The organism is Methylobacterium sp. 13MFTsu3.1M2 (genome assembly GCF_900112625.1).
Classification (GTDB): Bacteria; Pseudomonadota; Alphaproteobacteria; order Rhizobiales; family Beijerinckiaceae; genus Methylobacterium.
Genome location: NZ_FOMM01000004.1, coordinates 109,710 through 163,624, shown reverse-complemented (window position 1 = coordinate 163,624; position 53,915 = coordinate 109,710). Strand labels below are relative to the sequence as shown.

Below are 53,915 nucleotides of genomic sequence, written 5' to 3'. Positions count from 1 at the left end.
GATGCTGCAGGGGCGGACGCTGTCCTACTCGGACACGCAGCGCTACCGCGTCGGCGCCAACTACCTCCAGCTGCCGATCAACGCGCCGCAGCCCGGCGTGAAGGTCTACTCGAACCAGCGCGACGGTCAGATGGCCTACACGGTCGACGGCACCGGCCCGAACAAGCACATCAACTACGAGCCGTCGACGCTGGCCGAGGGCCTGCGCGAGGCGCCGAAGCCCGCGAAGGACTACCACCAGCCGGTGGAGGGCCGCCTCGGACGCTACCAGACCTCGCGGACCGAGGACGACTACACCCAGGCCGGCGTCCGGTACCGCTCGTTCCAGGATTGGGAGCGCGACGACCTGATCGCCAACCTCGTGGCCGACATGAAGCAGTGCCCGGAGCCGATCCAGCTGCGGATGGTCTGGCACTTCTGGCACGCCGACGAGGATTACGGCCGCCGCGTCGCCGAGGGCGCCGGGATCGATCTGGAGAAGGCCAAGGCCCTGCCGCCGCTGCCGGGCCGCGCCGCCCCGGGCAAGCGCCTGCAGTCCGAGACCCTGACCGACGGCTCGCAGGCGCACCGGGTCGCCGCCGAGTAAGCCTCGCGCGCGCGCTCATCGACACAGCCCCGCGCGGTCACCCGGCCGCGCGGGGTTCTCGTTTGCGGAACGGACGGGGGCGAAGATGGCGAGTGTCGTGCACCGCGGGCCCGGCCCGAACGCCGTCATCGGCGGCATGCGGGTCTCCTATCTCGCGCGCAGCGACGAGACCGGCGACGGCCTCGGCATCTACCGCGTCGCGATGGATCCCCGGACGCCGGGCGCGGGACTGCATCGCCACGCCCGGCTGACCGAGACCTTCTCGGTCGAGGCGGGCCGGCTCGCCCTGCACGTCGACGGTGCGGATCACGACCTCGGACCCGGCGATTTCGCGCTGATCCCGCCCGGCGTCGCGCACGCCTTTGCCAATCGCGGCGACCGCACGGTGCGCTTCACGCTGAGCTTCGCGCCGGCCCTCGGCCGCGAGGGCTTCTTCGAGGGTCTGGCCCGCCTCGCCGCGGAGGGACGGCTCGGCGACGCCGCCGCGATGACCGACCTGATGGCCCGCTACGATCAGGAACCGCTGGCCGGGTTCGCCGGCTGGAGTTCGGTCAGCGGCTGAGCGGCCGGATCCCGCGGCTCGGGTTCGGCCGCGCTGACCTTCCGGTCGCGTCCGGCGGCGAGCCCGATCAGGATCGCCGCGACGGTGATGCCGACGAACAGGGCGCCCGGCACGGCCCAGCCGCCGGTCGCCTCGTGGGCGAGACCGAAGAGCAGCGGCCCCAGCGCGGCGCAGGTGTAGCCGATGCCCTGCGCCATGGCCGAGAGGCCGGCGGCGCTCGCCGCGTCCGCGGCGCGCAGCACGATCAGGGTCAGGCCCAGCCCGAAGCAGCCGCCGATCCCGAAGCCCAGCGCGCAGGCGGCGGGGATCCGCAGGGACTCCGCCCCGAAGGCGAGGACCACGAAGGCGGCGGCCGTCAGGCCGGGAATCACGACGATCCAGGCGCGCTGGTCGCGGGCGCGGGCCGCCAGCATGGCAACAAGCAGGGCGCCCGGCGCCTGCACCAGCGTCGCCAGCGAGGCGTAGAGCCCGGCATTCAGCGGCGTGAGCCCGCGGCCCTGCAGGAGCAGCGGCAGCCAGCCGAACAGGATGTAGGCGAGCGACGATTGCAGGCCCATGAAGCCCGTCACCCACCACGCCAGCGGGTTGCGGAGCAGCCGCCCGGCCGAGGGCGCGGCGGTCGAGGCGGTGCGGCGGGCGAACGGGATCCACACGAAGGCCGCCACCAGCGCGGGCAGCGACCAGATCGCCAGGGCGGAGGGCCAGCCGCCCCCGAGGGCGTGCTCCACCGGCACCGAGGCCCCGGCGCCCGCGGCCGCGCCGAGGCACAGGGTCATCGTGTAGAGGCCGGTCATCAGGCCGCCGTTGCCGGCGAAATCGCGCTTCACCAGCGCCGGCAGCAGGACGTTGTCGAGCCCGATCCCGATGGCCGCGAGCGCCGTGCCGGCGAAGAGCGGCACGAGGCCGCCGAGACCGCGGAGCGTCAGGCCGGCGACGAGGATGGTCGAGCCGGCGAGCACGGCGAGGTCGGGCCCGATCCGGCGGATCAGCGGCGCGGCCAGCGCGCAGGCGATGCCGAGGCACAGGACCGGCAGCGTCGTGAGGATGGCGGCGCCGCCGGCGCCGAGCCCCGTGCCGTCCCGGATCGTCGCCAGCAGGGGGCCGACCGTGCTCAGCGCCGGGCGCAGGTTGAACGCGACCAGCATCAGCGCGAGGCCGAGCAGGAACCGGTTGGCGGTCGCCCGGTCCGCGGTCACGGCCGCCGCCGCGCGATCACGGCTCCGCCCAGGCAGGCGGCCAGCATCAGCGCGAAGGCGGCGTCGCCGAACTGACCGTAGAGCGTGCCGCCGACGATGCGGGCGGGCAGGTCGGCGTCGAGCCAAGTCTCGGTGTCGAGCGAGGTGCGGGCGACGACGCGGCCGTGCGGGTCGATCACCGCGGAGATCCCGGTATTGGCGTCGCGCACGAGCGGCAGACCCTCCTCCACGGCGCGCAGGCGCGCCTGCGCCAGGTGCTGGCGCGGCCCCGGCGTGTCGCCGAACCACGCGTCGTTGGTGACGTTCAGGATCAGCCCCGGCGGCTGCGGGGACGGCGCGGCGTGCCCGGCGGGCAGGATCGCGCCCGGGAAGATCGCCTCGTAGCAGATGGTCGCCGCGACCGGCGGCAGGCCCGGCACCGTCAGGATCCGCTGCCCGGCGAGCGTCCCGGCCGAGAACCCGCCGGGGATCGCCACGAACTGGCGCAGCCCCACGGCCCGCAGGGCGGCGTCGAGGGGCGCGGGGAGGTACTCCCCGAACGGGACGAGGTGGACCTTGTCGTAGCTGTCGGAGATCCGGCCGTCCGGGCCGATCACCAGGACGGCGTTGAAGAAGCGCAGGCGCTCGCCCGGCAGCGGCTCCTCGGCGCGGGCCGCCCCGGTGATCAGGTGCTGCCCGGGCTTGAGTCCGGCCGCCACCTTGGCCAGGGCGTCGGGGTCGCGCTGGATCAGGAACGGGAAGGCCGATTCCGGCCAGACGATATGGGTCGGTTCCGGCGCACCGGCCTCCGTCGGGCGCTGGCTCAGCTCGATGTAGCGGTCGACGATGTCGGCCCGGTTCTCGGGCCTGAACTTGGCGTCCTGGGGCAGGTTGGGCTGGACGAGCCGCAGCCGGACACCCGCGACCACCGGGTCGGGCGGACCGAGCCGCTCGGCCCCGTAGAGCGCCAGGCCGGCGAGCACGATCGCGGCGGCGACGCTCGGCCCAAACCGGGCGCGCGGATTCGCGCCGGTGGCGAGCGTCGCGGGCGCCGCGCAGACCAGCGCGGCCAGGATGCCCAGGCCGTAGAGCCCGATCGCCGCCGCCCCCTGCATCAGCCAGAGGTTCTGGGCCAGCGCCATCCCGAGGGTGTTCCAGGGGAACCCCGTGAACAGGTGGCCGCGCAGCCAGTCGGCCGCGCCGAGCCCGAAGGCCAGGGCGGCGATCCGCGCCGCGCCCCGCGCCCAGAGCAGGCCCGCGGCGCCGAAACCGGCGCCGTAGAACAGGCCGAGGACGAAGGGCAGGCCGATCACGCCCAGCGGCAGGGCCCAGAGGAACTCGTCGGCCTCGACCAGGAAGGCCTGGCCCAGCCACCAGAGACCGGCGGTGAGGTAGCCGAAGCCCCAGGCCCAGCCGATGAGGAAGCAGGGCGCGAATCTCCGGACCGTCGTCCGACCGACCGCAGCCCCGTCCTGCAGCCAGACCGCGACCGTCAGGGAGACCGCGAGCGCCGGCAGGAGCCCGTAGGGCGGCATGGCCAGCGCGCCCAGGGCGCCGGCGAGCCACGCTAACCCGAGCCGGCGCCAGCCGGTCAGGCGCGCGATCGCCAGCACCGCGCCGGGGACGCGCGCCCGCTCCGGATCGGACATGGGACCCGGGATCGGCCCGCGCATCGGTGCGCCGGCCGCCGCGGGCGACCGGGCGAAACCGTCCACCAGACCCGTCACGCCGCGACCGTCACGGGTGCGGCGTCTCGGCGACCGGGGCGTTCGCGGGCGGCGGCAGGGCGAGCGGCACGACGTTGCCGATGCGCGCCGCGCCCTTGTGGAACCGGAGCCGCTTCAGGCGGCGCGGATCGGCGTCGAGCACCTCGAACTCGAGGTCCCCGGGGCCGGCGATCAGCTCGCCGCGCGACGGGACGCGGCCCGCCAGCGTCACGATCATGCCGCCCAGCGTGTCGATCTCCTCGGCCATCTCGCCGACGGCCGCGACGAGGTCGACACCGGTCACTTCGGAGACCTCGGCCAGCGGCGTGCGCGCGTCGGCCACGAAGACCTCGCCCTCGCCCTCGACGCGCTGGACGTACTTGTCCTCGGCCACGTCGTGCTCGTCCTCGATGTCGCCGACCACGACCTCGATCAGGTCCTCGATGGAGATCAGCCCGTCGGTGCCGCCGTACTCGTCGATGACCAGCGCCATGTGGGTGCGGGTCGCCTGCATCCGCACCAGCAGGTCGATCGCCGGCATGGAGGGCGGCACGAACAGGACCGGCCGCTGGATGCGCGCCGCCGCCAGCGTGGTCGTCAGGTCGACTTTGCCGAGGTCCAGGCCGCGCGGCAGGCGCGACGCCGGCCGGCGCGGGCGCGGCGCGGCCGGCGCGTCCGCCGCGCCGTCGGCCGCGAGTTCGGCGGGCTTCGAGACGGCGGGCGCGCTGCGGCGGGCCGGCTCGGCCTTGGCGGCGATGTGGTCGACGAGGTCGCGGATGTGGACCATGCCGCGGGGATCGTCGAGGGTCTCGCCGTAGACCGGCAGCCGGGAATGGCCGGCCGTGCGGAACAGCTTGAGCAACTCGCCGAGGCTCGTGTCGTTCGAGACGGCGACGATGTCGGCCCGGGGGACCATCACGTCGTCGACGCGCACCTTGTGCAGGCCGAGGACGTTCTTGAGCATGACGCGCTCGAGCGGGGTGAGGCCGCTCTCGCCGGCGTCCGGCTCTGCCAGCGCCTCCTCAAGACCCTCGCGCAGCGAATCGCGCGGCTTGAGATGGAGCGCCTGGAGCAGGCGGTCGTACCAGGGCTCCCGGTGCTGGGACTCGCCCTCGGTGGAACTGGGCGCGGCCAGGGCCGCGCCGCGACTTCGATCGTTGCTCATGTCTCTCGGGTCTGGGGTCGCTCGGACGTCGCGCGCTCAGGCATAGGGATCCGGGATGCCGAGGGTCGCGAGTGCCGCGACCTCGAGGGCTTCCATGGCATCGGCCTCGGCCTCGCCGATCTCGTGGTCCTGACCGAGACAATGCAGGGTGCCATGGACGAGGAGGTGGGCGAGGTGATTCTGGAGCGGCTTCGACTGCTCGGCACTCTCGCGCACCAGGGTCTCGTACGCAAGGACCACGTCGCCGAGGGGCGCGGCGGTCCCGGCATGCCGCGGCTGCGGGGCGGCCGGGAAGGACAGGACGTTGGTGGGCTTGTCCTTGCCGCGCCAGGTCCTGTTGAGTTCCCGGACGGCGGCGTCGTCGGTCAGCAGGACGCTGACCTCGACGGGACCGTCCGGCCTCTCGGGGGCGACGGCGAGCCCGGCCTCGACGGCGCGGGTGACGAGGGCCTCGAGGTCCGGAACCGCCGTCTCCCAGCGCGCGTCCTCGACGGCGAGGTCGATCTCGTGGGGCATGGTCACGCCAGGGGCCGGCGGCGGGGATTCGGGTTGCGGTCGGCCTCCGCGCTGCCGTGGGCGGCGCGCTCGTAGGCGGTCACGATCCGGCGGACGAGGTCGTGGCGGACCACGTCGACGTCCTTGAACCGCACGTGCCCGATCCCCTCGACGCCCTCCAGCACACTGACCGCTTCCACGAGGCCGGATTTCTGGCCCGGCGGCAGGTCGATCTGGCTCGGATCGCCGGTGATGATCATGCGCGAGCCCTCGCCCAGGCGGGTGAGGAACATCTTCATCTGCATGGAGGTGGTGTTCTGCGCCTCGTCGAGCAGCACCACCGCGTTGGTGAGGGTTCGGCCGCGCATGAAGGCGAGCGGCGCGATCTCGATCTGGCCGGTCTGGAGGCCACGATCAACGTGGCGGGCCTCCATGAAGTCGTACAGGGCGTCGTAGATCGGGCGGAGGTAGGGGTCGACCTTCTCGCGCATGTCGCCCGGCAGGAAGCCCAGGCGCTCGCCGGCCTCGACCGCGGGCCTGGACAGGATCAGCCGCTCGGCATGGCCCTGCTCCAGGAGCGACACGGCGTGGCCGACGGCGAGCCAGGTCTTGCCGGTCCCGGCCGGGCCCTCGGCGAAGACCAGCTCGTTGGTGCGCAGGAGCTTGATGTAGGCGTCCTGCGCCGGGTTGCGCGCCCGCACGGCCCCGCGCTTGCGGGTGGCGATCTGCTCGAAATGCGGCCTGTCGGCCTCGGCCGCGATGACCTCGGCCGGGAACAGGGTCGCCTGCGCCGTGGCCTCACGGATTGCGCCGTCCACGTCGCCGAGGGTCAGCGTGCTGCCGCCGGTCCGCACCCGGGCGTAGAGCTTCTGGAACACCCGCCGCGCCGTCTCGGCGGCGTCGGCCGGCCCCTTGATGACGAGGTGGTTGCCGAGCGCGGTGGCGGTGACCTCCAGCCGGCGCTCGATATGGGCGACGTTCTGGTCGTACTGGCCGAAGACGAGGCTCGCGAGGCGGTTGTCGTCGAAGGTCAGCGGCACCTCGACCGCCTCGTCCGATCCGGCCGGCCGCGCCGCCGGGCCGCGCCCCTTGAGCGCGCCGCGCGCGCCCGCACCGTCCGACGCGCTCAAGCCGCCATCCTCGCCATCATCCCGACCGCTCCGCTCCTCACGCCGCCGCAGCCGCGGAGACGAGCTCTCCGAACAGGCTGTTGGACCCCGCCTCGGTGATCCGCACGGGCACGACCTGTCCGATATGGTGAGGCGCGGCGTCGAACTGGACGGCCAGCAGGTGCGGCGTCTTGCCCGCGACCTGACCGGGATGCCGCCCGGGCTTCTCGACCAGAACGTCGAAGACCCGGCCGACGGCCGCCCGCTGATAGGCGTGGCGCTGGCCGTCGAGGAGCGCCTGCAGCTCGGCGAGCCGGGCCGCCATCACGGCCTCCGGCACCTGATCGGTGCGGTCGGCGGCCGGCGTGCCGGGGCGTGGGCTGTACTTGAACGAGAAGGCGCTCTCGAAGCCGACGTCGCGCACGAGCCGCAGGGTCTCGGCGAAGTCCGCGTCGGTCTCGCCGGGGAAGCCGACGATGAAGTCGGAGGACAGGGCGATGTCGGGCCGCGCCGCGCGGATCCGGTCCATCAACCGGCGGTACGCGTCGCCGGTGTGCTTGCGGTTCATCGCGGCGAGGATCCGGTCGGAGCCCGACTGCACCGGGAGGTGCAGGTAGGGCATCAGGGCCGGCACCTCGGCGTGCGCCCGGATCAGGGCGTCGTCGAAGTCGTTCGGGTGGCTCGTCGTGTAGCGGATCCGCGCGATGCCGGGGATCTTCGCCACCGCGCGCACCAGGTCGGCGAGGCCCGCGGGCGCACCGTCGGGGCCGTCGCCGTGATAGGCGTTGACGTTCTGGCCGATCAGCGTGATCTCGCGGACGCCGCCGTCGGCGAGCTTCTCGGCCTCGGCGAGCACCGCCGCCACGGAGCGCGAGACCTCCGCGCCCCGCGTGTAGGGCACCACGCAGAAGGCGCAGAACTTGTCGCAGCCCTCCTGAACGGTGAGGAAGGCCGACGAATCCAGCGTCCGCCGGCGGGGCAGGTGGTCGAACTTGTCCTCGACTGGGAACTCGGTGTCGACGACGCGGCGCTCGCGGGAGCGCGCCAGCAGGTCCGGCAGCCGGTGATAGCTCTGCGGGCCGACGACCACGTCGACGGCGGGCTGGCGCGCCTGGATCTCGGCGCCCTCGGCCTGGGCGACGCAGCCCGCGACCACGATGCGCGTGTCGAGGCCCTGCGCCTTCCGCTCACCCTTGAGCACGCGCAGGCGGCCGAGTTCGGAATAGACCTTCTCGGCGGCCTTCTCGCGGATGTGGCAGGTGTTGAGGACGACGACGTCCGCGTCCTCGACCGTGTCGGTCGCCGTGTAGCCCTCGGCGCCGAGGACGTCGGCCATGCGGGCCGCGTCGTAGGCGTTCATCTGGCAACCGTAGGATTTGACGAAAGCCTTCTTCAACGCGCGCCGTCCCGAACCGTCCGATGATCCTTGCACCCGCCCCGCGGGGCCCGCCACGCGGCCTGTAGCACGGATCGCGGGGGCCGTCGCGGCGCCCGAAACGCGACCGGCCGCCCGAGGGCGGCCGGTCAGAGGCTGTCGCGGTCGAACCTGCCTCAGTGGGCGGCCGGCGCCGCCGCGGGCAGGTCGATGACCATCTGCTGGAAGAACGGCACGTAGGCCTGCAGCATCACGAACAGGCCGACGAGGCAGGCCAGCGCGATCGAGTGCCAGAACACGAAGCGCAGGATCTTGCCTTCCTGGCCGAAATAGCCGGTGGCCGTGGAGGCGACGACGATCGACTGGGCGTCGACCATCTTGCCCATCACGCCGCCCGACGAGTTCGCCGCCGCCATCAACACGCCCGAGAGGCCGAGCTGCTCGGAGGTGATCCGCTGCAGGCCGCCGAACAGGACGTTCGAGGCCGTGTCGGAACCTGTGAGCGCCACGCCGAGCCAGCCGAGCAGCGTCCCGAAGAACGGGTAGAGGATGCCGGTGCCCGCGAAGGCCAGCCCGAGCGTGGCGTCGACGCCCGCGTAGCGGGTGAGGACGCCGAGCGCGAGCATCGCCGCGATGGTGATGAGCGAGTAGCGCAGGGCCCAGATGGTCTCGAAGTAGGCCGTGACGAGGCGCAGCGGCGAGAACCGCATGATCAGGCCGGAGATGATCGCCGCGATCAGCACGCCGGTGCCGGTGTACGACATGTAGGTGAACAGGAAGACCGCGCCCTCCGGCACCGGCTTGGCCACCACCGGCGGCACCTTCATGATCACGTTGTGCAGGCCCGGCACCTCGTATTTCCAGGTGAAGAGCGGGTTGACGATGCCCTTGAACCAGCCGGTCCCCCAGATGGCCACGACGATCGACAGGATGATCCACGGCACCCAGGCCATCAAGATCTCGCCCTGCGAGGCGGTGCGGGCGCCGGTATGGACCGGGGGCGTGCCGGGCACGCCGGCGCCGAGCGCCACGGGCCGCGGACCGGCGACGGCGAGCGACGGATCGTGGCCGCGCAGAGCCGGCGACGACCAGATCTCCTTGGGCTGCCAGACCTTCAGGAACAGCACGAGCGCGAGCATCGAGGCGAGCGAGGCGCCGATATCGACGATCCACGGGTTGACGTAGTTCGAGATCAGGAACTGCGCGACCGCGAAGGAGGCGCCGCAGACCAGGATCGGCGGCCACACCCGGATCATGCCGCGGAAGCCCGCGAACACCCAGATCAGCCAGAACGGCACGATCAGCGAGAACAGCGGCAGCTGCCGGCCGATCATCGCGCCGAGGATCTCCGGCGGGTAGCCGGTGACCGAGGCGAGGCCCTGGATCGGCGCGCCGAGCGCCCCGAAGGCCACCGGCGCGGTGTTGGCGATCAGCGACAGGCCGGACGCGGCGAGCGGCGAGAAGCCGAGGCCGATCAGGATCGCGCCCGTGACGGCGACCGGCGTGCCGAAGCCGCCCGCGCCCTCGAAGAAGGCGCCGAACGCGAAGGCCACCAGGAGCAGCTGGAGGCGTCGGTCCGCGGTGATGCCCGCCACCGACTGTTGCAGGATCGCGAACCAGCCCTTCTCCACCGTGAGCCGGTAGAGGAAGATGACGTTGAGGATGATCCAGCCGATCGGGAAGAAGCCCGTGACCATCCCGAGGATGGCGGCGCGGGTGGCGAGATCGGTCGGCATGCCGAAGCCGACGATGGCCACCAGCATGGCGAGGCCGAGGGCGATGACCGCCGCGATATGGGCCTTCACGCGCCCGCTGGCGATCATGGCGAGCAGTGCGATGACCGGCACTGAAGCGGCGAGCGTCGAGAGCCACGGGCTCCCGAACGGGTCGTAAACCTGGTTCCAGGTTTGCACCGGGCGTCCTCCAATAATTTCCGTCTGTTCCGGATTGCGGCCTAGCTAGCAGACGTGTTCCGGCCGCTCAATGCGTTGAATCATGTATTCTGACGGTGATTCCACCGGCTTACTCTCGCGCGGATCGGCGGATCCGCCCGGTCGAACAGCGACGAGCTGGTCTCGAAAGGATCAGACCCGTCCGGACCAGGCGTAAAATCTGGATCTGAGACAGGATTCCGTTCGCGCTTAGGAGCTTAGGCGTGGAAAAGCTGGCCGCGCGCGCCTCCCACGGTGCCGGGGTCGCGGGCGCGCCGGCTCCGGATCCCGACGCGGGAGCAGCGTCCGGCGCAGCGCCGAGGGTTCAGACCGGCGCGATCTCCGGCCCCTGGAGACCGATCTCCGGGGCGGCCGGCCGCGCGTCGGGTGCCGGGGCGGTGCCGGCGCCCGTGCCGGCGCCCCGCAGGGCCGCGCGCACCTCGGCTTCGGCGGCCGCGGTGGCGACCTTCCGGTCGGTGGTCGCCTCGAAGGGGATCGGCGCGCCCCAGACCACGTGCACGTCGATGGGGCCGCCCTGCACGAAGGTCGCGAGGTGCGGCACCAGCTCCATGTCGCCGTACCACGCGATCTCCGCGCGCTCGGCGCGCGTGACCGGCAGGCCGTTGCGCCGTGGATAGGCGATGGCGAGCGGCTGGAGTCGCACCCGGCCGCGCCCGGCCTCGGCCTGCAGCGCCGCGCGGGCGGCGCCGACGAGGGAGGAGCGGAACGGCAGGAGCCGGGTGCCGTCGCCGGTCGTCCCCTCCGCGAACAGGACGACCAGCTCCCCCTCGGCCAAGCGGTGGCCCATGGCGGTGCTGACGCTCGCGGTCGCGCCGCGGCGCTGCCGGTCGATGTAGATCGTCCGCTGGAGCCCCGCGAGGACGCCGATCAGCGGCCAGCCGGCGATCTCGGACTTCGCCACGAAGGAGAGCGGCCGCAGCGAACCCACCGCGATGATGTCGAGCCACGAGACGTGGTTGGCGAGCACCAGCGCCGCCTCGCCGGGGGCCGGGGGCGTCCCGCTCTGCGTGACCCGCACCCCGAACAGCCACAGGAAGACGCGGTGGAACAGGATCGGCGCCAGGGTCGCGCGGCGGCCGAGGAGCCGCAGGGCGATCCAGTGGGGCGGTCCCAGCACAGCGAAGGCGAGGGCGAGGGCCGCGACGCGCCAGGCGATGCCGAGGCGGCTCACGGCGTCACAGGTCGGCGCTCATCGTCAGCGCGGTCGCCCGGCTGCCGTCGGCCTTGAGATAGTAGCCGGTGCGCGAACCGACCTGCCGGAAGCCGTGCCGGGCGTAGAGCCGCAGCGCGGGAGCGTTGCCCTCGTCGACCTCCAGATGCACCCGGGCGACGCCGTCGAGGGCGAGGCTCGCCAGGTGCTCGCGGAGCAGCTTGCGGCTGTGGCCGCCGCCGCGCAGCGCCGGGGACAGCACGACCGTCAGGATCTCGGCCTCGTCGGCGGCCCGGCGCGAGAGCACGAAGCCCTGGAGCACGCCCGCGCGCCAGAGGGCGTGCGCGTGGGTCGAGCGCTCGCAGAGCATCCGCTCGAACTCGTGCGCGTCCCAGGGCCGCGCGAAGGCGGTCGCGTGGAGGCGGGCGAGGGCAGGGGCCTGCGCGGCGTCGCGGAGCGGCGCGACGTAGGGCTCCGGGGTCAGCGCGTCCCACCACGCGAACCACCAGTCGAAGGGCCAGAAGGGCAGCGGGCGCGTCATCGCCGTGCGATCCGCGCGTGGTCCTGCGGCCGGGCATCCGGCCCCCGCAGGTAGAGGGGCCGCGCCAGGGCCTGCGCCGGGTCGGCGACGAGGCCGAGGGAGGCCACCGCCGCAATATCGGGACCGCCGACATGGGTGACGCGCGCCGCGACGCCGCGCGCGGCGAGCGCGGCAGCCAGCATCGGCGCGCCGGAACCGGTCAGCACCACCGGGCCGTCGCCCAGCTGCTCGGCCGCCGCCTCGACGGCGAGATGCGCGGGCGCGAGGCCGTCGCCCGGCCCGAGGGCCTGCACGTAGACGGCGCCGTGGCGGGCGTCGATCACCGCGGCGATCGTGCCCGCGACGGTGTCGGCCAGGAGCGGCGCGAGGAGCGCTGAGAGGGTGCCGACGCCGACGACGGGCTTGCCGGTCGAGAGGCCGATGGCGCGGGCCGCCGAAAGGCCGACCCGCAGCCCGGTGTAGCTGCCGGGCCCGACCGTCACGGCGACCCGGTCGATCGCCTCAAATCCGCCCTCGACCCGGGCGATCACCCGCTCGATCAGCGGCAGCAGGGATTCCGCGTGGCCGCGCGCCATGGGCAGCGACTCGGCGGCGAGGGGCACCTCGGACTCCTCCGCCATGACGCAGGCGGCGCAGGTGTCCAGCGCTGTGTCGATGGCCAGGATACGCACGCTCACTCCCACAGGCCGGTCCGCGCCGACGGTTGCCTCCCTGCGCCGCGACGGGCGCGAAGAGCCTCCAGCGTTAGAGCAAAACCGCCGCCTCGTCAGCGGCGGGGCGCCCGCACCGGGCGGATCACCGGTGGAGTGTTGCCGGCTTGCGCCGGTGCGCGCCCGCGGCCTCGGACGGGTCCGGCGCACCGGCCCCCGGCTCCGCCGCGAAGGCGGGAGCCGGGGGGCAGCCGAGGGCCGTTCCGGCCCTCCGGCGTGCCGCCCGCACCGCGGCGCGGGCGCGGATCCTCAGATCGCCTGGACCTCGCGGATCTCCGGCAGGAAGTGCCGGAACAGGTTCTGCACGCCGTGCCGCAGGGTCGCCGTGGAGGACGGGCAGCCCGAGCAGGCCCCCTTCATCTCCAGATAGACCACGCCCTCCTTGTAGCCGCGGAAGGTGATGTCGCCGCCGTCGCCCGCCACCGCCGGGCGCACCCGGGTCTCGAGCAGGTCCTTGATGGTCACGACGGTGTCGTGGTCCGCCTCGTCGTAGAACTCGTCGCCCGGCTCGATCTCGCCGTGGCCGCCCTCGGCCATCACGGGCGCGCCGGACTGGAAGTGCTCCATGATCGCGCCGAGGACCGCCGGCTTGACCTGCGCCCAGTCCGAGCCGTCCTCGGCCTTGGTCACCGAGATGAAATCGTGGCCGAAATAGACGCCCGCCACGCCCGGGACGGTGAACAGCGCCGCGGCCAGGGGCGAGCGGGCGGCGGCCTCGGCGTCCCGCGCCTCGAAGGTCGATTCCGCCAGCACGACGCGGCCGGGCAGGAACTTCAGGGTGGCCGGGTTCGGCGTGGCTTCGGTCTGGATGAACATGGTGGCGATACTCCGCTGCGCCGGTTCAAGGCCGGCCGGGACAGGCGCCGCGAGGCGCCGCCTCCCATGTGGACCGGCGATCGGATTTTCTCAACCTGTCGTCCGGTCCCGCCGGCGCGCGAGAGTGGACATTCGGCCGACGGCGCGACAGGACGAACGCCGTCGAACGCCAGAGGAGCCGGCAGTGGACATGACCGCGGACCAGACCCTCGCGCAGGACTTGCTGAAGGATCTGCGCGAGGCCCAAGCCAAGCTGGACGCGGCGCGCGCGGAAGCGGCCTCGCTCAAGGTGCTGCTCGCGCTGCGCACGCATCAGCACGACCAGGCCTGGCAGGAGGGGCAGCGCCTCGCCGCGGCGCTCGCGGAGGCGCAGACCCGCGCGGAGGCGGCCACGACCGCGCGGGCCGAGACGCAGGTGGACGCGCAGGCGAACGCGGCCGCGTCCGAAGCCGCCGCGATGGCCGACGAGCGCACCGAGGCGGTCCGGACCGTCCTGGGCGCGGTCCTCGCCAGCATCGGGCACCGCGCCCTCGACCGGCGGCGCTTCCAGGACCTGATTGCCCGGGCCGGCCGCGAGGCGCCGGATCAGGGTCCGGGCGCGGCCCGGCACGCCGTGCTGCTGACCGAGGCGCGGCGGGTGCTGGGGATCGCCCAGTAGGGCGGCCGGAAGCGCGCGCACCGCGACCGGTCGCCGGCGGCAGGGTTAACCGACGCTTAACCCAGCTCTCCCATCGTCGTCCCCGGGACGGACAGGAGATCGACCGCATGCTGATCAGCGAGCACCACGTGCGCGAGTGCGCCTACTACATCTGGGAGAACGAGGGCCGGATTCACGGGCACGCTGCGGCCCACTGGATCCGCGCCGAGTCCGAGCTGCGCGCGAACGCGATGCTCGCCGCCGCCGCGTCCGAGACGGTCGAGGCCGCCAAGCCCGTCGAGGCCGCCGCGAAGGCCGCGCCGGTGAAGACCGCCGCCAAGCCGGTCGCCAAGACCGCTGCCACCAAGACCGCCGCTGCAAAGCCCGCCGCCAAGCCCGCCGCGTCGAAGACCGCCGCTGCCAAGCCCGCGGCCGTGAAGGCCGCCGCGAAGCCGGCGGCCCCGAAGCCCGCCCGCGCCTCCAAGGCCGCGGTGACCGCCGGCCTCGCCGCCAAGGCGAAGCCCGCCCGGACCCCGGCCTCGATGCACTGAAGGGTCGGCGCCGCGGCGCCACCACGGCCTCTCCCGGAGCCCGCCCCTCGCGCAGGGGCGGGCTTCCGTCGTTCGTGGGCCCGGCGCGGAACAGGCCGGGCGCCGGCAGGTTGTCCGGCCTGATGCGGGCGCAGGGCTCCGCGACGGGGCTGCGATGCGCGCGGTGATCTTCGACATCGACGGGACGCTGCTCGACAGCGTCGACCTGCATGCCCGCGCCTGGGTGGAGGCCTTCGCGCATTTCGGCGTGGAAACCGGCTTCGCCGAAGTCCGCCGGCAGATCGGCAAGGGCGGCGACGAGCTGATGCCGGTCTTCCTGTCGGAGGAGCGGATCGCGCGGGAGGGCGAGACCATCGAGGCCTACCGCTCCGACCTGTTCAAACGGCGCTACCTGTCCGAGGTCCGGCCGTTCCCGGGTGTCCGGCCGCTGTTCGAGCACATCCGCTCCGCCGGGCTGAAGATCGCGCTCGCCTCGTCGGGCAAGCGCTCCGAGGTCGAGCACTACACCGAGATCCTGGAGATCGGCGACCTCGTCGACGTAGCCACGAGCTCGGACGACGCGGACCGGTCCAAGCCGCACCCCGACATCTTCGAGGCCGCCCTGGCGAAGCTCGACGGCGTCCCGCCCGACGCGATCATCGTCGTCGGCGACACCCCCTACGACGCCGAGGCGGCCGCGAAGGCGGGCCTGCGCACCGTCGGCCTCCTCTGCGGCGGCTTTCCGGAGGCGGACCTGAGGGCGGCCGGCTGCGCGGCGATCTACCGGGACCCCGAGGATCTGCTCGACCGATTCGCGGAGTCGCCGATGGCGGGCGGCTGAGCGCCGGCCCGGCAAGCGGATTCCGCGGCGGGTCCGGCGTCGTCCACACATTCCCGCCACGCTGTTGCAGCGCGGTGACGCGGAGCGATGCCGGCTACGTATTCACGCGAAAAGGACTGGTGCCCGTCGATCGAAAGGCGTAGCGACCCGCCCGCCAATCTGGACTCCTTCGAAGGACGAGCGCCTCGCATGCCCCAGACTCACCAGGCCGGCCCGGCACCGCGCTTCGTACCGGTCGCCAAGTCGCTGCCGGAGCAGATCGCCGACGCGGTCGAGAGCCGGTCGACCCCGCTCAGCCAGCTGCTCCGCCTGATGGCCGCCCTCGATGCCGAGGGCGGTAACGAGGCCCTGCGGCTGCGGCTCCGCGCCCGGATCGGCGCGCCGCTCGACGCCTGACCCCCGCGTCGCGGGTCAATGCCGCCGGTGCCGATGGCGCCGGCCACCCCGCTTCGCCGCCGGTGCGGCCGCCTTCGCGACGCGGTCCATGCAGGCGAAGTAGATCCGGCGCCCGATCTCCTCGAGTTCGAGACCCTGCGGGTTGGGCGCCGAGAACACCTTCGCGCGGGCCTCGTTGCGGCAGGCCGCGTCCTCCGGGCTCCGGATCGGCGGCTCCGCCCGGGCGGCCCCGCCGGCCAGGACCGAGACGATCCAGGTCGCTGCCACGATCGATACGCGCGTGCTTGCCAGGGTACTCGGCATACTAACGTTCGGACCTCACTCGCTCGAGACACAGATAGAGCGTCTCGATCACCCGTGAAGCTTGGTCAGAGTGCGGGCTCCGGCAATAATCGACAGCCTTCGCGTCAGGGCACGATCCAACGGCACGCCCCCCCGCCCGCGACGGTCAGGCACTCGTAGGGCGCCCCGCCGATCAGGGCCCGCTGCTCCACGGTGCCGATCGCGCTGCGCGGGATCCGCCGACAGCCGGCCTCCGTGGGGGCGGGGCCACCGCTGCCCGAGGACGCGTCGATCCGCCGGGCGGCGATCAGCGTCTCGCAGGCCATCACCGAATCCGCCCCCTGCGCGCGGGCCGTTCGGGGCGCGACGGCGCCGGACAGGGCGGCGAGGACGAGGACCGCGGGAAGAACCTGTCGGGATCGGGAAAGCATCGCGGCCTCGGCTGCCCGCGCCGGACGGGCGCGTCGCGGTTCGGCCGCCCTCAACGCGTTGCCGCGCGCGTTGGTTGCCGCGTGCGGACACGCCCCCCGAACGCGACGACGCCCGCCTTGCGGGCGGGCGTCGTGGGCGTCCGAAGCTCGGGTGAGCCGACGGCCTGCGCTCAGCGCTTGGTCTTGACCTTCGCCTTGCGGGCCGCGTAGCGCGCGTCGCGCTGGGCCTTCTTGGCGGCCAGGTCGGCCGACTTGCGCTCCTGCGCGGCGGCCAGCTCGGCGGCCTCGCGGGCGATCTGGGCGGCGAGTTCCGCCTCCTCCCGCTGACGCTTCTCCTCGGCGGCCTTCCGCTCGGCGGCGATCCGGGCGGCCTCGCGCTCGCGGGAGCGCTCCTCGCGGGCTTTGGCGACCTCGGCGCGGGCCTTCGCCTTGGCGATCACCTCGGGGTCGTCGGACGGGGGGCGCGCCTTGAACTTGGCCAGCAGGGCGGCCTTGGCGTTCTGCGAGTTCTGGCGACGGTCGTCGAAATTCCTGTAGTCGAATGCGCTCATCTGACCTTTCTCAGTTGGGTACGTCTCGCGTGTCGCGGGGACATCCGGCGGGGCCGGGCACGTACGGAGTCTGCAGGTTCCGACGCCATCCCCGCGCCCCGGAACCGCACCGATCCACCGGCTGTACCGATGGTCCGACCCGAGCGTTCGGCCTGCGTCTGAACGCTCGGGTCGGACCATTGTTCGAAGATCGCAGAGCCCTTAATCAGAGCTTCACGCGAGATGCAATCGGCGAGACCTGCGCAGGCAGCCGGTCCGGCGACAATCCCGGCCCACTCTGTAAGAGTTTCGACCCGCGGTGCGGAAATACCTCAGGCCGGCAGCCGGCAGAGGCTTCGGTGCTCGACAGGTGGGCGCGCATCCATCCCCTGGACTTGCCTGCCAGTCCTAGATGGGTCGCGCGCCGGGCGAAGACAAGATTCGTGTTCGCCCGGCGCCCGTCGCACAGCTGTCCGCTGGACGCACCTATACTTCCATCGCAAAGCAGACCTGCAAAATCGACAGCGTATTCACTGCCGGACCTTCGATCCCGCGAGGGGTCGCGATTCCGCTCCGGCGCACGGGCGTGCCCAGAAACGGTCCTCCCGCCGCCGCCTAATTCTTATGCACGCGGATCGGAGGGCATCGAATCCATCTCCAGCACGTCCCTGCCTGCCTATGATCTAGGCACCCAGGCGCGCCGATTCGCGGCACTGCGCGCGGGCTCGCGGCACAGGGCCTGCTTGCCGCGATCGATCGCGTCCCACGCGATCGGCCTGAGGAGTTCCATGTCCGAGACCCGCCCCCCGTACGATCCCGAGAGCTACGCCGCGGCCGCGGCGGCCCTCCTCGGCCTCACCCTCGACCCCGCGTGGATCGCCCCGGTGACCGCGAATCTGCGCGTCCTGGCCGCGGCGGCCGAGCTGGTGGAGGCCTTCCCGCTCGCCGACGAGATCGACGCGGCCCCGAGGTTCGAAGCGTGAGCGCGAGCGATCCCTCGACGGCAACGGCGATCGCCGCAGCGATCGCCGATGGCCGGACCACCGCGCGGCAGGCCGTCACGGCGGCGCTCAACCGGATCGGGCGCCTCGACGACCGGGTCGGCGCGTTCACCGACGTGCTGTCCGCCCGCGCCCTGGCCCGGGCCGACGCGCAGGACGCGGCGCGCCGCGAGGGTGCGTCGCCGGGCCCGCTGGCCGGCGTACCGTTCGCGGTGAAGAACCTGATCGACATCGACGGCCTGCCGACCCGCGCCGGATCGAAGATCAACCGGGAGCGGCCGCCGGCCGAGCGGGACGGCGCCCTGGTCCGGCGCCTGGAGGCCGCGGGGGCGATCCTCGTCGGCGCCCTCAACATGGGCGAGTACGCCTACGACTTCACCGGCGAGAACATCCACGACGGCGACGCCCACAACCCGCACGCCCTGGATCACATGACCGGCGGCTCGTCGGGCGGCTCGGGCGCGGCCATCGCCGCCGGGATGGTGCCGCTCACGCTGGGCTCGGACACGAACGGCTCGATCCGCGTCCCCGCCGCGTTCTGCGGCTGCTTCGGCCTCAAGCCGACCTACGGCCGGCTGACCCGCGCGGGGAGCTTTCCCTTCGTGAGCAGCCTCGACCATCTCGGCCCGATGACCCGGAGCGTGACCGATCTCGCGCTCGCCTACGACGCCATGCAGGGCCCCGATCCGGACGATCCGGTGGCGACGCTCCGCCCGGCGGAGCCGGTCCTGCCGCGGCTCGAGGCGGGGATCGACGGCCTGCGCGTCGCGGTGGCCGGCGGCCATTTCGCCCGCGGCGGCGATCCGGAAGCCTTCGCGGCGGTGGCGCGCGCCGCCGAGGCGCTCGGCGCGCGGCGCACCGTCGAGTTGCCGGAGGCCCACCGCGCCCGCGCGGCCGCCTACCTGATCACCGCCGCGGAGGGCGCCACGCTCCACCTCGACCGTCTGCGCACCCGGCCGCAGGATTTCGACCCGGCGGTGCGCGACCGGCTGATCGCCGGGGCGATGATCCCGGCGCCCCACGTGGAGCGGGCGCAGCGGTTCCGCCGCTGGTACCGGGCGCGGGTGCTGGAGCTGTTCGAGACCGTCGACGTGATCCTGGCCCCGGCCACGCCCTGCCGCGCGCCGAGGGGCGGCCAGACCCATTTCGTCCTCGACGGCGTGACGCTGCCGGTGCGCGCCAATATCGGCGTGTTCACGCAGCCAGTCAGCTTCATCGGCCTCCCGGTCGTGGCGGCGCCGGTCCGGGTCAACGCCGGTCTGCCGCTCGGCGTCCAGATCATCGCCGCGCCCTGGCGCGAGGATCTCGTCCTGCGCGCGGCGCGCTATCTCGAACGGACCGGCGTCAGCACGGCGCCCATCGCGGAGCTTGCCCGATGATCATCGACGATCCCGCCGTGAAGGCCGAGGTCGAGGCCGCGTTCCGGGCCTACGAGACGGCGCTCACCACCAACGACGTCCCGACCCTGGAGGCGCTGTTCCGGGACGATCCGCTGACCATCCGCTACGGGATCGGCGAGAACCTCTACGGCATGGACGCGATCCGCGCCTTCCGCCGGGCCCGCTCCCCGGTGGGCCTGGAGCGGACCCTGGCGCGGACGCAGATCACCACCTACGGGCGCGACTTCGCCACCGCGATGACGCTGTTCACGCGCGCCAGCGCACCGCGGAAGATCGGTCGCCAGAGCCAGACCTGGGCGCGCTTCCCGGAGGGCTGGCGGGTGGTCGCAGCCCACGTGAGCCTGATCGACGCGGACTAGCCGCGGAGCGGCCCGCGCCCCGGCGGGGGCGTGTGGCCGCGGGCTTGCATACGGTCGAGCGTATTCCGCGCCGTCTCGCGCGGACCAACGCGAGTACCCGACCCAAGATGCTGTCCCGTCTGAGAAAACTCGGCGCCCGTGCGGCGCTGGCCGGTGCCCTGGCGCTCTCCGCGAGCACCGCTGCCCTCGCGCAGGGGACGCTGCGGATCGGCATGACCGCCTCCGACATTCCGCTGACCACCGGCCAGACCGACAACGGCGGCGAGGGCATGCGGTTCATGGGCTACACGGTCTATGACGGCCTCATCAACTGGGACCTGTCGAGCGCCGAGCTGGCCTCCGACCTCGTGCCGGGGCTCGCCACCAGCTGGGGCGTCGACGCCACCGACAAGACCAAGTGGACCTTCAAGCTCCGCCCGGGCGTGAAATTCCACGACGGCTCGGACTTCACCGCCGACGCGGTGGTCTGGAACCTCGACAAGCTCCTGAAGGCCGACGCGCCGCAATACGACCCGCGCCAGTCCGCGCAGGGCAAGACCCGCATCCCGGCTGTCGCGAGCTACCGGGTGGTCGACCCGCTGACCGTCGAGATCACCACCAAGGCCCCCGACGCGACGCTGCCCTACCAGATCGCCTGGATCATGATGTCGTCGCCGGCGCAGTGGGAGAAGCTCGGCAAGTCCTGGGACGCCTTCGCCAAGCAGCCCTCGGGCACCGGCCCGTGGAAGCTGACCCTGTTCGCCCCGCGCGAGCGCGCCGAGATGGTCCCGTTCAAGGAGTACTGGGACAAGGACCGCGTGCCGAAGCTCGACAAGCTCGTGCTGATCCCGCTGCCGGAGGCCAACGCCCGGACCGCCGCCCTCCGCTCCGGACAGGTCGACTGGATCGAGGCGCCCGCGCCGGATTCCGTGGCCTCGCTGAAGAGCGCCGGCTTCACCATCGTCACCAACGCCTACCCGCACAACTGGACGTGGCACCTGTCGCGGGTCGAGGGCTCGCCCTGGAACGACATCCGCGTCCGCAAGGCCGCGAACCTCGCCATCGACCGCGAGGGTCTGAAGGAGCTGCTCGGCGGCCTCGCGATCCCCGCCAAGGGCTTCATGCCGCCCGGTCACCAGTGGTTCGGCCACCCGACCTTCGACATCAAGTACGACCCGGAAGCCGCCAAGAAGCTGCTGGCCGAGGCGGGCTACAGCGCGGCCAAGCCCCTGAAGCTCAAGGTCGCGATCTCGGCCTCGGGCTCGGGCCAGATGCAGCCGCTGCCGATGAACGAGTTCGTCCAGCAGAACCTCGCCGACGTGGGCATCCAGGTCGATTACGAGGTCGTGGAGTGGAACACGCTGATCAACATCTGGCGGGCCGGGGCCAAGGCCGACATCTCCCGCGGCGTCTCGGCGATCAACTACTCGTACTTCATCCAGGACCCCTTCACCGGCTTCATCCGCCACCTGCAGTGCAACTTCGCCCCGCCGAACGGCACGAACTGGGGCTATTACTGCGATCCGGCGATGGACAAGCTGTTTGATCAGGTCCGCAACACCTTCGACAAGGCCGAGCAGACGAAGGTCCTGGAGAAGGTCCACGAGAAGTACGTCGACGACGCGCTGTTCATCATGATCACGCACGACGTCAATCCGCGCGCGATGAGCCCCAAGGTGAAGGGCTTCGTCCAGGCGCAGAACTGGTTCCAGGACTTCTCGAAGATTACGATGGCGACCGCGGGGCGGTAGCGTAACGGGGCGCCTCTCTCCTCCCCCTTGTGGGGAGGAGCCGGAGGTGGGGGTGGTGCTGGATAGGGCGTTGCGGTGCCTCCTGAACCACCCCCACCCCTGACCCCTCGCCACAAGCGGGAGGGGAATAGTCTCGGCTGAGTAGACAACAGGCCCTTGAATGCTGCTCTACATCCTCAAACGTCTGGTCTACGTGACGCCCGTGGCGTTCGGGGTCAGCGTCGTCTGCTTCCTCCTCGTCCACCTCGCGCCGGGCGATCCCCTGAGCGCGGTCCTGCCCGCCGACGCCACCCAGGCCACCATCGACGAGATGCGGTCGGCCTACGGCTTCGATAAGCCCCTGCCGGTCCAGTACCTGATCTGGCTCTGGCACGTGCTGCACGGCGATCTCGGCACCTCGATCGCCACCGGCCGCCCGGTGCTCGGCGAGGTCAGCCGCGCCGTGATGAACTCCCTGATCCTCGCCTCGGTGGCGACCGTGATCGGCTTCACCTTCGGCACCCTGTTCGGCTTCGTGGCGGGCTATCACCGCAACTCCCTGGCCGACCGGGCCGCCTCGGCCGTGTCGGTCTTCGGCGTGAGCGTGCCGCATTACTGGCTCGGCATGGTCCTGGTGATCGTGTTCTCGGCCAATCTCGGCTGGCTGCCGCCCACCGGAGCCGGGCCCGACGGCTCCGGCAACTGGCGGCCCGACTTCGAGCACCTGCGCTACCTGATCCTGCCGGCCATCACGATGTCGGTGATCCCGATGGGCATCATCGCCCGCACGGTCCGGGCGCTGGTGGCCGACATCCTGTCCCAGGACTTCGTCGAGGCCCTGCGCGCCAAGGGCATGGACGAGCGCGGCGTGTTCCGCCACGTCGTGCGCAACGCCGCCCCGACCGCGCTCGCCATCATGGGCCTGCAGCTCGGCTACCTGCTCGGCGGCTCGATCCTGGTCGAGACCGTGTTCGCGTGGCCGGGCACCGGCTTCCTTCTCAACGCCGCGATCTTCCAGCGCGACCTGCCCCTGCTCCAGGGCTCGATCCTCGTGCTGGCGATGTTCTTCGTGCTCCTCAACCTGCTGGTGGACGTGATGCAGACCGCCCTCGACCCGCGCATCGAGCGCGCTTGAGCCGGAGCCCGACGATGACCGTTCCCGTCACCGCGGCTTCCGTGGCCCTCGACGGCGGCGTCCTCGCCGCCGAGGACGTGACCCACGGGCCCGAGGCCGCCTTTGCCCCGTCGCGGGGCTTCTGGGGCCATGTCGGCCACCGGCTCGTGCGCGACCCCGTCGCCATGGGCGCGGGCGCCGTGATCCTGATCGTCGTGCTGATCGCGATCCTCGCGCCCTGGATCACCCCGATGGACCCCTACAAGGGCTCCATGCTGCGCCGCCTCAGGCACGTCGGCGACGCCACCTACTGGCTCGGATCCGACGAGCTCGGCCGCGACATGATCAGCCGGCTGATGCTGGGCTCGCGGCTGTCGCTGTTCATCGGCGTCACGCCGGTGCTGATCGCCTTCGTGATCGGCTCCGCGATCGGGATCCTCGCCGGCTACGTCGGCGGCTGGACCAACACGATCCTGATGCGCACCATCGACGTCTTCTTCGCCTTCCCGTCGGTGCTGCTGGCGATCGCGCTGTCCGGGGCGCTCGGCGCCGGCATCTTCAACTCGATCGTCTCGCTGACCTGCGTGTTCGTGCCCCAGATCGCCCGCGTCGCCGAGAGCGTCACCACGGGCATCCGCAAGCGCGACTACATCGACGCCGCCAAGCTGTCGGGCGCCTCGGCCCTGACGATCATGCGCGTGCAGGTGCTCGGCAACGTCGTCGGGCCGATCTTCGTCTACGCGACCAGCCTGATCTCGGTCTCGATGATCCTGGCCTCCGGCCTCTCGTTCCTCGGCCTCGGCGTGCGCCCGCCCGAGCCCGAATGGGGCCTGATGCTCAACACCCTGCGCACGGCGATCTACGTCAATCCGGTCGTGGCCGCCCTCCCGGGCGTCTGCATCTTCGTCGTCTCGATCGCCTTCAACCTGTTCTCGGACGGGCTCCGGTCCGCCATGGAGATTCGCCAGTGAGCGTCATCCCGGACGCCCCCGACCCGTTCGCCCGCGACCGCGGAGGACCCGGCCAGCCGCTCCTGTCGGTCTCCGGCCTCGTCAAGCACTTCCCGGTCCGCAAGGCCGGGGGCAAGAAGCAGGTCGTCCGCGCGGTCGACGGCGTCGACTTCGATGTCCTGAAGGGCGAGACGCTCGGCATCGTCGGCGAATCCGGCTGCGGGAAGTCGACGACCGCCAAGCTGCTCATGGGCCTGATCGAGCGCGATTCCGGCACCATGCTGTACGACGGCCAGCCGGTCGGCGAGCGCGCCATGCCGTGGCGGTCCTACCGGCGCCAGGCCCAGATGGTGTTCCAGGACAGCTACGCGTCCCTCAACCCGCGCATGACCGTCGAGCAGTCGATCGCCTTCGGCCCGAAGGTCAACGGCGTGCCCGCCCGCGAGGCGGTGGAGCGCGCCCGCGGGCTGCTCGCCCGGGTTGGGCTGGAGCCGAAGCGCTTCGCCGGCCGCTACCCGCACGAGATCTCCGGCGGCCAGCGCCAGCGGGTGAACATCGCCCGCTCGCTCGCCCTGGAGCCGCGGCTGGTGCTCCTCGACGAGGCGGTCTCGGCGCTGGACAAGTCGGTCGAGGCGCAGGTCTTGAACCTGCTCCTCGACCTCAAGGCCGAGTTCGGCCTGACCTACATCTTCATCAGCCACGACCTGAACGTCGTGCGCTTCATCTCCGACCGGGTGATGGTGATGTATCTCGGCCGGGTCTCCGAGATCGGCCCGTCCGACACGGTGCTCGACGCGCCGGCGCACCCCTACACCGAGGCGCTGCTCGCCTCGATGCCGTCGCTCGATCCCGACAACCGCACCCAGGCGGCGCTGCTCGCGGGCGACCCGCCGAACCCGATCGACCCGCCGTCGGGCTGTCGCTTCCACCCGCGCTGCGCCCTGGCGGAGGAGGTCTGCGGCCGGACGGAGCCGCCCCTCGACACGATCCGGCCGCTGCACCGCGTCGCCTGCCTCGCCCGCCAGCCGGGTTCCGGCCACTCCGCGGCGCCCGCGGGCGCGCTGGCAGCATGAGCACCCCGATGTCCGGTTCAGAACCCGCGGTCGCCCTGGAGAACCTGCGCGTCGCCTTCGGCAAGGTGCAGGTCGTCGACGGCGTCGACCTGAGCCTGGAGCGCGGTCAGGCGCTGGCGCTCATCGGCGAATCCGGCTCCGGCAAGAGCGTGACCCTGCGGGCGATCCTGCGGCTGTTCCCGGAGGGGCGCAGCCGGATCGAGGGCGGCATCCGGGCCGCCGGCAAGGACGTGCAGGCGCTGACCCGGCGCCAGCTCGCCGATTTCCGCGGCGGCGACGTCTCGATGATCTTCCAGGAGCCGCTGCTCGCCTTCGACCCGGTCTACACGGTCGGCCGGCAGATCACCGAGGCCATCCTGCGCCACGAGACGATCTCCAAGGACGCGGCGCGGAAGCGGGCGCTCGCCCTGTTCGAGCGGGTGCGGATCCCGAGCCCGGAGCGGCGGCTCGACAACTACCCGCACGAGATGTCGGGGGGCATGCGCCAGCGGGCCATGATCGCGCTGGCGCTGGCCTGCCGGCCGCAGGTCCTGCTCGCCGACGAGCCGACCACGGCACTCGACGCCACGGTGCAGATCCAGGTGCTGCTCCTCCTGCGCGAGCTGCAGCGCGACCTCGGCCTGTCGATCGTGATCGTCACCCACGATCTCGGCGCGGCGGTCGAGGTCGCCGACCGGATCGCCGTGATGTACGCGGGCAAGATCGTCGAGACCGGCACGGCGCATCAGGTGGTCCTGAACCCGCACCATCCCTACACGATCGGCCTGCTGCGCAGCCGCGCGGAGGGGGCGCTCGCCAAGGGCTCCCGGCTCCAGACCATTCCGGGCAGCCCGCCCGACCTCGCCAACCGCCCGCCGGGCTGCCCGTTCGCGCCGCGCTGCTTCCTGGCCGAGGAAAGCTGCCGCCGGGAGATGCCGCCGGTCGCCGAGATCGCCCTCGGCCACCGCGTCGCCTGCTGGCGGACCGATGAGGCCTCGGCGGCCTACCGGGCCGGCCCGACCCCGGTGCGCGCCGCCGAGCCGGTCCCGGCCTGACCTCGACGCACCCGCGCCGAGGCTTTATCCGGCTCGGCGCGGGCCCGCGGCGGCGGACCGCGTCCGAACCGGCCGCGCGGGCGTCACGATGAGCCAAGTCCTATCCGGGCCAGTCCTATCCGGGCCAGTCCCGTCCGAGATCCTGCTCGTCCCGCGGGGCGAGGCCGGGCACTTCCTGCCGGCGGCCCTCGGCTGGCTGGGCAAGCGGGTCACCGTGACCGCCCAACCCGGCCCGGCGAACCACGTCCTCTGCCTGCCGGTCCTCGATTTCGTGCGTCTGGGCTTCCCGGAGGCGAACGGGCGCCTCGACCTCCTCGAACCGGGGGACGCCGAGAACCTCCGCGCCGGGCGCGCCGCGCTGCTCCTCGACCTCTCGAACGAGGGGCCGGGCCTGCACGCGCCGACCTTCGAAGCGCTGCACCGGAACCTCGAAGAACGCGGGATCCCGCGCGAGCGGGTGATCCTAGTCACGCAGAACCGGCTGCTGCGGCTCGACTACGAGCGGCTCTACGGCGAGGGCCTGCGGTTCTGGACCTTCGAGTTCTTCCCGCTCCAGGTCGCCCTCTGGCTGGACGACGCCGAGGGTCCGCGGCTCTTCCCCCAGCATCCCCTCGACCGCACCGGCTACGCGCCCTTAGCCCGCGCCGCCGGCCCGGCCCGGTTCCTCTGCCAGAACGCGGCCCTGCGCTGGCACCGGGTGCTGCTCTACCGCTGGTTCCAGCTCAGCGGGCTGGACCGCGACGGGCTGATCTCCTTCCACGGCATCGGCGAGGACAACCCGAAGGCGGGCGGCATCGACGTCTTCCACGCCCCGCCGGAGATCGAGGCGGCCTTCGGGCCGCTGCTCGCCGATGTCGGCAGCTGGATCCCGCGGCGGGCGCGGCGGATCGATGCCGATCAGGGCACCGACATGGTCATGACCCTCGACACCCAGGCCTACGCGGCGTGCGACCTGACCGTCATCTCGGAGACCGATTTCTTCGAGCCGGGCGTCGAGCGGATCACCGAGAAGTCGATCAAGGCGGCGGCGACGGGCCTGCCCTTCGTGACGGTGGGCGCGCCGCGCGCCGTCGCGCGGCTGTCCGAGCTGGGCTTCGAGACCTTCGGCGGCCTGATCGACCACCACTACGACCTCGTGTCCGACCCGGCCGAGCGGCTGCCGCTCGTGTTCCGGTCGATCGAGCGCGCCTGGGCCGCGTGCCGGGACGACCGGGCGCGCTGGCACCGCCTCGCCCGCGAGCAGGCCGAGGCCAACGTGGCCCACGCGCGGCGCGGATTGCTGCCGCAGTACGAGCGGGTGATGGTCGCGCCGCTGATCGAGCGGCTGAACCGGTTCATGGAGACGGGCGCGATCCTCCACTGAACGCCGCCCGCAGGACCTCCGCCATGCGCCGCACCGCCGGCTCGATCGCCCGCTCGGGCACGGCGGCGTAGCCGAGGAGCAGGCCCGGCTCCGCCGGTCCGGCATGGTAGGCCGAGAGCGCGACCGCCGAGATCCCCGCGCGGCCGAGCGCCGCCGCGGCGGCCACGTCGGTGAGGGCCGAGCGCCAAGCCGGCCCCGGCCGGGCGATGACGTGCATCCCACCCTCCATCGCGGCGATCGCCGCGACGTCTCCGGCGTGGCGGCGCGCGGCCTCCATCAGCGCCTCCTGGCGCAGGGCGTAGAGGCGGCGCGTCCGGCGCAGATGGCCAGCGAGGTGGCCGTCCTCGATGAAGCGCGCCAGCGCCCACTGGCCGATCCCGGGCGGGGCGGGACCGGTCTCGGCCAGCGCCTGATTGACCGGCGCGACGAGGCCGCGGGGCAGCACGAGGTAGCTCAAGCCGAGGGCGGGCAGCAGCAGCTTCGAGAAGCTGCCGACGTAGATCACGCGGCCGCCGCGATCGAGGGCGCGCAGCGGCGCGAGCGGGCGTCCGGCGTAGCGGTAGGCGCCGTCGTAATCGTCCTCCACGATCCAACCCGAGACCGCCTCGGCCCAGGCCAGCAGGTCGAGGCGGTTCTCCAGGCTCATGGCGTGCCCGAGGGGGTAATGGTGGGCCGGCGTCACCACCGCGAGCCGCGCGCCGGGCGCCCCTGCGGCGGCCAGGGCCACCGACAGGCCCCCGGGACCGACCGGGACGGGGATGGGGTTCAGGCCGGCGCCGGCGAGGGCCTGCGCGATGCCCGGGAAGCCGGGCTCCTCCACCAGGGCGGTCTCGCCGGGATCGAGGAGCAGCTCGGCGAGCAGGCGCAGGCTCTGTCGGATACCCGCGGTGACGATGACGTCGTCGGCCTCGCAGGCGACGCCGCGCGCCTGCGCCAGGTAGGCGGCGATGGCGCCGCGCAGGGCCGGCGAGCCGCGCGGGTCCGGCCGCTCGGTCGGGCCGTGGCGCCACTCGGCCTGGAGCAGGCGACCCCAGACCTCGAAGGGGAAAGCGTCCTGCGCCGGCCGGCCCAGCGCGAAGGCGTCGGGCACGCCCGGACCCGCCATGTAGCGCCGGCTCGAAGCGGACACGAGGCGGGTGCCCCGACGGGACAGGGTCGGGGCCGGCTCGTCCCCCGGGCGTCGGAGCGGGCCGGGCGCGGGCAGCGCGTCGTCCGGCAGGGTCGCGGCGACGCGCGTCGCGGAGCCCGGCCGCGCCGTCAGGTAGCCCTCCGCGGTCAGCTGCTCCAGCGCCAGGACGACGGTCCCGCGCGCGCAGCCGAGGTCGGCGGCCAGGACCCGCGAGGCCGGGAGCCGGGCCCCGCGCGGCAGCCGGCGCTCGAGGATCGCCGCGCGCAGGCCCTCCCGGAGCTGCGCGTGCAGCGGCGCCGCGGCCGCGGTGTCGAGGGTGAGCGTCAGGGGCAGGGGAGCCCGGGCCATCCGGCAAACTGGTCCAGTCGCGGTGCGAGAATTGGACCTTTCGCCTGGACCGCCGAACGGTCAAGCCCGGATCCGCAAGATCGCCGCAGGACAGGCCCATGTACCAGCCGCCCCATTTCCGGGACGATTCACGCGCCGCGCAGCACGCACTGATCCGCGCCAACCCCCTCGGCCTGCTGGTGACCGCCGGCGCGGGTGGCCTGACCGCCAACCCGATCCCGTTCCTCCTGGACGACGACGGTCCCCACGGGGTGCTGCGGGGGCATCTCGCCCGCGCCAACCCGCAGGGTCAGGATCTCACCGCGGCAGAGGAGTGCCTGATCGTGTTCCAGGGGCCGCAGGGCTACGTCACGCCGAGCTGGTACGCGAGCAAGCGCGAGCACGGCCGGGTGGTCCCGACCTGGAACTACGCCACCGTCCATGCCTGGGGCCGGCCGCGGATGATCGAGGATACGGACTGGCTCGGGCGCCAGATCGCCGACCTCACCGCCCTGCGCGAGGCGTCCCGGGCCGAGCCGTGGGCGGTCGCGGACGCGCCGGCGCCGTTCGTCGCCGCGCAGGTTCGGGGCATCATCGGCATCGAGATTCCGATCACGCGGATCGAGGGGAAGTGGAAGATGAGCCAGAACAGGCCGGAGGCCGACCGGCACGGGGTCATCGCGGGGCTGCGCGCCGAGGGCGAGGCGGGTCTCGCCGGGCTGGTCGCCGAGCGGAGCGGGCTGTGAGCGCGCGCCTCAACGGCTTCGGCCAGCCCGTCGGCCCGGCGCTGCCGGACTGGAGCCCGCGCCCGCGCCCGCCGCGCACGCCCCTGGAGGGCCGCTTCTGCCGGCTCGTGCCGCTCGACGCCGCGGCGCACGCGGACGCACTCTACGCCACCTACAGGGCCGCCCCCGACACGCGCGGTTGGACCTATCTCGGCGACGAGATGCCGGAGAGCGCGGAGGCCTACCGGGCGCGCCTCGCGCGGCAGCAGACGAGCGAGGACCCGCTGTTCCACGCGATCCTGGATCACGCGAGCGGCGACGCCCTCGGGATCGCTTCGTATCTCCGGATCGATCCCGCCAACGGCGTGATCGAGGTCGGCCACCTCCACTTCGGCCCCCGGCTGCAGCGGGCGCCCGCCGCCACGGAGGCCATGGCGCTGATGATGGCCCGGGCCTTCGACGAGCTCGGCTACCGGCGCTACGAGTGGAAATGCGACAGCCTCAACGCCCCGTCCCGGGCGGCGGCGCTGCGGCTCGGCTTCACCTTCGAGGGCATCTTCCGAAACGCCGTGGTGGTGAAGGGCCGCTCCCGCGACACGGCGTGGTTCTCCGTCACCGATTCCGAGTGGCCGCGGGTGCGCGCCGGCTTCGCGGCGTGGCTCGACCCGTCGAACTTCGACGGGGCGGGTCGCCAGCGGCGCGGGCTCGCGGACCTGCGCGCCGCCGCGGGCTGAACCGGCTCAGGGGCCGCCGGCCAGGAACGCCTCCGCGCTGCGCAGGCTCAGCGCCATGATGGTCAGGGCCGGGTTCGCCGCGAGCGAGCTCGGGAAGGTCGAGCCGTCGCAGATCCACAGGTTGTCGATGTCGAAGCTGCGGCCGTGCGGATCGACGACCGCGCTCGTCCCGTCGCGGCCCATCCGGCAGGTCCCGAGCGTGTGGGCGACGCGCTCCAGCACCCAGACGTCGTCGGCCCCCGCCTCCTCCCAGAGATCGCGCATGATCTTGGTGGCGTGCGCGTTGAGGCGGTTCTCGTTGGTGCTGTAGCCGAAGCTGATATGGGCCTTGCGCATCCCGTGCGCGTCGGTCTCGTCGGCGAGGGTCAGCACGTTTGCGTCGCAGGGCAGCGTCTCGCCGTTGATGCCGATGCCAGCGAAGTGGTTGTAGCGGTCGAGGTAGTCGAGCAGCGGCTGCCCCCACAGGCCGCGCCCCCGCGCCGCCGCGTTGCCGAAGGTCACCGGCACCACGCCGAGGCTCTGGATCAGGTAGCCGCCGGCGAAGTCGGCACCGGCGCGGATGAAGTCCTCGGTGATCAGCGAGGACGGATAGCCCCGGTTCATGCGCACCTCGTGGTCGAAGGTGCCCCAGACCTGGGTCGCCACGTGCCCCATGTAGTTGCGCCCGATCTGGCCGCTGGAATTGGCCAGGCCCAGATGGAGCAGCAGGCGCGGCGTCTCGACCGCCCCGGCGCAGAGGAAGACGGCGCCGCAGCGCTGCCGCCGCTCCGCGCCGTCCTGCCGGTAGACCACGCCGGTGATCCGGCCATCGGCGCCCCGCTCCAGGCCGTGGACGAAGGCTTCGGCCCGGATCTCGGCGCCGCGGGCGACCGCGTAGGGCAGGTAGGTCACGTCCATGCTGGCCTTGGCGCCCGTGCGGCAGCCCTGGTGGCAGAAGCCGCAATTGATGCAGGCGTTGCGGCGGGGCCCGCCCTCGGACTGGAAGTCCCGCGAGACCACGGCGGCGGGCGCGTCCGCCCACCGGATGCCGCGGGCCTCGCAGGCCCGCGCCATGATCTGCGCCGGCCCGTTCCGCGGGACCGGGGGCAGGGGATAACGGCGGCCGGCATCCCACGGATAGCTCTGCGCGCCGGAGACGCCGAGGAAGCGCTCGACCCGCTCGTAGAACGGGAGCAGGTCCTCGTAGGACAGTGGCCAGTCGACCCCTTCGCCGCTCTCCGTGTGCAGTCGGAGGTCGCGGGCGTCGGCCCGTGGCACGAAAGCGCCCCAGTGCAGCGTCGAGCCACCGACGCCGGTCCCGCTGTTGTTCGCCCCGAAGGCCTCCGGGGTCGAGCCGCCGCTCAGCCGCTCCTCGGTCCAGTAGATCTCGTCGGCCAGCGTCTCGTCGAAGGCGAAGCGCTCCGGGGTGAAGTTCGGTCCGGCCTCCAGGGCCACGACCTTCAGCCCCGCCGCGGCGAGGCGCGCGAGGAGCGGCGCGCCGCCGGCGCCGGTCCCCACCACGACCGCGTCGACGGCCTCGTCCGCGCGGTAGGTCCGCATCCCCGCGAGGTTCATCGTCCCGCCTCCGTCCGCAGCGCCCGCGGCTCCCAGGGTTCCGGCGCGTCGAGTCCGACGGCGTGGAAGCCCGGCAAGCCGTCCGCGATCTCGCCCGGCCGGTCGCCGCCGGCACCGATGCCCGAGAAGCCGATCCGCGCCAGGGCCGCCGGGTGGCCGAGCCAGAGGCGGACCGCGTCGGCGCGGAGATCCTCGAACCAGAACCGCATCCGGTCGGCGTCGAGGCGGCCGCCGAGGCTCTCCGGAACCTTCAGCGCGGCGCGCGCGCACAGGGTGAGCAGCCCGTCCTGCTCGGCCGTGTCGAGGGTCACAAACGGGCGGTTGCGGGCGATGCGGGCGGCGGCGTCGAGCGTCCGAAGGGCGGCGCGGTAGGCCTCCGCGTCCGGCGGCAGGGCCGAGAAGCGCCAGCCGTCCCCGTCGCCGGAGGAAAGCCGCCGATCGAGGCGGGCGGCCAGATCGAGGTGCGGCACCGGCACGACGCGGGCGAGGGCGGCCCGCAGGATCGCGAGTTCCACCGGGTCGAGGGCCGCCGGCCGATAGGCGGGATCGCTCGGCGCGGCGCGCTCCGCGAGCGCCTCACGGAGGCGGCTGTTCACGCGCTCGGAGGCGATCAGCGCCGCGTAGTCCGGCGGCACCGCCGGGCCGGCCTCGACGGGCGGCCGGGGCCGGTCACCGAGATGGGCGCGCAGGTGGTCGGCCAGGGCCTCGGGCCGCTCCAGCGGCAGGAGGTGGCCGACGCCGTCGACGGTGACGAGACGATGGTGCGCGAGGTGGGGCGCCGTGAGGGCCCGCTGCGCGTCAGGCCCGAGGTCGGCATCCTCGGACCCCGCGAGGACCAGCGCCGGGGTGCGCAGGACGCCGACCCGGCGGCACCAATCCTCGTTGGCGCCCTTCTCGAGCCAGGCTTTCCAGGCGGCCGGCTCGGCCCGCAGGACGTCGGCCACCGCCCGCGCCTCGGTCTCGGGATCCAGGCCGTCGCCCACGTTGGCGCGCACGAAGGCCTCGGCCTCGCGGCGCCGGGTCTCGGGATCCGCGTCGATCCAAGCGAGCATGTCGGCGCGCCGGTCCTCCGGGATCGGCTCCGGGCTCGGCGGCGAACCGGAGACCAGGACGAGGTCGGTGAGCCCTGCCAGCCCCGCCTCGCCATCCTCGGCCCGGCGCGCGAGCGCCAGCGCCACCTTGGCCCCCATGCTGTGGCCGGCAATCGCGTAGCGCGCCGGAGCCCGCGCGCGGATGGCCTCGGCCACGTGATCGGCCATGGCGGCGACGGAGTAGCCCGGCGTGCCGGCGGCATCGCCGAAGCCCGGCAAGTCTACGGGCACGCAAGTCAACGGCGTCCCGTCGAGGGCGCGCGCGAGACGCTCCCAGCTTCGGGCACTTCCGCCCAGAAAGTGCAGGCAGAACAGGACTTCGGGCTCCGACATCGGCGAGACATCGCGCGGCGCCGGAATGCTTCAAGCGTACGCGACGCCGCATGGCCGAAGTCTTGTCTCGGACTCATTGGCCGAGTCGTGGCCGTGTGCGATCAGGAGCGTCGGAGGAGGCGGCGATGGCGGATCTCGAACAGGCCTGGCGCGTGGAGGAGGCCTGCCTCAACGCCTGGCCGAGCCCGCGCGAGCTCCTGGTCCACGGCTACCTGCTGCGCGCCGCCGGCGGCCGCTCGAAGCGGCAGAATTCCGTGAACCCCATGCGCGGGAGCGGCGCGCCCGGACCGGCCATCGCGGCGGCGCGCGCGATCTACGGCCGCCTGGGGCAGCGCCCGATCTTCCGCGTGCCGGCCATCGCCCCGCAGATGGAGCCGCTCCTCGCCGTCGGCGATTACGATGTGGTCGACGAAACCTGCACGCTGATCCGCGGTCTCGACGACCTGCCGATTGCGCCCGATCCGGCCGTGGCGGTCGCCGCGGCGCCCGGGCCGGACTGGCTGGCCCTGCGCGACGCGGTGAACCGCGCGGATGGAGCGGCCGCGCGGGTGTTCCGCGACACCGTCGCCGCCCTGACCCTGCCGCGGGCCTTCGCGGCGGCAGCGGCCGAGGGGGGCATCGGCGCCATCGCCTTCGGGGTGCTCGACCGGGAGCTGATGGTCATCGAGGCGGTGGCGACGCCCGAACCCCTGCGCGGCCGCGGCCATGCCCGGCGCGCGGTCGGCGCGCTGCTGCGCTGGGGCCGCGGGGAGGGCGCCCGGGCCGCCTGCCTGCAGGTCGTGGCCGCGAACACGCCGGCGCGGGCGCTCTACAGCGCCCTCGGATTCGAGCGCGAACTGTACCGCTATCACTACCGGGTCGGACCGGAGCCCGGCTGAGACGCGGGGGGTCGCGGGCCGGCCCTTACATCCGGCCGCGGCGACCGTTTCAGGCGTCGAACAGCGAGCCCTGCCGCGTCGGGGCGGGGCTCGCGCCGGTCCGCTTGCCGGCCGTCGCCGGCGCGGCCGCGCCGCCGCGCCGAGCGGGCTTCGCGGACGGGGATGGAGCGGCCGACAGGGACGGATCGGCCGTCCCGTCGGGCACGGCCGTCACGGTCCCGTCGGCGAATTGCAGGCTGAGGCGCTGTGCGGCCGCCGCCTCCGCGGCGCGGCGGACGGGCAGCCCCGCGGCGTCGCGCACCAGCACGTAGCCCCGGTCGAGCACCGCGCGGTAGCTGAGCGAGCCGAGCAGGCCCGCTAGACCGTCGAGCCGGTCGCGACGCCGCTCGATCCCGCGCGCGCCCGCCTGGGTGAGGCGCTCCGACAGGGCGAGGAGCCGGTCGGTGCGGCGCGCCTGCAGCGCCCGGGCCCGTTCCAGGCTGGCCTCGCGCGCGACGACGAGGCGGCGCCCGAGCTGGACCAGGGCCTCGCCCTTGCGCTGGACGTCGTTGCGCAGGGCGTGGAGCGGCCGGTGGTCGATCCGCGCCAGCCGGGCGCGGGCGTTGGCGAGGGCCACGTCGGGCGAGCGGCGAGCCATCCGGTCGAGGAGCAGCTGGAGCCGCGCGCGGTGGCGGCTCGCGCCCGCCGCCAGCGCCGGGGCGAGGCGCGCCTCGGCGAGGTCGAGCCGCTGGCGCTTGGCCGCCAGCAGGGCGTCGGCGCTCGGAAGGGCGCGTCCGAGGGCGCGCAGGTCCGACCGGTCGCGGTCGATCCGGCGCCCGACCGCCCCCCGGCCGCGGGCCGACAGGTCCTCCACCGTGGCGATCAGGTCGGCGCGGACCGGCACCGCCATCTCGGCGGCGCCCGTCGGGGTCGGCGCGCGGCGGTCCGAGACGTAGTCGATCAGCGTGGTGTCGGTCTCGTGCCCCACCGCCGAGATCAGCGGGATCGCGCTCGCGAAGGCGGCGCGGACGACGCATTCCTCGTTGAAGGCCCAGAGATCCTCGATCGAGCCGCCGCCGCGGGCCACGATGAGCACGTCCGGGCGCGGGATCGGCCCCCCGGCCGGGAGGGCGTTGAAGCCGCGGATCGCGGCCGCGACCTCCTCGGCCGCGCCGTCGCCCTGGACCCGCACCGGCCAGACGAGGACCGGACGGGGAAAGCGGTCCTCCAGCCGGTGGAGGATGTCGCGGATCACCGCGCCGGTCGGCGAGGTGACGACGCCGACGACCCGCGGCAGGTAGGGGATCGGCCGCTTGTGGTCCGGCGCGAAGAGGCCCTCGGCCGCGAGCTGCTTCTTGCGCTCCTCCAGGAGCGCCATCCAGGCGCCGAGCCCCGCGGGCTCCAGGCTCTCGATGACGATCTGGTACGAGGACTTGCCCGCGAAGGTCGTGATGCGGCCGGTGGCGACGACTTCCAACCCCTCCTGCGGCCGCTGGCGCAGGCGTCCGAACACGCCCTTCCAGACCACCGCGTCGATCCGCGCCTGCCCGTCCTTCAGGGAGAAATAGGCGTGGCCCGAGCCGTGCTGGCCGCGATACCCCGAGATCTCCCCACGCAGCCGGACGTGCCCGAAGGCGTCCTCGAGGGTGCGCTTCAGGGCGCCCGCGAGCTCGCCGACCGACCATTCCGGCTGGTTGGCGTTGAGCACGCTGGTCGGCGGGATGTCCGCCGCTTGCTGGGCTGCGGGGCGCGGGGGCGGCACGAGGGGCATGAGCCGACGCTAGGGGCCTCCGGCGGGACAGTCAAAGGCCCGCTGTGGAGACGGGATCGCTCGGCCGGCGCCGCGCCTGCGGCGCCTCTCCCTCGGCGAATGCCGCTCTCTTCACTCGACGGCGAGCTCGCGCGGCCGGTCGGAGATCGCCACCGGCGGGACGAGCAGCGACAGGAGCAGGGTCAGACCCGCCACGGCGAACACCGTCCAGAACGTGCCGTGCAGGGCGTGCTCCAAGCCGGCCCGGATCGCCTCGCCGCCGGCCCCGAGGCTTGCCGGATCGTCGAGCAGGCGCCGCAGCTGATCGGAGTTCACCGCCGGGCCGCTCGACGGGTTCGCGAGCCGGTAGTTCAGCACCGCGCCGAGGACGGTCGCGCCGAGCGTCGAGCCGAGGTTGCGCGAGAAGATGTTGGAGGCCGTCGCCGCCCCGCGCTGCGCCCAGGCGACGCTGTCCTGGATGATCACGATGGCGGCCGTGGACAGGAAGCCCATGCCGAGCCCCATCACGACCGAGCCGCAGGCCGCCACCGCCGGGGAGGTGTCGGGCCCGAGAGCCACGAAGGCGACCGCGCCGAGGGGCAGGAGCGTCGCGCCGACCAGCAGGATCGGGCGCAGGCCGAACCGCACGAAGCTACGCGCCGCCGTCGTGGCGCCGATCGGCCAGCCGAGCACCATCAGGGTCAGGGTCAGTCCGGCGATCAGGGGCGACTGCCGCATGACGCCCTGCACGTACATCGGCAGGAACGCCGTGAGCCCGATCACCGTCATGCCGGAGAGCAGCGTCGCGGTGTTGGCGGTCGCGATGGGGCGCTGCAACCACAGGCGGATGTCGAGCATCGGGTCCGGCGCGCGCCGCTCCTGAACGACGAACAGGGTCGCGGCCACCACGAAGGCCACCGCCGGCCACAGGGCCGCTTCGGCCGACTCGCCCGCCTCGGTCAGTGCGATCATCAGCGCCGCGATGGCGGCGGTGAACAGGGCCGCACCGATCGCATCGATCTGGCGCGGGCGGCGCTCGACGCCCTCGTGGAGGAAGCACAGGAACAGGCCGGCCGCGATCACGCCGATCGGCAGGTTGATCCAGAAGATCCAGGGCCAGCTCAGGTGGCCGATGATCAGGCCGCCGACCAGCGGGCCGGCGACCGACGAGATCCCCCAGACACTCGCGAGGTAGCCCTGGACCTTGCCGCGTTCCCGCACCGCGTAAAGGTCGCCGATGACGGTCAGGCTCACCGGCTGGATCGCCCCTGCGCCGACGCCCTGGATGAGGCGGAACAGGATCAGCGAGGGCATCGACCACGCGAGCCCGCACAGGAGGGAGCCCGCCAGGAACACCGCGATGCCGAACAGCAGGACTGGCCGGCGTCCGTAGAGGTCCGAGAGCTTGCCGAACACCACTGTGGTGGCCGTCTGCGTCAGCAGGAAGGACGCGAACACCCAGGCGTAGAGGTGAAGGTCGCCGAGATGACCGGCGATCTGCGGCATCGCCGTCGAGACGATTGTCGCCTCGATGGCGATCATGAACATCGACGCCATCACCGCGGCGAGGACCAGCGGGCGGCGCGTCTCGAGGGACTTGGGCATCGGGCCGATCTAGGCCCGCCGCGCCTGCACACCTAGCGTTGGCTCGGGCAACCGGCCTCTCCGCGGCGAGATCCGTGCGCGGGCGCACATCCGCTCGGCGCCGGCCCCGCGATGGGCGCATGGATGACGCGCCCCAATGCAGCACGTGCATACATAATGCGGAACGCCCCGGCGCGACCGACTCAGGCCTCCGCGTCGGCGTCGAGGTCCCTCCCGCGGGTCTCGGGCAGCAGGAACGCGGCGATCGTCCCGACGAGGCTGAATGCGGCGAGGTAGTAGGCCGGCGCGAGCCGGTCGCCGGTCGCGGCGATCAGCCAGTTCACCACGTAGTTCGTGCTGCCGCCGAACACCGAGACGGAGACCGCGTAGACGATCGACAACCCGGCGCTGCGCACCGCCCGCGGCAGGGCCTCGGGAATGCCGACGATCACGGCCGCCGCGTTGATGGACGACAGCGCCGAGAGCAGGAAGGTGACCGCGTAGACGCTGGCAGCGCTCGGCGCCCGCACCACCCAGGCGAAGGCCGGGACCGCCAGGATCAGGATCAGCGCCCGCGGCCAGATCATCACCGGTCGCCGCCCATACCGGTCGGCCAGCCAGCCGCCGAGCAGCGGGAAGATCACCGAGGCGAGCCCGAGGGCGATCGGCACGGCCGTGGCGGCGGTCTCGCTCAGGCCGAGGGTCGCGCCCGCGAAGACCGGCATGTTGGTGCCGACCGCGTTCGACACGGTCGAGGCCGCGATGACCAGGAAGGTCAGGCCCAGCAGGCGGCCGTGCTCGCGCAGGAGCCGGCCGACCACCGCCATCGTCGAGGCCGCCGCGTGCGGATCCTCCTCGGCGCCGGCGGTCTCGGGCAGGTGGCTGCGGATGATGAGGCCGACCGGTACGACGCACAGGCCGAGGGCGAACATCAGCCGCCAGCCCCACTGCGCCATCGCTTGGTCGCCGACCGCGAGCGCCAGGGCGGTCGCGATGATCCCGGCGAACAGGGCGGCGCAGCCCTGGCTGGCGATCTGCCAGCTCGTCACGAAGCCGCGCCGGTCCGGGGGCGCGGCCTCCAGCAGGAAGGCCGTCGAGGGACCGACCTCGCCGCCGAGGGCGAGGCCCTGCACGAGGCGTCCGGCGATGACGATGACCTGCGCCCAGCCGCCGATCGTCGCGTAGGAGGGGCAGGCGGCCAGCATGAGCATGCCGACGGCCATCAGCGCGATGGTGATCAGCATCGCGGGCTTGCGGCCGGCCCGGTCCGCGAAGGCGCCGATCAGCACACCGCCGATGGGCCGCATGACGTAGCCGATGCCGAACAGGGCGAGCGATGCCAGCAGGCTGTGGGTCGGGTCGTTCGCCGGGAAGAAGGCCTCGCCGATCGGCTTGGCGAAGAAGGCGTAGACGGTGAAGTCGTAGAATTCGAGGGCGTTGCCCAGGACGACGGCCCCGACCGACTTGCGGTCGAGAGTCGAATGATGCGCGCCGGGATGCGGTGCGGTCCGGGCGTCCATCAGCGGGCCGACCCGTCGACCGGGTGCTTGGCGAGACCGCCGGTCACGGGCGTCTCGCCCTCCGCCAGGGCCGCGTCGTAACCGGCCAGCCAGAGCGCGCGCGCCTCCGTCCCCTCCGCGTAGGGGCAGGCTTCCCGGGCGAGCTTTTTGGCGGGCGCGGCCCGGCCGAGGGCGCCGGCGTCGAGGTCGTTCGGTGGCGTATCCATACGGGCGCAGCTCCGTTCCAGTGGGCTGCGGCGCGATGTAGGGCGCGGAGCGCGCGCGTCGCCGATCTCAGTGACGCGTCGGATCCGCGTCGGCGGGCAGCGCCACGGCCTCGCTGAACGGGAATTCCAGCACGACCTCACCGTCGTCGTCCGTGACCACGAGGCACGCCGTCATCAGCCGGGCCTGATCCTGCGGCTGGCGCAGGGCGGCGCGGATCGTCTCCCGCGCAGCCTCCCAGGCCGCATCCGGATCCCGCAGCTCGATCCCGGTCGGGTCGGAGATGACGTCCTCGCCGATCTGCGTGTGGAAGAAGTAGCGCGGCATGGTCTTCACCGATTGCAGGAGTGCCGCCCCGGGCGGAGCGACCCACGACAGGTGGTGATAGCCGCGCGTCGGACCAGATGCGGCGCGCGCCCCTGCCTCGGCCCTCAGCCGTGCGCGGCGCGCGCGGCCGGCGCGGCCGGGACCGGGCGCAGCGCCCGCACCTGGCCGCTGGAACCGCCCGCGCGGTGCTGCTTCTCCATCGCCATGAGCGGCCGCAGCTCGGGCTCGGCGAAATCGAGGAGCTTGGCGTTGCGCCAGCGCGGCTTGCCGGAGCCGCGGCCGAACCAGCGGGGGCGCTCCTCCTCGACCAGGAGCACCAGCCGCCCCGTCCAGGTCTTCCGGAACCAGAAACGCCCTGTCAGAGACATCGTCCCATCCTCGCCGTCGAGCCGCCCCCGGTCTGGCCGCCTCAATAGCGAACTTGGCTGTTCGCGTACTGATTGAGGACGCGGGCGAACAGGCGCACCACCGATATCCACAGCGTCACGCCGGGGCTGCGGGGGGCTCGGGGCGCGATCAGTGCGCGATATGCCGGACCGACAGCGCCAGCACGACGAGCCAGACGAGCCCCGAGAGACCGAACACGAAGCCGCGGAGGATCGCCGCTTCCAGCGCCGCGTGTGCGGAGCGCGGCCCCGAAGCCCGCTCCCTCCGCGAAGGCTCGGGACGCGCCCGGACCGGGCGCTGCTCCGGCACGGTGAGCAGGCGGGTCAGGCTGTCGGGGAGCGGTCTCGGATCGGGCTGCACGGCAGCCGCGAGCCTAGCGCGTGACGCGCCCGCGCGACAGGCCGCTCGGAGCGTCGGCAGGCTCATGCCGGCAGGCTCAGGTCGGACACCGATTTGTCGCGCCCATACCCCATGCTACAGCTCGACCCCGGGCGGCCAGTCAGCCCGTCGGTCCGCGCGCATGTCCCTGCCACCTGTTCTGATCACCGGCGTGGCCGGCTTCATCGGGAACCAGCTCGCCCTGCGCCTCCTCGAAGAGGGCCGGCAGGTCGTCGGGCTGGACAGCGTCAACGCCTATTACGACGTGCGCCTCAAGGAAGCCCGGCTGCAACGCCTCGCGGATTTCCCGGGCTACAGCTTCGCGCGCCTCGACCTCGCCGACCGCGACGGCCTCGACGCGCTGTTCCGCCGCCACGCGTTCCGCACGGTGATCCACCTCGCGGCCCAGGCCGGCGTGCGCTACTCGCTCACCGATCCGCACGCCTACGCGGCGAGCAACCTCGTCGGCTTCCTGAACATCCTCGAGGCCTGCCGCCACGGCGGCGTGGGACACCTCCTCTACGCGTCCTCCAGCTCCGTCTACGGCGGCGTCACCGCGATGCCGTTCTCGGTGCACCAGAACGTCGACCATCCGCTCAGCCTCTACGCCGCGACCAAGAAGGCGAACGAGCTGATGGCGCACAGCTACAGCCATCTCTACGGCCTGCCGACGACGGGCCTGCGCTTCTTCACCGTCTACGGCCCCTGGGGCCGGCCCGACATGGCGCTGTACCTGTTCACCCGCGCGATCCTGGCGGGCGAACCGATCCGCGTGTTCAACGAAGGGCGGATGCTCCGGGACTTCACCTACATCGACGACATCGTCGCGGGGATCCGGGCCCTGGCCGACCGGCCGGCCGCGCCCGACCCCGCGTGGAGCGGCGCGGCGCCGGATCCCGGGACCAGCTCCGCCCCCTACAGGATCTACAACATCGGCAACAACGAGCCGGTGGCGCTCCTGGAGATGATCGCCCTCCTCGAGGACGCCCTGGGCCGCAAGGCGGAGAAGATCCTCCTGCCGATGCAGCCCGGGGACGTCCCGGCGACCTACGCCGACATCGACGACCTCGTGCGGGACGCCGGCTTCCGGCCCGCCACGCCCCTGAAGACCGGGATCGGGCGCTTCGTCGACTGGTATCGAACCTATCACGGGATCTGAGGGAACGGCGCCGCGCGCCGTCGCACGGAGCCAATCCGTTCACGCGGTGTTGAGTGGGGCGGCGGCCCGCAGCAGCCGCCAACCGGCCCCGGATGACGGCTATCCCAGACTGGGCCGTTGCGCGCGCCGGGCACATTCATTTAGAGCTGTTCCAGGCAGGCAAGCTCTGCCCGCATCGCTGCCCAAGCGGCGGCCAACAGGAGGAAATCCATGCGTTCACTCGTTTTCGGCGCCGTCCTTGCCGTCGTGATGCCTCTCGCCGCGCAGGCCCAGGACGCCGGCGACGCCGCGGCCGGCGAGAAGGCGTTCGCCCCCTGCAAGGCGTGCCACAACTTCCAGAAGAACGGCGTGGGTCCCGACCTGAAGGGCGTCGTCGGCCGCAAGGCGGGCACCTACGAGGGCTACAACTACTCCGCCGCCCTGAAGAACTCCGGCATCACCTGGGACGAGGCCAACCTGCACGAGTGGCTGAAGAACCCGAAGGCGAAGGTGCCCGGCACCAAGATGATCTTCCAGGGCTACCCCGACGACAAGAAGATCAACGACGTCATCGCCTACCTCAAGACGCAGTCCTGAGAGGCGAAGATCGGCACGAACCGGGAGCGGCCGCCCGGCCGCTCCCGGGGCTCCGGCCGCGTCCTAGTCGGGCGTGAGGCCGGCCTGCAGGCTCAGCCTGAGCGTGACGAGATCCTGAAGCAGGTCCTTGCGGCCCTGGATATCGAGACCGGTCATGCCCCCCGCCTCGTCGGGCAGGCAGGCGAGTTCCTCGCGCAGGGCCTCGCCGGCGACGGTGAGGAAGATGCTGACCTGACGCTCGTCGACCCGGTCGCGGGCGCGGCGCACACGCCCGGAGGCTTCCAGGCGCTTCAGGAGCGGCGTCAGCGTACCCGAATCCAGGAACAGGCGGTTCCCGATCTCCTTGACCGACAATCCGTCCTGCTCCCACAAGACCAGCAGGACGAGGTATTGCGGATAGGTCAGTTCGTGGCGACCCAGGAGGTTGCGGTAGGCGCGGCCGAAGGCGTGCGCGGCGGCGTAGACCGCGAAGCACAGCTGGTTGTCGAGGCGCTGCCGCTCCCGCTGCGAAAGCTGGTCGGCACGCGTGTGCCCCGCTCGATCCGGCTCGATGCCGATCTGCGAGGCCGTGGGGCCTGACATAGGAAAACTCTCTCTGGTAAAGGCTGGCTCGCGTACCGGTATGGCGAGGGGCTACTTCTAGGCAGTTCGCTAAACGTATACAATTGGGGCGACCGACCGAGAGTTGCCACACCATCCGCCCGGCAGCGCTCAGCCATCCATCAACGGATGCAGATCGCGGACCATCGCCTTCAGGCGCTCGTCGAGGACGTGCGTGTAGATCTGCGTCGTCGAGATGTCGGCGTGGCCGAGCAGCTCCTGGACGATGCGCAGGTCGGCGCCGTTCTGCAGGAGGTGACTCGCGAAGGCGTGGCGGAGCACGTGCGGGCTCACCCGATCCGGGTGGAGCCCCGCCGCCGAGGCCAGCACCTTGAGATCGCGGGCGAAGGCCTGCCGTGTGAGATAGCCGCTGTCGCTGTCGGCGGGAAACAGCCACGGGTTGTCCTCCGGCACGGCCGGAAGATGCACCGCCATCGCGGTGCGGGCCGCATCGGTCAGGGGCACGAGGCGCTCGCGGCCGCCCTTGCCCTTGACGATGAGGTAGCGCTCGCGCGTCGCGCCCGCCGCGCGGGGCAGGGCGACCAGTTCCGAGACGCGCAGGCCCGTGGCGTAGAGCAGCTCGAGCAGGCACGCCATCCGGCGCGCCCGCCGGGCCGGGCCAGGGGCCTGATCGGCGGCGGCGGCCGCCTGCGCCGTGGCGAGCAGCCGGTCGACCTCCGCGATGGACAGGACCTTGGGGAGCGCGCGCCCGCGGCGCGGACCGGACACCGCGACGCTCGGATCGCTCTCGGCGCCGCCCTCGGCGTAGAGGAACTTGTGGAAACCGCGCACGCAGGACAGGCGCCGCGCCGCCGAGGACGCCTTCAGGCCCCGGGTCTCGAGGTCGATCAGGAAGGCCCGCAGCGTGCCGGCCTCCACGTCGCCGAGCGCCGTGCCCGAGCGCGCGAGATAGTCGAGGTAATCGTCCAGGTCCCGGCGGTAGGCGCTCAGGGTGTTCAGTCCGGCACCGCGCTCGGCGGCCAGCATGTCGAGGTACTCGGCGACCTCGGGGCGCGGCGCCCGGGCGGCGTCGCCGCTGCCCTCCGGCCCGCTCAACGGTTGCCCGGCTGCAGCTTCGAGGCGGGGATGGTCACGCTCATCTCCCGCGGCGTCGGCTGGACGAAATGCGCGAGCGCGAACATGGCCGCGTAGACCAGACCCGCCAGGATCGCGAGGGTGGCAAAGAAACGGAACAGGGTCGGCACGTCGGTCGAACCTCGGGCAGACGGGCGCTGGCGGCGGGGAGGGGGCGGGCGAAGGCCTTCTCCGAGCCGCCGCCGATGCCCGGGTTCGACCACGTGAACGAGGCGCTGACAAGGCCCACGACGACACAGGGATGCGTTTCGCAGGCCGCTTGAATCGCGCTAAGAGCCTGCCGCAGGATGTGAGGCTGCCCGGGCGACAGGCGCGCGGGGGCCGGTGGAGAGGCGGGGACGCCGCACGGATGCGATGCAGGAGTCGATGCAGGAGGCCATGAGCGGGGAGGAGGCGGGGGAACCGATCGAGGCGCGTCTGCGCCGCGCGCTCGGCCTGCGCTCGATCGTGCTCGTGGGCCTGATGGGAGCGGGCAAGAGCACCGTCGGCCGCCGTCTGGCGAGCCGCCTCGGCCTGATCTTCAAGGATGCCGACATCGAGATCGAGGCCGCGGCCGGCCTGACGATCCCCGACATCTTCGCGATCTACGGCGAGCCGAGCTTCCGCGACGGCGAGGAGCGGGTGATCTCGCGCCTGCTGCGGGCCGGTCCGCTGGTCCTGGCGACGGGCGGCGGCGCCTACCTGCGCGAGGCGACCCGCGCGCGCATCGCGGAATCGGCGGTCTCCGTCTGGCTGAAGGCCGATCTGGACGTGCTGATGCGGCGCGTGCGCAAGCGCGGCAACCGCCCGCTGCTGCAGACCGAGGATCCCGAGGCGACGATGCGAGACCTGATGGCCGTGCGCCACCCGGTCTACGCCGCAGCCGACGTGATGGTCATCTCGCGGGAGGTCTCGCACGACCGGGTCGTCCAGGACGTGCTGGAGGCGCTGGATGCCCATCTCAGCGGCGAAGGATCCATCCCCGTGGCCGCCCAGTGAGACCCGAGCGAACCGATCCATGACCGAGCCCCGTCCGGACCTCCTGACCGTCCACGTGCCCCTCGACGCCGGCCGCGCCTACGACATCCAGATCGGGCGCGGGCTGATCGACACCGCCGGCACCGCGGTCGCCGCGCTTGGGGCCCGCCGGGCGGCGATCGTGACGGACGCGACGGTCGGCGCGCTCTACGCCGCGCGGCTGCGGACCAGCCTGGAGCGCGCCGGCCTCCAGGCGGGCGTGGTGACGGTGGCGCCGGGCGAGGCCTCCAAATCCTACGCAGGCTACGCGGAGGTCTGCGACGGTCTGCTCGCCCTCAAGGTCGAGCGCGGCGACCTCGTCGTGGCGCTAGGCGGCGGCGTGGTCGGCGACCTCGCGGGCTTTGCGGCCGCCACCCTGCGGCGCGGCGTGCGCTTCGTGCAGGTGCCGACGAGTCTGCTCGCGCAGGTCGATTCCTCGGTCGGCGGCAAGACCGGCATCAACGCGCCGCTGGGCAAGAACCTGATCGGCGCCTTCCACCAGCCGCGCCTCGTCCTGGCCGACACGGCCGCCCTCGACACCCTGTCCGAGCGCGAGATGCGCGCCGGCTACGCCGAGGTCGCCAAGTACGGGCTGATCGCCGATCCGGGCTTCTTCGACTGGTGCGAGGCGAACTGGCGCGGGATCTTCGCCGGCGGCCCGGAGCGCGAGCAGGCGGTCGCCGCCTGCTGCCGGGCCAAGGCCGCGGTGGTCACCCGCGATGAGCGGGAGGACGGCGAGCGGGCGCTGCTCAATCTCGGCCACACCTTCGGCCACGCCCTGGAGCGCCTGACCGGCTACGATTCCGCCCGCCTGGTCCACGGCGAGGGCGTCGCGATCGGGATGGCGCTCGCCTTCCGCTTCTCGGCACGCCTCGGGCTCTGCGCCGGCCAGGATGCGGGCCGGGTCGCCAACCATCTCGCGCTCGCCGGCCTGCCGACCCGTCTGCAGGCCGTTCCAGGCGGGTGCGGCGACGCCGAGGCGCTCCTCGACGCGATGACCCAGGACAAGAAGGTCCGCGACGGCGCGCTGACCTTCATCCTCGCGCGGGGGATCGGCCAGAGCTTCATCGCCCCCGGCGTGGACCGGGCGGAGGTGGCGGCGTTCCTGCAGGATGAATTGGCGTCGGACCAAGCCGCCTGACGCCCGCGAGCGCCGGCTGTGGCCTTGCCTAACGCAGGCCGGGCCGCTATGAGCCTGCCACGTCCGGCGCCGGTCACCGCGCGCCGCTGACGGTCCCGTCGGGGCCAGGGCCGCAATAGCTCAGCTGGTAGAGCACCTCATTCGTAATGAGGGGGTCGGGGGTTCGAATCCCTCTTGCGGCACCACTTCCCCCGGGCCTTTCCCGGAAGCATACACGAGCGAGCCGCTGGCCGACGGCCTGTGGCGGCTCGAGCCCGCGTGAGCCCGTCGGCTGAGGCGCGCGGCGACGGGCGCGCTCAGGCGATGGCCAGCACGGCCGCGATCGCCGCCACGCCCACGGCGAGCCAGGCGGCGTAATCGCCGATCAAGCCGCTATGGAGCATTTCCAGCACGCGGGTCGGCGCGGATTGCGTCGCGCTGACCGGCCGGACCACGAACGGGGGCAGGTGTCTGCGGAACAGCCCGTAGCCCGCGCCGGCCAGGGCGGCGGCGACCGAGGCCCAGGGGAGCCAGCCGGGCCCCTCCGCCAGCGCGTGCACGGTCGGCCGGTGCATGAAGGCCGACGCCGCCCGCGGCAGGGCGTGCTCGATGAGAGCCGCCGGCAGAGCGATATCGAGCGCGAGGAGAAGGCAGCACGGCGCCAGCATCAGCCAGAGCGGCCGGTTGGCCTTCTCGCGCTCGTCCGCGCTCGGGGCGCCGGCCTCGTCGCCGGGATCGGGCCCGAGCCCGAGGAAGATCCGGCCCGCGGCCCGCAGCACCGCGGCCCCGGTCAGCGCCGCGCCGATGGCACCGGCCGCCAGCGCCACCCCGTGCCCCTGCTGCCAGAGCGCGCCCTGGACGAGGCGCGTGCCCTGGTCGAGCACGCCGAGAGGCAGGCCGCAGAGCAGCAGCCCGGCCAGGGCCATGGCGATGCCGGCGGGCCAGATCCCCCGTCCGAGGCCGCGCAGGGCGATCTCGTCGATGCTGGCCTGGGTGGCGAGCAGGATGCCGGCGATCATGAACAGGGCGCCCTTCACCAGCCCGTGGCCGACCACGTAGACGAGCATCCCGCCGGTCCCGTCCACCGAGAGGGCGCCGAGGCCGGTGAGCATGATACCGGCGTGCGAGATGGTCGAGAAGGCGAGCAGCCGCTTGAGGTGCCGCTGCAGCAGCGCCATCCAGCCGCCCAGGAGGGCGGTGAAGCTGCCCAGGCCGATGAGCAGCCCCGGCAGGGCGTGCTGGACCTGATCGGAGCCGCCGAACACGACGGCGCTCACCTTCGCGAGGCCGAACAGGCCGAGCGAGACCATCGATCCGGAGAAGATCACCGAGACCGGGCTCGGCGCGACCGCGTGCGCGTCCGCGAGCCAGAACTGGAACGGCACGATCGCGCCCTTGATCATCAGGGCGGCGGCCACGAGGCAGAACGCCCCGGCCACCACCGGATCCCGGCCGCCCCGCGCCACCGCGGCCGCGATGCCCTCGAAGTCGAGCGTGCCGGTCTGGGCGTAGATCAGCCCGATGCCGCCGAGCATCAGGAAGCCCGCGAGGCTGTTCACCACCGTGAAGTTGATGGCGCCCGCCAGCGACGACTCCGCCAGGTGGTAAGCCGTGAGCGCGAAGGCCGCGACGCTCATCACCTCGAACCACACGAACAGGTTGAACATGTCGCGGGTGAAGCAGAACCCGACCATGGCGGCCAGGAACAGCAGCATCAGGATGTGGAAGTGGCCGTGGGTGCGGTCGAAGAAGCCCCAGGCGAACACGAAGGTCAGGGCGTAGAGCAGCCCGACGAAGGCCGCGACCCAGCCGCTGGCCTCGTCCACCGAGAAGCCGATACCGAGATGGACGCCGTCGCGCGGCTCCCAGCCGCCGAACCAGTAGACCAGCGGCCCGTCGGCGGCGTGTGTGGCGATGACGCCGCAGAGCACCGCGACGGTGAGCGCCGCCAGCGTCGCCAGGATGTCGGGCAGGCGACCGGGCAGGACGTGCGCGGTCGCCAGCATCGCGGCGCAGACCACGAGGGGGATCGCGACGGGCAGGGGCAGGAGGGCGGCCGGGAAGGCGGTCACGGGCCGCCCCGCTCCGCGTCGCGCACCCGGCTCGATCCCGCATCGCGCCCGGACTTGCCGCCCGCGCGCATCGGCCGGAGCTTCTCCGGGTCCAGGCTGCCGCCGCGCTTGTAGGCCTGGATGGTCAGGACGAGGAGGAGGGCGGTCAGCGTCGCGCCGACCACGATGTCGGTGAGCACCAGCGCCTGCATCACCGGGTCGACGGCGGGCGTTCCCGGCGGGTGGTCGTAGAAGATCGGCGCGATGCTGCCCCAGCGATAGCCGAGGCCGAGCAGGAGCACGTAGGTCGCCGATTGGCACACGCCGAGGCAGCCCACGAGATGGATGAAGTTGCGGCTCGTGGCGATGCCGTAGAGGCCGATCCCGAACAGCCACGCTGCGACCGCGTAGGGCATGACACTGATGACCGCACTCACGCGGATTCCTCCCCCGGCTCCTCGGGCGCGTCGGCCTCGCGGGTCTCCTCCATGAACTCCAGGAAGAGCTGCGTGAAACCGCCCGTCACCGCGAGGGCGACGCCGAGATTCTCGACCAGCATCAGGCCGCCCGAGAACAGGTCGCGGAAGGTGCCGAGCGGCAGGATGTTCTGCATGAAGGCGGCGCCGGTCAGCATCGGCGCGAGCCCGCACAGGGCGAAGAGCAGCGCGCCGCCACCCTCCAGGGCATCGAGCCAGTGACTGCGGATGGCATCGCGCCAGCCGGCATAGCCCTCGCCGAGATAGATCAGCAGGGTCCCTGAGGCGAGGATGACGCCGCCCTGGAAGCCGCCTCCCGGCGTGACGGTCGCGTGCAGCACGACGTAGAGGCCGAACAGCGCGGTGAGCGGGCCGGCGACGCGGCACGCGAGCACCACCGCCTCGGAGCGCGGGATCACGGCCCGGCCGGGCCGGCGCATGGCGCTCTCGGAGTTGCCCTCGCCGCGCCGCCCGCGCAGCAGCACCACCGTCCCGGTGATGGCGGCGAGCAGCATGAATTCCTCGCCGAGGGTGTCGAGGCCGCGCAGGTCGAAGTTGATGGCACTCACCATGTTGGCGACGTGCCGGGCCTCCGGGGTGATCGCGTTGATGCGCGCGCCGTACTGGGCGATCGTCGATCCGAAGGGCGGCAAGCCGGCGATCACCGCGGCCGCGCCCGGGAGGAGGATAAGGCCCGCGACGGCCAGGAGCGCGACGCGGGCGCGCGGGCTCACGATTCCTCCTCGGGCGGCTGCGTCCGCACGGCCATCAGGGCCACGAGGAAGAGGAGCGGCACCGCCGCCGAACCGACCGCCAGCTCCGAGAGCGCGACGTCGGGGGCCTGGAGGGCGTCGAACAGGATCGCCAGGACGAGCCCGTTGACCGCAATGGCGAAGACCTGCCGCGCGGGGTCGCGCACGAGGACCACGGCGGTGCCGGAGATCGCGGTGAGCAGAAAGAGCAGCGGCAGGATGACCGTCATGCCGAGCGGCCCTCGCGCATCAGCACGGCCCGGCCCGAGACGTGCGACAGCACCGCCGCCCAGGCGAGGAACACCACCATCATCACCAGGATCTTGAGCGAGCGCCCGGAGACGCCGTCCGCGAGGAAGGCCGCCACCGTCACGAGGATCGCGGCCGCCACGTTCAGGAACGCGACGGCGTGAATCCGGTCGAGCGCCCGGGGCAGGCGCCAGAGGGCGAGGGCTGCGAGCCACGCGGCCGCCACGGCGAGAGCCAGGACCGAGCCGATCGCGACGCTCATATCCAGCGCTCCAGGAAGACCGCGAGCAGCATCGTGCCGGGCAGGTTGAGCAGGACCAGGGTGAGGGCGAGATCGGTGATCGACGCCTGGTCGGTGGCGAAAGCCATAAGCGTCAGGATCAGGACCGTGACGCTGCCAGCGAGCTGGTAGGCGGCGAAACGCTGGCCGGGCCGACCCCGCCACGCGAGCACCGCGGCCACCGCGAGCGGCGGCAGCAGCGCCAGGATGGCGACCGTCCAGACGCTCATCGCGCCTCCTCCAGGCCGTGCGTCACCACGGTTCCGTGCGCGCGGTCGAGGGTGAGCACGTAGCTGTCGGGGGCGAGCGACGCGGCCAGAAGCCCGACCGCCCGAGCGGCCGGCGCCGCCTCGCCCTCCGGCGTGGCCCAGGCGATCTCGGCGGCGGTCCGCTCCCGGGTCGCGCCGCCGCCGGCGCGACCGAGGACCGCGCGCAGGAGGTGCAGCCCGACGCGGGCGGTCTGGCGCGGCATGTCGCGGACGGCCGGGCCGAGCGGGTAGAGCGACGCCCGGTCGAAGCGGAAGCGCAGCCCGCCGCGCCGTCCGACGCCCCACCACCAGAGCGTGCCGAGACTGGCGCAGCCGACGGCGGCCATCCCCTCGTTCAGGCTCACCGAGCCGGCGAAGACCATGTAGGTGAGGGCGAGGACGACCCAGATCGCTGCGCCGTCGCGCCGCGAACGCTTCCCGAGCCCGCCGATCGGTCCTGCCTGCGTCGATCCTGCCCGCATCGATCCTGACCGGCGCGCCCCGCGGAAGCGTGACCATGCGCGTGTCCGACCAAACGTGGCCGCGGGCGCCGGCGTTCCCGGAACCCGGGGACACGGTTCCGTGTAAGGCGATGAGGGGTGGGCGTGCATATGAAAGCTGAGATCCTCACTATCCGCTTCGTCCACGAGGGCTGGAGCCGCTTCGGGATCGCGCGGGTGCGCCTCGCCGACGGCGCCGTCGTCGAGCGCGAGATCGAGGACCACGGCGACTCGGTCGGGATCCTGCCCTACGACCCGGAGCGGAAGGTCGCGACGCTCGTGCGCGAGCTGCGGGTGCCGCCGCTTTTCGCGGCCGGCGAGCAGGTCCAGCTGGAGGCGCCGGCGGGCCTGATCGACGCCGGCAGCCCGGAGGAGAACGCCCGCCGGGAGGCGCTGGAGGAGGTGGGCCTTCGCCTGCGGGCGCTCGAGTTCGTCGGCGCCACCTTTTTCTGCGCCAGGCTGACCACCGAGAAGATCCATCTCTACCTCGCGCCCTACGACCGGGCGGATCGCGCGGAGGCGGGCGGCGGGGCCGAGGGCGAGCACGAGAACATCCGGGTGGTCGAGATGCCGCTGGCCGAGCTCGCCGCACGCGCCGACCGCGCCGAGATCACCGACCTGAAGACGCTGGCCCTGATCCTGGCGCTCCGCGCACGCCATCCCGAGGTGTTCGCCCCGTGAGAGGCCGCCGCGCGCTCGGCCGCGCGCTGCTGACCGCGCTAGTGCTGGTCGGCGTCGCGTGGGTCGCCTTCCACCTGCGCTGAGCGGGCCCGAGCGGCCCTCCTCCGGACGGGTCCGGCGCGTCGAAGAACCCGCGTCCTGTCTTGATCGCCGGCCGCGGCGGCCCCATCGTCCTGTCCACACACGGGAGGTCACCGGATGACGCGCGCCTGCATCGTGGGCTGGGCCCACACCCCCTTCGGCAAGCTCGAGGAGCCCGATGTCGAGGGGCTGATCGCCCGGGTCTCGGGGGAGGCGCTGGCCCACGCCGGCGTCGAGGAATCGCAGGTCGACGGCATCTACGTGGGCTCGATGAACACCGGCTTCTCGAAGCAGGGCTTCGAGGGCTCGCTGGTGGCGGTGAACCGGCCGGGCCTCGCCCACGCCCCGGCGACCCACCTGGAGAACGCCTGCGCCACCGGGTCGGCGGCGCTCTATGCGGCCCTCGACTTCGTCGACAGCGGCCGCGGCCGCGTGGCCCTGGTGATCGGCGCCGAGAAGATGACCGCCAAGACCGTCGCTGAGACCGGCGACATCCTGCTGGGCGCCTCCTACCGGAAGGAGGAGGCCGACATCGAGGGCGGCTTCGCGGGCGTGTTCGGGCGGATCGCGGCGGGCTACTTCCAGCGCTACGGCGACCGCAGCGAGGAGCTGGCCCGCATCGCCGCCAAGAACCACAGCAACGGCGTCGGCAACCCCTACGCGCAGTTGCGCAAGGACCTCGGCTTCGACTTCTGCAACCGGGTCTCGGAGAAGAACCCCTACGTGGCCGCCCCCCTGCGGCGCACAGACTGCTCGCTGATCTCGGACGGGGCGGCGGCGCTTGTGGTGGCCGATGCCGAGACCGCCGAGGGCCTGGAGCGGGCGATCGGCTTCCGCGCGCGCGCGCACGTCAATGACATTCTCCCCCTGTCCCGCCGCGACCCGGTGGAGTTCAAGGGCGCGCGAATGGCCTGGGAGAGGGCGCGGGCCCAGGCCGGGATCGCCAACGAGGACCTCTCCTTCGTGGAGACCCACGACTGCTTCACGATCGCCGAGCTGATCGAGTACGAGGCGATGGGCCTCGCCGCCCCGGGCGAGGGCTACCGCGTGGTGCGCGAGGGGCTCGCCGAGAAGGGCGGCCGGCTGCCGATCAACCCGTCCGGCGGGTTGAAGGCCAAGGGTCACCCCGTGGGGGCGACCGGCGTGTCGATGCACGTCATGGCGTGCCTCCAGCTTATGGGCGAGGCCGGGGAGATGCAGGTGCCCGGGGCGGAGCTCGCCGGGATCTTCAATATGGGCGGCGCGGCGGTCGCCAACTACGTGTCGATCCTGGAGCGGCGGCGCTGAGGCCGTCCCGGTTGCGGCCAATCCCTGCCCGCCGTGGCCGTCCTCGCGGGCGGCGCGAAGCAATCCATCGGCCTCACGATCGGCGAGATCGCGCGGCTCTGGGTCGCTTCGCCGCGCTCGCGATGACGGACTAGAGGAGGCGATCCAGCGCCTGCTGGAGATCGGCGATCAGGTCGGCCTCGTTCTCCAGCCCGACCGACAGCCGCACGGTCTCGGGCCCGACCTGCGCGGCGGCCTTCTCGTGCTCCGGCAGCTGCCGGTGCGTGGTCGAGGACGGGTGGATCGCCAGCGATTTGATCTCGCCGATGTTCACCAAGTGAGAGATCAGCTCCAGCCCGGCGATGAACCGCAGCGCCGCCGGCTCGCCGCCCTTCAGCGCGAAGGTGAAGATCGAGCCCGGCCCGTCCGGGGTGTAGCGGCGGGCGAGGTCCTCGCCGGTCTGGCCCGGCAGCATCGGGTAGCTCACCCAGGCCACGGCCGGGTGATCCTTCAGGAAGGCAGCCACCGCCCGCGCGTTGGCACAATGCCGCTCCATGCGCAGCGGCAGAGTCTCGATCCCCATCAGCGTCAGGAACGCGTTCATCGGCGACAGGCCGGGCCCGAGGTCCCGCAGGCCGAAGAACCGGCACGCCGCCGCGAAGGGGGTCGCCGGGAAGGCCTCGGTGAGCACCAGCCCGTCATAGTCCGGCCAGGGCTCGGTGATCAGGTTGTAGCCGCCGGCCTTCGCCCAGTCGAAGCGGCCGGCGTCGCAGATCACGCCGCCGATGGTCTGGCCGGAGCCGCTCAGGAACTTCGAGGTGGAGTGCCAGACGATGTCGGCGCCGTGCTCGATCGGCCGGATCAGGGCCGGCGAGGCGAGGGTGTTGTCGACGACGAGCGGCAGGTTGTGGCGGCGGGCCACCGCGGCGATGCCGTCGAGGTCCACCACCGACGCGCAGGGGTTCACGATCGATTCGCAGAAGATGGCCCGGCAGTCCGGGGTGATCGCCGCCTCGAAATCCTCCGGGGCCATACCGCGCGCGAAGCGCGGCTTCAGGTCGTAGCGCCCGTCAAGCCGGCGCATCAGGCCGAGCGACCCGCCGAACAGGCGCGGCGACGCGACGTAGGCGTCGCCGCTCTTCAACAGCGTCATCAGAATGAGCTGCATGGCCGACTGTCCGGAGGACACCGCCACACCCGCCTTGGCGCCTTCCAGATCGGCGATCCGGCGCTCCAGCGCGGCGACCGTCGGGTTGGATCCGCGCGAGTAGGAGAAGCCGGTCCGGCGGCCCGCGAAGATGTCGGCGGCCTGCTCGGTCGAGTCGAAGACGAAGCCGTTGGTGAAGTAGATCGGCTGGACCCGGGCGCCCGTGGCGGGATCGGGCGCCGCGCCGGCGTGGATGGCCCGGGTCGCGAAGCGGTGCGGTCGGTTCTGGTCCGTCATTGCTCTCGGTCGGGTGTTCAGGGCCCGGACCGGGTGTCAGCCCGAGCGGATCCGTGCGTCAAGCCGCGCGGCGGATGAAGGCCTGCAGGGTCCGGACCAGGGTGGTCGGCTCGTAGGGCTTCGGGATGAACCGGGCGCCCTCCGGCATGTCGTTGGGACCGGGCGTGCCCATGCCCGACACCACCAGCACGGGAATCGACGGCCAGCGATGCGCGACGAGGCGCGCCAGGGCGAAGCCGTCCATCGACCCCTGCGGCATGTCGACGTCGGTCATCAGGACGCCGACGTCGTCGCGGTTCTCCAGAACCTTCAGCGCCTTGTCGGCATGCGTCGCCTCGACGACGGTGAAGCCCGCATCCGCGAGGGTGTCCGAGGCCTCCATCAGAAGGAGGCCGTCATCTTCCACGAGGAGAACGACGGGGTGGTCGGACGGGCTATCTGACATCAGA

60 protein-coding genes and 1 tRNA gene (1 of these 61 only partly in view) are annotated in these 53,915 nt (G+C 72.8%); 25 read left to right on the top strand and 36 right to left on the bottom strand.

All coding sequences use genetic code 11. From position 1 onward, the window contains the following. Together BM314_RS04190 and BM314_RS04185 are read left to right on the top strand one after the other, a co-directional pair. Positions 1-586, top strand: partial view of a catalase gene (locus BM314_RS04190; RefSeq protein ID WP_056522549.1) — the end only. 1,004 nt of this gene lie to the left of the window's left edge; the window shows 586 of its 1,590 coding nt (coding positions 1,005-1,590); its start codon lies off the left edge, out of view; its stop codon occupies positions 584-586. Positions 587-671: 85 nt separating this feature from the next. Continuing rightward, positions 672-1,148, top strand: coding sequence for a cupin domain-containing protein (locus BM314_RS04185; RefSeq protein WP_091977050.1), 477 nt, complete (start codon positions 672-674; stop codon positions 1,146-1,148). On the opposite strand, the gene BM314_RS04180 is transcribed toward BM314_RS04185, so the two are convergent. The 11 genes from BM314_RS04180 to BM314_RS04130 form a co-directional block, all read right to left on the bottom strand. Then, the gene (locus BM314_RS04180; protein WP_091977048.1) at positions 1,100-2,344 is read right to left on the bottom strand and encodes an MFS transporter; all 1,245 of its coding nucleotides are present in this window, start codon (positions 2,342-2,344) and stop codon (positions 1,100-1,102) included. The two genes, BM314_RS04185 and BM314_RS04180, sit on opposite strands and share 49 nt — an antisense overlap. Further along, the gene (gene lnt / locus BM314_RS04175) at positions 2,341-3,972 is read right to left on the bottom strand and encodes an apolipoprotein N-acyltransferase (protein WP_244539835.1); all 1,632 of its coding nucleotides are present in this window, start codon (positions 3,970-3,972) and stop codon (positions 2,341-2,343) included. The genes BM314_RS04180 and lnt overlap by 4 nt, the downstream gene beginning before the upstream one ends. 88 nt (positions 3,973-4,060) lie before the next feature. Then, positions 4,061-5,194, bottom strand: coding sequence for a hemolysin family protein (locus tag BM314_RS04170; protein WP_091680042.1), 1,134 nt, complete (start codon positions 5,192-5,194; stop codon positions 4,061-4,063). Positions 5,195-5,230: 36 nt separating this feature from the next. Beyond that, positions 5,231-5,710, bottom strand: a complete 480-nt coding sequence (gene ybeY / locus BM314_RS04165) for an rRNA maturation RNase YbeY (protein ID WP_026604977.1) — start codon at positions 5,708-5,710, stop codon at positions 5,231-5,233. Between the two features lie 2 nt (positions 5,711-5,712). After that, the gene (locus BM314_RS04160) at positions 5,713-6,729 is read right to left on the bottom strand and encodes a PhoH family protein (RefSeq protein ID WP_244534931.1); all 1,017 of its coding nucleotides are present in this window, start codon (positions 6,727-6,729) and stop codon (positions 5,713-5,715) included. A 127-nt stretch (positions 6,730-6,856) separates the two neighbouring features. Beyond that, positions 6,857-8,194: a tRNA (N6-isopentenyl adenosine(37)-C2)-methylthiotransferase MiaB gene (gene miaB, locus BM314_RS04155; protein WP_091977045.1), complete on the bottom strand. Its 1,338-nt coding sequence runs from the start codon at positions 8,192-8,194 to the stop codon at positions 6,857-6,859. A 155-nt stretch (positions 8,195-8,349) separates the two neighbouring features. Continuing rightward, positions 8,350-10,086, bottom strand: a complete 1,737-nt coding sequence (locus tag BM314_RS04150) for an L-lactate permease (protein WP_056522564.1) — start codon at positions 10,084-10,086, stop codon at positions 8,350-8,352. A 343-nt stretch (positions 10,087-10,429) separates the two neighbouring features. Continuing rightward, on the bottom strand, positions 10,430-11,296 hold the full coding sequence (locus BM314_RS04145) for a lysophospholipid acyltransferase family protein (RefSeq protein WP_091977043.1): 867 nt from the start codon (positions 11,294-11,296) through the stop codon (positions 10,430-10,432). 4 nt (positions 11,297-11,300) lie between these two features. Further along, entirely contained in the window at positions 11,301-11,816 is a 516-nt protein-coding gene (locus BM314_RS04140; protein WP_012317649.1) for a GNAT family N-acetyltransferase, read from the bottom strand. Next, the gene (gene tsaB, locus BM314_RS04135) at positions 11,813-12,487 is read right to left on the bottom strand and encodes a tRNA (adenosine(37)-N6)-threonylcarbamoyltransferase complex dimerization subunit type 1 TsaB (protein ID WP_091977147.1); all 675 of its coding nucleotides are present in this window, start codon (positions 12,485-12,487) and stop codon (positions 11,813-11,815) included. Before tsaB ends, BM314_RS04140 begins: the two co-directional genes overlap by 4 nt. 288 nt (positions 12,488-12,775) lie before the next feature. Then, a complete protein-coding gene (locus tag BM314_RS04130) occupies positions 12,776-13,342 on the bottom strand; it encodes a NifU family protein (RefSeq protein WP_020093462.1) in 567 nt (188 codons plus the stop codon). 190 nt (positions 13,343-13,532) lie between these two features. On the opposite strand from BM314_RS04130, the gene BM314_RS04125 reads away from it, so the two are divergent. From BM314_RS04125 to BM314_RS04110, 4 genes are all read left to right on the top strand, one after another. Beyond that, positions 13,533-14,000, top strand: coding sequence for an atp-dependent helicase (locus BM314_RS04125; protein WP_091680183.1), 468 nt, complete (start codon positions 13,533-13,535; stop codon positions 13,998-14,000). 107 nt (positions 14,001-14,107) lie between these two features. Beyond that, complete coding sequence (locus BM314_RS04120) at positions 14,108-14,530, top strand: DUF2934 domain-containing protein (protein ID WP_091977042.1); 423 nt, start codon at positions 14,108-14,110, stop codon at positions 14,528-14,530. Between the two features lie 154 nt (positions 14,531-14,684). Next, positions 14,685-15,350 (top strand): HAD family hydrolase, encoded by a 666-nt coding sequence (locus BM314_RS04115; protein WP_091977040.1) that lies wholly within the window; start codon positions 14,685-14,687, stop codon positions 15,348-15,350. Positions 15,351-15,539: 189 nt separating this feature from the next. After that, positions 15,540-15,746, top strand: a complete 207-nt coding sequence (locus BM314_RS04110) for a hypothetical protein (RefSeq protein ID WP_091680024.1) — start codon at positions 15,540-15,542, stop codon at positions 15,744-15,746. Positions 15,747-15,761: 15 nt separating this feature from the next. On the opposite strand, the gene BM314_RS04105 is transcribed toward BM314_RS04110, so the two are convergent. From BM314_RS04105 to BM314_RS04095, 3 genes are all read right to left on the bottom strand, one after another. Then, entirely contained in the window at positions 15,762-16,049 is a 288-nt protein-coding gene (locus tag BM314_RS04105) for a hypothetical protein (RefSeq protein ID WP_091977038.1), read from the bottom strand. A 104-nt stretch (positions 16,050-16,153) separates the two neighbouring features. Continuing rightward, positions 16,154-16,459: a hypothetical protein gene (locus tag BM314_RS04100; RefSeq protein ID WP_091977037.1), complete on the bottom strand. Its 306-nt coding sequence runs from the start codon at positions 16,457-16,459 to the stop codon at positions 16,154-16,156. A gap of 170 nt (positions 16,460-16,629) precedes the next feature. After that, entirely contained in the window at positions 16,630-17,010 is a 381-nt protein-coding gene (locus tag BM314_RS04095; RefSeq protein ID WP_020093455.1) for a DUF6481 family protein, read from the bottom strand. 767 nt (positions 17,011-17,777) lie between these two features. Here BM314_RS04095 and BM314_RS04090 point away from each other — a divergent pair. From BM314_RS04090 to BM314_RS04050, 9 genes are all read left to right on the top strand, one after another. Then, entirely contained in the window at positions 17,778-17,972 is a 195-nt protein-coding gene (locus BM314_RS04090) for a DUF4089 domain-containing protein (protein ID WP_020093454.1), read from the top strand. Further along, positions 17,969-19,369 carry an AtzE family amidohydrolase gene (locus BM314_RS04085; protein WP_091977035.1) on the top strand — a complete coding sequence of 467 codons (1,401 nt, stop codon included), beginning with the start codon at positions 17,969-17,971 and terminating at the stop codon, positions 19,367-19,369. Before BM314_RS04090 ends, BM314_RS04085 begins: the two co-directional genes overlap by 4 nt. Beyond that, positions 19,366-19,749 (top strand): oxalurate catabolism protein HpxZ, encoded by a 384-nt coding sequence (gene hpxZ, locus BM314_RS04080; protein ID WP_091977033.1) that lies wholly within the window; start codon positions 19,366-19,368, stop codon positions 19,747-19,749. The genes BM314_RS04085 and hpxZ overlap by 4 nt, the downstream gene beginning before the upstream one ends. 107 nt (positions 19,750-19,856) lie before the next feature. Beyond that, complete coding sequence (locus tag BM314_RS04075) at positions 19,857-21,479, top strand: ABC transporter substrate-binding protein (RefSeq protein WP_091680008.1); 1,623 nt, start codon at positions 19,857-19,859, stop codon at positions 21,477-21,479. Positions 21,480-21,639: 160 nt separating this feature from the next. Beyond that, entirely contained in the window at positions 21,640-22,593 is a 954-nt protein-coding gene (locus BM314_RS04070; protein ID WP_091977032.1) for an ABC transporter permease, read from the top strand. A gap of 14 nt (positions 22,594-22,607) precedes the next feature. Then, positions 22,608-23,543 (top strand): ABC transporter permease, encoded by a 936-nt coding sequence (locus BM314_RS04065; protein ID WP_091977030.1) that lies wholly within the window; start codon positions 22,608-22,610, stop codon positions 23,541-23,543. Beyond that, positions 23,540-24,595: an ABC transporter ATP-binding protein gene (locus tag BM314_RS04060; RefSeq protein ID WP_091977028.1), complete on the top strand. Its 1,056-nt coding sequence runs from the start codon at positions 23,540-23,542 to the stop codon at positions 24,593-24,595. Before BM314_RS04065 ends, BM314_RS04060 begins: the two co-directional genes overlap by 4 nt. Before the next feature lie 8 nt (positions 24,596-24,603). Then, entirely contained in the window at positions 24,604-25,629 is a 1,026-nt protein-coding gene (locus tag BM314_RS04055; protein ID WP_091977026.1) for an ABC transporter ATP-binding protein, read from the top strand. Between the two features lie 88 nt (positions 25,630-25,717). Beyond that, entirely contained in the window at positions 25,718-26,992 is a 1,275-nt protein-coding gene (locus BM314_RS04050; RefSeq protein WP_091977023.1) for a hypothetical protein, read from the top strand. Here the strand turns inward: BM314_RS04050 and BM314_RS04045 are convergent. Then, positions 26,964-28,469 carry a MocR-like pyridoxine biosynthesis transcription factor PdxR gene (locus BM314_RS04045; RefSeq protein ID WP_091977021.1) on the bottom strand — a complete coding sequence of 502 codons (1,506 nt, stop codon included), beginning with the start codon at positions 28,467-28,469 and terminating at the stop codon, positions 26,964-26,966. The two genes, BM314_RS04050 and BM314_RS04045, sit on opposite strands and share 29 nt — an antisense overlap. Before the next feature lie 98 nt (positions 28,470-28,567). Between BM314_RS04045 and BM314_RS04040 the strand changes: the two genes are divergently transcribed. Both BM314_RS04040 and BM314_RS04035 read left to right on the top strand, forming a co-directional pair. Next, positions 28,568-29,194, top strand: coding sequence for an FMN-binding negative transcriptional regulator (locus BM314_RS04040; protein WP_091977019.1), 627 nt, complete (start codon positions 28,568-28,570; stop codon positions 29,192-29,194). Next, on the top strand, positions 29,191-29,907 hold the full coding sequence (locus BM314_RS04035; protein WP_091977018.1) for a GNAT family N-acetyltransferase: 717 nt from the start codon (positions 29,191-29,193) through the stop codon (positions 29,905-29,907). The genes BM314_RS04040 and BM314_RS04035 overlap by 4 nt, the downstream gene beginning before the upstream one ends. Before the next feature lie 6 nt (positions 29,908-29,913). Here BM314_RS04035 and BM314_RS04030 read toward each other — a convergent pair whose 3' ends face one another. Both BM314_RS04030 and BM314_RS04025 read right to left on the bottom strand, forming a co-directional pair. After that, positions 29,914-31,461, bottom strand: a complete 1,548-nt coding sequence (locus tag BM314_RS04030; protein WP_091977016.1) for a GMC family oxidoreductase — start codon at positions 31,459-31,461, stop codon at positions 29,914-29,916. Continuing rightward, positions 31,458-32,885, bottom strand: a complete 1,428-nt coding sequence (locus BM314_RS04025) for an alpha/beta hydrolase (RefSeq protein ID WP_091977015.1) — start codon at positions 32,883-32,885, stop codon at positions 31,458-31,460. The genes BM314_RS04030 and BM314_RS04025 overlap by 4 nt, the downstream gene beginning before the upstream one ends. A gap of 125 nt (positions 32,886-33,010) precedes the next feature. Here BM314_RS04025 and BM314_RS04020 point away from each other — a divergent pair, with 125 nt between their 5' ends. Further along, positions 33,011-33,763: a GNAT family N-acetyltransferase gene (locus BM314_RS04020; protein ID WP_091977013.1), complete on the top strand. Its 753-nt coding sequence runs from the start codon at positions 33,011-33,013 to the stop codon at positions 33,761-33,763. A 49-nt stretch (positions 33,764-33,812) separates the two neighbouring features. Here BM314_RS04020 and xseA read toward each other — a convergent pair whose 3' ends face one another. The 7 genes from xseA to BM314_RS03985 all read right to left on the bottom strand — a co-directional run bounded on the left by xseA (position 33,813) and on the right by BM314_RS03985 (position 39,874). Next, the gene (xseA, locus tag BM314_RS04015; RefSeq protein ID WP_091977011.1) at positions 33,813-35,513 is read right to left on the bottom strand and encodes an exodeoxyribonuclease VII large subunit; all 1,701 of its coding nucleotides are present in this window, start codon (positions 35,511-35,513) and stop codon (positions 33,813-33,815) included. Between the two features lie 111 nt (positions 35,514-35,624). Continuing rightward, the gene (locus BM314_RS04010; protein WP_020093438.1) at positions 35,625-37,097 is read right to left on the bottom strand and encodes an MDR family MFS transporter; all 1,473 of its coding nucleotides are present in this window, start codon (positions 37,095-37,097) and stop codon (positions 35,625-35,627) included. 182 nt (positions 37,098-37,279) lie between these two features. Further along, positions 37,280-38,596, bottom strand: coding sequence for an MFS transporter (locus BM314_RS04005; protein ID WP_020093437.1), 1,317 nt, complete (start codon positions 38,594-38,596; stop codon positions 37,280-37,282). Continuing rightward, positions 38,596-38,802 (bottom strand): ribosome modulation factor, encoded by a 207-nt coding sequence (locus BM314_RS04000; RefSeq protein ID WP_091977010.1) that lies wholly within the window; start codon positions 38,800-38,802, stop codon positions 38,596-38,598. Before BM314_RS04000 ends, BM314_RS04005 begins: the two co-directional genes overlap by 1 nt. Before the next feature lie 67 nt (positions 38,803-38,869). Beyond that, entirely contained in the window at positions 38,870-39,127 is a 258-nt protein-coding gene (locus BM314_RS03995) for a DUF6894 family protein (protein WP_020093435.1), read from the bottom strand. Between the two features lie 104 nt (positions 39,128-39,231). After that, entirely contained in the window at positions 39,232-39,495 is a 264-nt protein-coding gene (locus tag BM314_RS03990; RefSeq protein ID WP_091977008.1) for a hypothetical protein, read from the bottom strand. Between the two features lie 148 nt (positions 39,496-39,643). Then, positions 39,644-39,874, bottom strand: a complete 231-nt coding sequence (locus BM314_RS03985; RefSeq protein WP_091977145.1) for a hypothetical protein — start codon at positions 39,872-39,874, stop codon at positions 39,644-39,646. 160 nt (positions 39,875-40,034) lie between these two features. Between BM314_RS03985 and BM314_RS03980 the strand changes: the two genes are divergently transcribed. Both BM314_RS03980 and BM314_RS03975 read left to right on the top strand, forming a co-directional pair. Next, the gene (locus tag BM314_RS03980) at positions 40,035-41,051 is read left to right on the top strand and encodes an NAD-dependent epimerase (protein WP_091977006.1); all 1,017 of its coding nucleotides are present in this window, start codon (positions 40,035-40,037) and stop codon (positions 41,049-41,051) included. 210 nt (positions 41,052-41,261) lie between these two features. Beyond that, positions 41,262-41,627: a c-type cytochrome gene (locus BM314_RS03975; RefSeq protein ID WP_020093431.1), complete on the top strand. Its 366-nt coding sequence runs from the start codon at positions 41,262-41,264 to the stop codon at positions 41,625-41,627. A 63-nt stretch (positions 41,628-41,690) separates the two neighbouring features. On the opposite strand, the gene BM314_RS03970 is transcribed toward BM314_RS03975, so the two are convergent. The 3 genes from BM314_RS03970 to BM314_RS03960 all read right to left on the bottom strand — a co-directional run bounded on the left by BM314_RS03970 (position 41,691) and on the right by BM314_RS03960 (position 43,432). Then, positions 41,691-42,209, bottom strand: coding sequence for a MarR family winged helix-turn-helix transcriptional regulator (locus BM314_RS03970; protein ID WP_170868032.1), 519 nt, complete (start codon positions 42,207-42,209; stop codon positions 41,691-41,693). A gap of 129 nt (positions 42,210-42,338) precedes the next feature. Next, a complete protein-coding gene (locus BM314_RS03965) occupies positions 42,339-43,283 on the bottom strand; it encodes a site-specific tyrosine recombinase XerD (protein ID WP_091977005.1) in 945 nt (314 codons plus the stop codon). After that, on the bottom strand, positions 43,280-43,432 hold the full coding sequence (locus tag BM314_RS03960) for a hypothetical protein (protein ID WP_012317685.1): 153 nt from the start codon (positions 43,430-43,432) through the stop codon (positions 43,280-43,282). The genes BM314_RS03965 and BM314_RS03960 overlap by 4 nt, the downstream gene beginning before the upstream one ends. Positions 43,433-43,676: 244 nt before the next feature. On the opposite strand from BM314_RS03960, the gene BM314_RS03955 reads away from it, so the two are divergent. The 3 genes from BM314_RS03955 (at position 43,677) to BM314_RS03945 (ending at position 45,644) form a co-directional block, all read left to right on the top strand. After that, positions 43,677-44,300: a shikimate kinase gene (locus tag BM314_RS03955; protein WP_020093428.1), complete on the top strand. Its 624-nt coding sequence runs from the start codon at positions 43,677-43,679 to the stop codon at positions 44,298-44,300. A gap of 19 nt (positions 44,301-44,319) precedes the next feature. Further along, positions 44,320-45,459 carry a 3-dehydroquinate synthase gene (aroB, locus tag BM314_RS03950; protein ID WP_020093427.1) on the top strand — a complete coding sequence of 380 codons (1,140 nt, stop codon included), beginning with the start codon at positions 44,320-44,322 and terminating at the stop codon, positions 45,457-45,459. A 109-nt stretch (positions 45,460-45,568) separates the two neighbouring features. Continuing rightward, a tRNA-Thr gene (locus BM314_RS03945) sits at positions 45,569-45,644 on the top strand. Between the two features lie 111 nt (positions 45,645-45,755). Here the strand turns inward: BM314_RS03945 and BM314_RS03940 are convergent. Genes BM314_RS03940 through BM314_RS03910 form a run of 7 tightly spaced genes read right to left on the bottom strand, consistent with a single transcriptional unit; the run spans position 45,756 to position 49,976 of the window. Next, positions 45,756-47,510 (bottom strand): complex I subunit 5 family protein, encoded by a 1,755-nt coding sequence (locus tag BM314_RS03940; protein ID WP_091977003.1) that lies wholly within the window; start codon positions 47,508-47,510, stop codon positions 45,756-45,758. Next, the gene (locus tag BM314_RS03935) at positions 47,507-47,926 is read right to left on the bottom strand and encodes a sodium:proton antiporter (protein ID WP_091977001.1); all 420 of its coding nucleotides are present in this window, start codon (positions 47,924-47,926) and stop codon (positions 47,507-47,509) included. Before BM314_RS03935 ends, BM314_RS03940 begins: the two co-directional genes overlap by 4 nt. Further along, entirely contained in the window at positions 47,923-48,699 is a 777-nt protein-coding gene (locus BM314_RS03930) for an MnhB domain-containing protein (protein WP_091977000.1), read from the bottom strand. Before BM314_RS03930 ends, BM314_RS03935 begins: the two co-directional genes overlap by 4 nt. Next, a complete protein-coding gene (locus tag BM314_RS03925; protein ID WP_091976998.1) occupies positions 48,696-48,947 on the bottom strand; it encodes a Na(+)/H(+) antiporter subunit B in 252 nt (83 codons plus the stop codon). Before BM314_RS03925 ends, BM314_RS03930 begins: the two co-directional genes overlap by 4 nt. Beyond that, complete coding sequence (locus BM314_RS03920; RefSeq protein ID WP_091976997.1) at positions 48,944-49,228, bottom strand: monovalent cation/H(+) antiporter subunit G; 285 nt, start codon at positions 49,226-49,228, stop codon at positions 48,944-48,946. Before BM314_RS03920 ends, BM314_RS03925 begins: the two co-directional genes overlap by 4 nt. Next, entirely contained in the window at positions 49,225-49,476 is a 252-nt protein-coding gene (locus BM314_RS03915; RefSeq protein ID WP_020093421.1) for a monovalent cation/H+ antiporter complex subunit F, read from the bottom strand. Before BM314_RS03915 ends, BM314_RS03920 begins: the two co-directional genes overlap by 4 nt. Continuing rightward, positions 49,473-49,976, bottom strand: a complete 504-nt coding sequence (locus BM314_RS03910) for a hypothetical protein (protein WP_091976995.1) — start codon at positions 49,974-49,976, stop codon at positions 49,473-49,475. Before BM314_RS03910 ends, BM314_RS03915 begins: the two co-directional genes overlap by 4 nt. 129 nt (positions 49,977-50,105) lie before the next feature. Between BM314_RS03910 and BM314_RS03905 the strand changes: the two genes are divergently transcribed. Together BM314_RS03905 and BM314_RS03900 are read left to right on the top strand one after the other, a co-directional pair. Beyond that, a complete protein-coding gene (locus BM314_RS03905; RefSeq protein WP_091976994.1) occupies positions 50,106-50,675 on the top strand; it encodes an NUDIX domain-containing protein in 570 nt (189 codons plus the stop codon). A gap of 198 nt (positions 50,676-50,873) precedes the next feature. After that, entirely contained in the window at positions 50,874-52,043 is a 1,170-nt protein-coding gene (locus BM314_RS03900; RefSeq protein ID WP_091976992.1) for an acetyl-CoA acetyltransferase, read from the top strand. 130 nt (positions 52,044-52,173) lie between these two features. Here the strand turns inward: BM314_RS03900 and BM314_RS03895 are convergent, their stop codons facing one another. Both BM314_RS03895 and BM314_RS03890 read right to left on the bottom strand, forming a co-directional pair. Next, the gene (locus BM314_RS03895) at positions 52,174-53,466 is read right to left on the bottom strand and encodes an O-acetylhomoserine aminocarboxypropyltransferase/cysteine synthase family protein (protein WP_091976991.1); all 1,293 of its coding nucleotides are present in this window, start codon (positions 53,464-53,466) and stop codon (positions 52,174-52,176) included. Between the two features lie 58 nt (positions 53,467-53,524). After that, positions 53,525-53,911, bottom strand: coding sequence for a response regulator (locus tag BM314_RS03890; protein WP_026604970.1), 387 nt, complete (start codon positions 53,909-53,911; stop codon positions 53,525-53,527). Positions 53,912-53,915: the final 4 nt, after the last annotated feature.

Coding starts and splice junctions, on each gene's coding strand:
- BM314_RS04185 (WP_091977050.1), top strand. CDS start 672: ATGGCGAGTGTCGTGCACCGCGGGCCCGGCCCGAACGCCGTCATCGGC.
- lnt (WP_244539835.1), bottom strand. CDS start 3,972: ATGTCCGATCCGGAGCGGGCGCGCGTCCCCGGCGCGGTGCTGGCGATC.
- BM314_RS04170 (WP_091680042.1), bottom strand. CDS start 5,194: ATGAGCAACGATCGAAGTCGCGGCGCGGCCCTGGCCGCGCCCAGTTCC.
- ybeY (WP_026604977.1), bottom strand. CDS start 5,710: ATGCCCCACGAGATCGACCTCGCCGTCGAGGACGCGCGCTGGGAGACG.
- BM314_RS04140 (WP_012317649.1), bottom strand. CDS start 11,816: ATGACGCGCCCGCTGCCCTTCTGGCCCTTCGACTGGTGGTTCGCGTGG.
- BM314_RS04130 (WP_020093462.1), bottom strand. CDS start 13,342: ATGTTCATCCAGACCGAAGCCACGCCGAACCCGGCCACCCTGAAGTTC.
- BM314_RS04125 (WP_091680183.1), top strand. CDS start 13,533: ATGACCGCGGACCAGACCCTCGCGCAGGACTTGCTGAAGGATCTGCGC.
- BM314_RS04120 (WP_091977042.1), top strand. CDS start 14,108: ATGCTGATCAGCGAGCACCACGTGCGCGAGTGCGCCTACTACATCTGG.
- BM314_RS04115 (WP_091977040.1), top strand. CDS start 14,685: ATGCGCGCGGTGATCTTCGACATCGACGGGACGCTGCTCGACAGCGTC.
- BM314_RS04110 (WP_091680024.1), top strand. CDS start 15,540: ATGCCCCAGACTCACCAGGCCGGCCCGGCACCGCGCTTCGTACCGGTC.
- BM314_RS04105 (WP_091977038.1), bottom strand. CDS start 16,049: ATGCCGAGTACCCTGGCAAGCACGCGCGTATCGATCGTGGCAGCGACC.
- BM314_RS04100 (WP_091977037.1), bottom strand. CDS start 16,459: ATGCTTTCCCGATCCCGACAGGTTCTTCCCGCGGTCCTCGTCCTCGCC.
- BM314_RS04095 (WP_020093455.1), bottom strand. CDS start 17,010: ATGAGCGCATTCGACTACAGGAATTTCGACGACCGTCGCCAGAACTCG.
- BM314_RS04090 (WP_020093454.1), top strand. CDS start 17,778: ATGTCCGAGACCCGCCCCCCGTACGATCCCGAGAGCTACGCCGCGGCC.
- hpxZ (WP_091977033.1), top strand. CDS start 19,366: ATGATCATCGACGATCCCGCCGTGAAGGCCGAGGTCGAGGCCGCGTTC.
- BM314_RS04075 (WP_091680008.1), top strand. CDS start 19,857: ATGCTGTCCCGTCTGAGAAAACTCGGCGCCCGTGCGGCGCTGGCCGGT.
- BM314_RS04070 (WP_091977032.1), top strand. CDS start 21,640: ATGCTGCTCTACATCCTCAAACGTCTGGTCTACGTGACGCCCGTGGCG.
- BM314_RS04065 (WP_091977030.1), top strand. CDS start 22,608: ATGACCGTTCCCGTCACCGCGGCTTCCGTGGCCCTCGACGGCGGCGTC.
- BM314_RS04055 (WP_091977026.1), top strand. CDS start 24,604: ATGTCCGGTTCAGAACCCGCGGTCGCCCTGGAGAACCTGCGCGTCGCC.
- BM314_RS04050 (WP_091977023.1), top strand. CDS start 25,718: ATGAGCCAAGTCCTATCCGGGCCAGTCCTATCCGGGCCAGTCCCGTCC.
- BM314_RS04045 (WP_091977021.1), bottom strand. CDS start 28,469: ATGGCCCGGGCTCCCCTGCCCCTGACGCTCACCCTCGACACCGCGGCC.
- BM314_RS04040 (WP_091977019.1), top strand. CDS start 28,568: ATGTACCAGCCGCCCCATTTCCGGGACGATTCACGCGCCGCGCAGCAC.
- BM314_RS04030 (WP_091977016.1), bottom strand. CDS start 31,461: ATGAACCTCGCGGGGATGCGGACCTACCGCGCGGACGAGGCCGTCGAC.
- BM314_RS04025 (WP_091977015.1), bottom strand. CDS start 32,885: ATGTCGGAGCCCGAAGTCCTGTTCTGCCTGCACTTTCTGGGCGGAAGT.
- BM314_RS04020 (WP_091977013.1), top strand. CDS start 33,011: ATGGCGGATCTCGAACAGGCCTGGCGCGTGGAGGAGGCCTGCCTCAAC.
- xseA (WP_091977011.1), bottom strand. CDS start 35,513: ATGCCCCTCGTGCCGCCCCCGCGCCCCGCAGCCCAGCAAGCGGCGGAC.
- BM314_RS04010 (WP_020093438.1), bottom strand. CDS start 37,097: ATGCCCAAGTCCCTCGAGACGCGCCGCCCGCTGGTCCTCGCCGCGGTG.
- BM314_RS04005 (WP_020093437.1), bottom strand. CDS start 38,596: ATGGACGCCCGGACCGCACCGCATCCCGGCGCGCATCATTCGACTCTC.
- BM314_RS04000 (WP_091977010.1), bottom strand. CDS start 38,802: ATGGATACGCCACCGAACGACCTCGACGCCGGCGCCCTCGGCCGGGCC.
- BM314_RS03995 (WP_020093435.1), bottom strand. CDS start 39,127: ATGCCGCGCTACTTCTTCCACACGCAGATCGGCGAGGACGTCATCTCC.
- BM314_RS03990 (WP_091977008.1), bottom strand. CDS start 39,495: ATGTCTCTGACAGGGCGTTTCTGGTTCCGGAAGACCTGGACGGGGCGG.
- BM314_RS03980 (WP_091977006.1), top strand. CDS start 40,035: ATGTCCCTGCCACCTGTTCTGATCACCGGCGTGGCCGGCTTCATCGGG.
- BM314_RS03975 (WP_020093431.1), top strand. CDS start 41,262: ATGCGTTCACTCGTTTTCGGCGCCGTCCTTGCCGTCGTGATGCCTCTC.
- BM314_RS03970 (WP_170868032.1), bottom strand. CDS start 42,209: ATGTCAGGCCCCACGGCCTCGCAGATCGGCATCGAGCCGGATCGAGCG.
- BM314_RS03955 (WP_020093428.1), top strand. CDS start 43,677: ATGCAGGAGTCGATGCAGGAGGCCATGAGCGGGGAGGAGGCGGGGGAA.
- aroB (WP_020093427.1), top strand. CDS start 44,320: ATGACCGAGCCCCGTCCGGACCTCCTGACCGTCCACGTGCCCCTCGAC.
- BM314_RS03925 (WP_091976998.1), bottom strand. CDS start 48,947: ATGACGGTCATCCTGCCGCTGCTCTTTCTGCTCACCGCGATCTCCGGC.
- BM314_RS03920 (WP_091976997.1), bottom strand. CDS start 49,228: ATGAGCGTCGCGATCGGCTCGGTCCTGGCTCTCGCCGTGGCGGCCGCG.
- BM314_RS03915 (WP_020093421.1), bottom strand. CDS start 49,476: ATGAGCGTCTGGACGGTCGCCATCCTGGCGCTGCTGCCGCCGCTCGCG.
- BM314_RS03910 (WP_091976995.1), bottom strand. CDS start 49,976: ATGCGGGCAGGATCGACGCAGGCAGGACCGATCGGCGGGCTCGGGAAG.
- BM314_RS03905 (WP_091976994.1), top strand. CDS start 50,106: ATGAAAGCTGAGATCCTCACTATCCGCTTCGTCCACGAGGGCTGGAGC.
- BM314_RS03900 (WP_091976992.1), top strand. CDS start 50,874: ATGACGCGCGCCTGCATCGTGGGCTGGGCCCACACCCCCTTCGGCAAG.
- BM314_RS03895 (WP_091976991.1), bottom strand. CDS start 53,466: ATGACGGACCAGAACCGACCGCACCGCTTCGCGACCCGGGCCATCCAC.
- BM314_RS03890 (WP_026604970.1), bottom strand. CDS start 53,911: ATGTCAGATAGCCCGTCCGACCACCCCGTCGTTCTCCTCGTGGAAGAT.